44 protein-coding genes, 1 tRNA gene and 1 pseudogene (1 of these 46 running past the window's edge) are annotated in these 57,671 nt (G+C 34.3%); 22 read left to right on the forward strand and 24 right to left on the reverse strand.

Annotated features, from left to right (window positions below; genetic code table 11):
* The 7 genes and pseudogenes from ACIQ2S_RS00005 to ACIQ2S_RS00035 form a co-directional block, all read right to left on the reverse strand.
* A pseudogene (locus tag ACIQ2S_RS00005) lies at positions 1–690 on the reverse strand (glycosyl hydrolase); the annotation flags it as partial.
* Positions 691–693: 3 nt separating this feature from the next.
* Complete coding sequence (locus ACIQ2S_RS00010) at positions 694–2,550, reverse strand: glycoside hydrolase family 13 protein (RefSeq protein WP_396171836.1); 1,857 nt, start codon at positions 2,548–2,550, stop codon at positions 694–696.
* Between the two features lie 151 nt (positions 2,551–2,701).
* A complete protein-coding gene (locus ACIQ2S_RS00015; protein ID WP_396171981.1) occupies positions 2,702–3,070 on the reverse strand; it encodes a GxxExxY protein in 369 nt (122 codons plus the stop codon).
* 133 nt (positions 3,071–3,203) lie between these two features.
* The gene (locus ACIQ2S_RS00020) at positions 3,204–5,507 is read right to left on the reverse strand and encodes a glycoside hydrolase family 65 protein (RefSeq protein ID WP_396171838.1); all 2,304 of its coding nucleotides are present in this window, start codon (positions 5,505–5,507) and stop codon (positions 3,204–3,206) included.
* An 84-nt stretch (positions 5,508–5,591) separates the two neighbouring features.
* Positions 5,592–6,248, reverse strand: coding sequence for a beta-phosphoglucomutase (gene pgmB, locus ACIQ2S_RS00025; protein WP_396171840.1), 657 nt, complete (start codon positions 6,246–6,248; stop codon positions 5,592–5,594).
* Positions 6,248–7,594, reverse strand: coding sequence for an MFS transporter (locus ACIQ2S_RS00030; protein ID WP_396171843.1), 1,347 nt, complete (start codon positions 7,592–7,594; stop codon positions 6,248–6,250). The genes pgmB and ACIQ2S_RS00030 overlap by 1 nt, the downstream gene beginning before the upstream one ends.
* 195 nt (positions 7,595–7,789) lie before the next feature.
* Complete coding sequence (locus ACIQ2S_RS00035) at positions 7,790–8,818, reverse strand: LacI family DNA-binding transcriptional regulator (protein ID WP_396171847.1); 1,029 nt, start codon at positions 8,816–8,818, stop codon at positions 7,790–7,792.
* A gap of 224 nt (positions 8,819–9,042) precedes the next feature.
* Here ACIQ2S_RS00035 and ACIQ2S_RS00040 point away from each other — a divergent pair, with 224 nt between their 5' ends.
* The 5 genes from ACIQ2S_RS00040 (at position 9,043) to ACIQ2S_RS00060 (ending at position 20,476) form a co-directional block, all read left to right on the forward strand.
* Positions 9,043–11,979, forward strand: a complete 2,937-nt coding sequence (locus ACIQ2S_RS00040; protein WP_396171850.1) for a SusC/RagA family TonB-linked outer membrane protein — start codon at positions 9,043–9,045, stop codon at positions 11,977–11,979.
* 10 nt (positions 11,980–11,989) lie between these two features.
* The gene (locus tag ACIQ2S_RS00045; protein ID WP_396171852.1) at positions 11,990–13,585 is read left to right on the forward strand and encodes a RagB/SusD family nutrient uptake outer membrane protein; all 1,596 of its coding nucleotides are present in this window, start codon (positions 11,990–11,992) and stop codon (positions 13,583–13,585) included.
* A 30-nt stretch (positions 13,586–13,615) separates the two neighbouring features.
* Entirely contained in the window at positions 13,616–14,659 is a 1,044-nt protein-coding gene (locus ACIQ2S_RS00050) for a SusE domain-containing protein (RefSeq protein ID WP_396171854.1), read from the forward strand.
* A gap of 59 nt (positions 14,660–14,718) precedes the next feature.
* Positions 14,719–17,601, forward strand: coding sequence for an alpha-amylase family glycosyl hydrolase (locus ACIQ2S_RS00055; RefSeq protein WP_396171856.1), 2,883 nt, complete (start codon positions 14,719–14,721; stop codon positions 17,599–17,601).
* Positions 17,602–17,710: 109 nt separating this feature from the next.
* The gene (locus ACIQ2S_RS00060; protein WP_396171859.1) at positions 17,711–20,476 is read left to right on the forward strand and encodes an AsmA family protein; all 2,766 of its coding nucleotides are present in this window, start codon (positions 17,711–17,713) and stop codon (positions 20,474–20,476) included.
* Positions 20,477–20,549: 73 nt separating this feature from the next.
* Here the strand turns inward: ACIQ2S_RS00060 and ACIQ2S_RS00065 are convergent.
* Positions 20,550–20,622 (reverse strand) — tRNA-Phe (locus tag ACIQ2S_RS00065).
* A 99-nt stretch (positions 20,623–20,721) separates the two neighbouring features.
* Between ACIQ2S_RS00065 and ACIQ2S_RS00070 the strand changes: the two genes are divergently transcribed.
* The 7 genes from ACIQ2S_RS00070 to ACIQ2S_RS00100 all read left to right on the forward strand — a co-directional run bounded on the left by ACIQ2S_RS00070 (position 20,722) and on the right by ACIQ2S_RS00100 (position 28,455).
* On the forward strand, positions 20,722–21,456 hold the full coding sequence (locus ACIQ2S_RS00070) for a type III pantothenate kinase (protein ID WP_396171861.1): 735 nt from the start codon (positions 20,722–20,724) through the stop codon (positions 21,454–21,456).
* Entirely contained in the window at positions 21,449–22,717 is a 1,269-nt protein-coding gene (locus tag ACIQ2S_RS00075; protein ID WP_396171863.1) for a hypothetical protein, read from the forward strand. The genes ACIQ2S_RS00070 and ACIQ2S_RS00075 overlap by 8 nt, the downstream gene beginning before the upstream one ends.
* Positions 22,718–22,731: 14 nt before the next feature.
* Positions 22,732–24,099 (forward strand): tetratricopeptide repeat protein, encoded by a 1,368-nt coding sequence (locus tag ACIQ2S_RS00080; protein ID WP_396171865.1) that lies wholly within the window; start codon positions 22,732–22,734, stop codon positions 24,097–24,099.
* Between the two features lies 1 nt (position 24,100).
* Positions 24,101–24,658: an LPS export ABC transporter periplasmic protein LptC gene (lptC, locus tag ACIQ2S_RS00085; protein ID WP_396171869.1), complete on the forward strand. Its 558-nt coding sequence runs from the start codon at positions 24,101–24,103 to the stop codon at positions 24,656–24,658.
* Positions 24,659–24,686: 28 nt separating this feature from the next.
* A complete protein-coding gene (locus tag ACIQ2S_RS00090) occupies positions 24,687–24,881 on the forward strand; it encodes a hypothetical protein (RefSeq protein WP_396171873.1) in 195 nt (64 codons plus the stop codon).
* Complete coding sequence (locus ACIQ2S_RS00095; protein WP_396171877.1) at positions 24,881–26,149, forward strand: hemolysin family protein; 1,269 nt, start codon at positions 24,881–24,883, stop codon at positions 26,147–26,149. The genes ACIQ2S_RS00090 and ACIQ2S_RS00095 overlap by 1 nt, the downstream gene beginning before the upstream one ends.
* A gap of 203 nt (positions 26,150–26,352) precedes the next feature.
* Positions 26,353–28,455, forward strand: coding sequence for a peptidylprolyl isomerase (locus ACIQ2S_RS00100; protein ID WP_396171880.1), 2,103 nt, complete (start codon positions 26,353–26,355; stop codon positions 28,453–28,455).
* A gap of 49 nt (positions 28,456–28,504) precedes the next feature.
* On the opposite strand, the gene ACIQ2S_RS00105 is transcribed toward ACIQ2S_RS00100, so the two are convergent.
* The 4 genes from ACIQ2S_RS00105 to ACIQ2S_RS00120 are packed head-to-tail and all read right to left on the reverse strand — an operon-like array spanning position 28,505 to position 31,298.
* Positions 28,505–29,425, reverse strand: a complete 921-nt coding sequence (locus ACIQ2S_RS00105) for a GYDIA family GHMP kinase (RefSeq protein WP_396171884.1) — start codon at positions 29,423–29,425, stop codon at positions 28,505–28,507.
* 6 nt (positions 29,426–29,431) lie between these two features.
* Positions 29,432–30,748 carry a hydroxymethylglutaryl-CoA reductase, degradative gene (locus tag ACIQ2S_RS00110; RefSeq protein WP_396171887.1) on the reverse strand — a complete coding sequence of 439 codons (1,317 nt, stop codon included), beginning with the start codon at positions 30,746–30,748 and terminating at the stop codon, positions 29,432–29,434.
* 45 nt (positions 30,749–30,793) lie between these two features.
* The gene (locus tag ACIQ2S_RS00115) at positions 30,794–31,075 is read right to left on the reverse strand and encodes a type II toxin-antitoxin system RelE/ParE family toxin (RefSeq protein ID WP_396171889.1); all 282 of its coding nucleotides are present in this window, start codon (positions 31,073–31,075) and stop codon (positions 30,794–30,796) included.
* The gene (locus ACIQ2S_RS00120; protein WP_396171892.1) at positions 31,065–31,298 is read right to left on the reverse strand and encodes a hypothetical protein; all 234 of its coding nucleotides are present in this window, start codon (positions 31,296–31,298) and stop codon (positions 31,065–31,067) included. The genes ACIQ2S_RS00115 and ACIQ2S_RS00120 overlap by 11 nt, the downstream gene beginning before the upstream one ends.
* 162 nt (positions 31,299–31,460) lie before the next feature.
* On the opposite strand from ACIQ2S_RS00120, the gene ACIQ2S_RS00125 reads away from it, so the two are divergent.
* From ACIQ2S_RS00125 to ACIQ2S_RS00145, 5 genes are all read left to right on the forward strand, one after another.
* Positions 31,461–33,635: a S9 family peptidase gene (locus tag ACIQ2S_RS00125; RefSeq protein WP_396171894.1), complete on the forward strand. Its 2,175-nt coding sequence runs from the start codon at positions 31,461–31,463 to the stop codon at positions 33,633–33,635.
* A gap of 18 nt (positions 33,636–33,653) precedes the next feature.
* On the forward strand, positions 33,654–35,369 hold the full coding sequence (locus ACIQ2S_RS00130; protein ID WP_396171898.1) for a peptide MFS transporter: 1,716 nt from the start codon (positions 33,654–33,656) through the stop codon (positions 35,367–35,369).
* A gap of 77 nt (positions 35,370–35,446) precedes the next feature.
* Positions 35,447–37,105, forward strand: a complete 1,659-nt coding sequence (locus tag ACIQ2S_RS00135) for a peptide MFS transporter (protein ID WP_396171900.1) — start codon at positions 35,447–35,449, stop codon at positions 37,103–37,105.
* A 41-nt stretch (positions 37,106–37,146) separates the two neighbouring features.
* Positions 37,147–37,611 (forward strand): thioredoxin family protein, encoded by a 465-nt coding sequence (locus ACIQ2S_RS00140; protein WP_396171902.1) that lies wholly within the window; start codon positions 37,147–37,149, stop codon positions 37,609–37,611.
* A gap of 1 nt (position 37,612) precedes the next feature.
* Positions 37,613–38,077, forward strand: a complete 465-nt coding sequence (locus tag ACIQ2S_RS00145) for a thioredoxin family protein (protein ID WP_396171904.1) — start codon at positions 37,613–37,615, stop codon at positions 38,075–38,077.
* Here ACIQ2S_RS00145 and ACIQ2S_RS00150 read toward each other — a convergent pair whose 3' ends face one another.
* Genes ACIQ2S_RS00150 through surE form a run of 5 tightly spaced genes read right to left on the reverse strand, consistent with a single transcriptional unit; the run spans position 38,078 to position 42,988 of the window.
* Positions 38,078–40,102 (reverse strand): ComEC/Rec2 family competence protein, encoded by a 2,025-nt coding sequence (locus ACIQ2S_RS00150; RefSeq protein WP_396171908.1) that lies wholly within the window; start codon positions 40,100–40,102, stop codon positions 38,078–38,080.
* Positions 40,103–40,140: 38 nt separating this feature from the next.
* Positions 40,141–40,779 (reverse strand): C40 family peptidase, encoded by a 639-nt coding sequence (locus ACIQ2S_RS00155; RefSeq protein WP_396171910.1) that lies wholly within the window; start codon positions 40,777–40,779, stop codon positions 40,141–40,143.
* A gap of 12 nt (positions 40,780–40,791) precedes the next feature.
* The gene (gene lpxB, locus ACIQ2S_RS00160) at positions 40,792–41,907 is read right to left on the reverse strand and encodes a lipid-A-disaccharide synthase (RefSeq protein ID WP_396171912.1); all 1,116 of its coding nucleotides are present in this window, start codon (positions 41,905–41,907) and stop codon (positions 40,792–40,794) included.
* A gap of 1 nt (position 41,908) precedes the next feature.
* Positions 41,909–42,181: a hypothetical protein gene (locus ACIQ2S_RS00165; protein ID WP_396171915.1), complete on the reverse strand. Its 273-nt coding sequence runs from the start codon at positions 42,179–42,181 to the stop codon at positions 41,909–41,911.
* Positions 42,182–42,208: 27 nt separating this feature from the next.
* Complete coding sequence (surE, locus tag ACIQ2S_RS00170; protein WP_396171918.1) at positions 42,209–42,988, reverse strand: 5'/3'-nucleotidase SurE; 780 nt, start codon at positions 42,986–42,988, stop codon at positions 42,209–42,211.
* 268 nt (positions 42,989–43,256) lie between these two features.
* On the opposite strand from surE, the gene ACIQ2S_RS00175 reads away from it, so the two are divergent.
* Genes ACIQ2S_RS00175 through ACIQ2S_RS00190 form a run of 4 tightly spaced genes read left to right on the forward strand, consistent with a single transcriptional unit; the run spans position 43,257 to position 48,303 of the window.
* Positions 43,257–45,497: a carboxy terminal-processing peptidase gene (locus tag ACIQ2S_RS00175; protein ID WP_396171922.1), complete on the forward strand. Its 2,241-nt coding sequence runs from the start codon at positions 43,257–43,259 to the stop codon at positions 45,495–45,497.
* A 13-nt stretch (positions 45,498–45,510) separates the two neighbouring features.
* Positions 45,511–46,617 carry an ABC transporter permease gene (locus ACIQ2S_RS00180; RefSeq protein ID WP_396171924.1) on the forward strand — a complete coding sequence of 369 codons (1,107 nt, stop codon included), beginning with the start codon at positions 45,511–45,513 and terminating at the stop codon, positions 46,615–46,617.
* A 42-nt stretch (positions 46,618–46,659) separates the two neighbouring features.
* A complete protein-coding gene (locus ACIQ2S_RS00185; protein ID WP_396171927.1) occupies positions 46,660–47,463 on the forward strand; it encodes a DNA/RNA non-specific endonuclease in 804 nt (267 codons plus the stop codon).
* A gap of 9 nt (positions 47,464–47,472) precedes the next feature.
* Positions 47,473–48,303: an endonuclease/exonuclease/phosphatase family protein gene (locus ACIQ2S_RS00190; RefSeq protein ID WP_396171930.1), complete on the forward strand. Its 831-nt coding sequence runs from the start codon at positions 47,473–47,475 to the stop codon at positions 48,301–48,303.
* Position 48,304: 1 nt separating this feature from the next.
* On the opposite strand, the gene rodA is transcribed toward ACIQ2S_RS00190, so the two are convergent.
* From rodA to purH, 6 genes are all read right to left on the reverse strand, one after another.
* Positions 48,305–49,558 carry a rod shape-determining protein RodA gene (gene rodA, locus ACIQ2S_RS00195; protein WP_396171933.1) on the reverse strand — a complete coding sequence of 418 codons (1,254 nt, stop codon included), beginning with the start codon at positions 49,556–49,558 and terminating at the stop codon, positions 48,305–48,307.
* A complete protein-coding gene (gene mrdA, locus ACIQ2S_RS00200) occupies positions 49,559–51,412 on the reverse strand; it encodes a penicillin-binding protein 2 (RefSeq protein ID WP_396171935.1) in 1,854 nt (617 codons plus the stop codon).
* On the reverse strand, positions 51,409–51,915 hold the full coding sequence (locus ACIQ2S_RS00205) for a rod shape-determining protein MreD (protein WP_396171941.1): 507 nt from the start codon (positions 51,913–51,915) through the stop codon (positions 51,409–51,411). Before ACIQ2S_RS00205 ends, mrdA begins: the two co-directional genes overlap by 4 nt.
* The gene (gene mreC / locus ACIQ2S_RS00210) at positions 51,915–52,730 is read right to left on the reverse strand and encodes a rod shape-determining protein MreC (protein ID WP_396171943.1); all 816 of its coding nucleotides are present in this window, start codon (positions 52,728–52,730) and stop codon (positions 51,915–51,917) included. The genes ACIQ2S_RS00205 and mreC overlap by 1 nt, the downstream gene beginning before the upstream one ends.
* Positions 52,731–52,808: 78 nt before the next feature.
* Entirely contained in the window at positions 52,809–53,837 is a 1,029-nt protein-coding gene (locus ACIQ2S_RS00215) for a rod shape-determining protein (RefSeq protein ID WP_396171947.1), read from the reverse strand.
* Positions 53,838–53,892: 55 nt separating this feature from the next.
* On the reverse strand, positions 53,893–55,419 hold the full coding sequence (gene purH, locus ACIQ2S_RS00220; protein WP_396171949.1) for a bifunctional phosphoribosylaminoimidazolecarboxamide formyltransferase/IMP cyclohydrolase: 1,527 nt from the start codon (positions 55,417–55,419) through the stop codon (positions 53,893–53,895).
* 233 nt (positions 55,420–55,652) lie between these two features.
* Between purH and ACIQ2S_RS00225 the strand changes: the two genes are divergently transcribed.
* Positions 55,653–56,906 carry an ABC transporter permease gene (locus tag ACIQ2S_RS00225; RefSeq protein WP_396171952.1) on the forward strand — a complete coding sequence of 418 codons (1,254 nt, stop codon included), beginning with the start codon at positions 55,653–55,655 and terminating at the stop codon, positions 56,904–56,906.
* Positions 56,907–56,949: 43 nt separating this feature from the next.
* Here ACIQ2S_RS00225 and accD read toward each other — a convergent pair whose 3' ends face one another.
* A protein-coding gene (gene accD, locus ACIQ2S_RS00230) for an acetyl-CoA carboxylase, carboxyltransferase subunit beta (protein WP_396171954.1) crosses the window boundary here: on the reverse strand, positions 56,950–57,671 show its 3' portion. 133 nt of this gene lie beyond the right edge of the window; 722 of the gene's 855 nt are visible here — the last part of the coding sequence; its start codon lies beyond the right edge, outside the window; it ends in the stop codon at positions 56,950–56,952.

A 57,671-nucleotide genomic window follows, 5' to 3' on the forward strand; every position in this document is an offset into this window, starting at 1 on the left:
GGAAATAGTTTCGTATTCTAAAACATTTTCTTTTTTACTGTCTAAATCCAAATAGCCAATGGGTGCATTGTCAAAATGAACCATGTATTTTTGGGAAGAAATCACGATTGGTAGCGTGAAATTCATCAATTCCGAACGCCTTTCGTAGCCATAATCAGCTCGATTGTATAACGCCAAACGATTGCCGCGTCTATCCATTCCTAAAACACGAGCTCCACCACCATATAATTTTTCGGTGGAGTTAATATTGAATTGAATCACTTCAGTGGAATCATAAACAATATTTCCTTTGACTCTCTCAAGGGGTTCGTGCTTTCTTTTTAGATAACCGGATTTTTCTGAAATCAATAATTCTCCTTTTTTATAATAAGAAATTTTAAAAGGTGATTTTGTGATTTGTACTTCTAAAACATTGGTTGTAATTTCTAAAAAATCTGCTGATTCTTTGAATTGGGAGGAGTTTTGATTGGGTTTTAAAACAACCGCATGCGAATTGGAATTAAATTTTTCTCCTTTTGGAACAAAAGAAGTTTCGATGATTTTATCAGTATAGGATTGAATAAAATACGTTCCATCGGAAGTTTTTACCTCCAACATATTTTGATTCCATTCATGTGAAATGTATTTGCGATTGACATTTTGTGCAAATGCAATAGACGATAGGAATAATAGCAAAAAGAGTTTTTTCATTCGTTAGTTCAATTTTGTCGTAAAGAGATACGCTCCTTTTTGGTTTAAATTCAATTCTTTATCCCAAATAAATTCTTCTCCGGTTAAAATATTTTTGAATTTTTTACCTTTCAAATTTAGTTCTTCATAAATTGATAAATCTACTTTTGTTGACTCGTATTTATTTAAAATTAAAACAACAATTTCATCATTTAACATTCTAAATAAAGTGTAAACGCCATTATTAGGAGCAAAATGCATTGTTTTTCCGTCGTGGATGGCTTTGCTGCTTTTTCGATAATTTAAAATTTTAGTCAAATAGTTTTGCATGTCTTTTTTATCAGCAGAAAGTCCATCACCGGTAAAAGCATTTACTTTATCTCCTTTCCAACCACCGGGAAAATCGGTTCTGATTAAACCGTGATCGCCGGGTTTGGCAGTATTTTGCATGAGTATTTCGGTTCCATAATACACCTGTGGAATACGAGGTAAGACTAAATACGTAGCTAATGCCATTTTAGTATTGACTACATTTTCCTCCATTTGGGTAAAAATGCGATCCATGTCATGATTATCGGGAAAAATCATAAGGTCTTTTGGTGAAGCATAATGAAAATCGTTCGCTAAACCGTCATACAATTTTGCAAAACCTTTGTCCCAACTTTCAGGTTCTTTGATGGCTTGCGGAATGATGGTTTGCATGGCAAAATCCATCGTTGAACGTAAATTTGATACGTAGCCGTCATGATTAGAAGCTCCATTTTGCCAGTATCCAATCAATAAAGGATTCGTACTCCATTCTTCTCCAACAATACTAAAATTCGGATACTCAGTCATTATTGCTCCAGCCCAATTGCTCATAAATACTTTGTCTGGGTATGGATAGGTGTCTTGGCGGATGCCACCTAATTGCAGCGTTTCAATCCACCAAATACTATTTTGAATGATGTATTTTGCTAAAAAAGGATTGCGTTGATTCAAATCGGGCATGGATGAAACAAACCAACCATCGGCCATTTCTTTTTTATCTTTTTCGGAGGCATACAAATCTTGGTTGCTGGTTCTGCGGTGATTGGAAGTGACGTATTTTTTTTCTTTCTCATACAATTCTTGATAATTTACCCAATCTGAAAAAGGTAAATCTTTCATCCACCAATGTTCGCTACCGCAATGATTTGCGACCTGATCCATGATGAGTTTCATGCCTTTTTGTTTCAGTTTTTGAGCTAAATTTTTATAATCGGTTAAGGTTCCGAATCTCGGATCTACTTGATAAAAATCGGTCATCGCATAGCCGTGGTACGAAGCATTTTTCATGTCATTTGTCAAAACCGGAGTCGGCCAAATAGCGGTAAATCCTAGATTTTTGATGTAATCAATATGATTGGTGATTCCTTGAATATCGCCACCGTGACGTTTATAGTCGTGGGTTCTGTCTAAGGTGGTTTCTTGCATAGATTTCATAATATCATTCGCTTCATTTCCGTTGGCAAAACGATCGGGAGTAATGAGGTAAATAGCATCGGAACTATTGAAACCGATGAACTCTTCGGAAGGTTTTGATTTTGCTTTTAACTCATAGGATTGAATTATTTTTTTACCTTTTTCAGGTTCAAAAACAATGTTGAAAGTACCGGGTTTAGCGGATTTGTCGATTGCGATATCAATAAAAAGATAATTGGGACTTTTAGCTTGGTTAACTTTGATAATCGATACCCCCGGATATGAAATTTTTGGCGTAGCAGCCCCAATATTGGGATGCTGCACTAACAATTGCAGGTTTTCATTTTTAAATCCGACCCACCAGTTGGGTGGTTCAATTCGGTTGACTTGAGCAAATGCGGAAGTTGATAAAAGTAAAAAAATAAGTAGCTTTTTCATTTTTTTAAACATTAAGAAGTTAAGGTTTTTTTTACTAAGTCTTATTAAGAGAGTCTTTTGACAGAATATAAACTGAAATATTTTTAAACATTATGAATAAAAGAATGTATCAGTAATATTCGTTAAGAAATGTTGTGATTAGAAAATTAAATTAAGGTTCAAGCATTTTAAAATACTCATTTACCAATGGCTTAACTGATTTTGTAATATTATCAGTATAAAAATTTATTAACAATCCTTGAGGCTTTTCAAGCAAGCTCATGTACGTTAATAATTGAGCTTCATGGACAGGAAGCAAACTTTCAATCGATTTTATTTCAACAATCACTGTATTATTTACAATTAAATCGAGTCTTAACTCTGTTTCAATCAATAAATCTCTATACTCTAGTTTAACTTTTCTCTGGGTTTCAACATAAAAACCATTATACTCTAACTCTTTTGCAAGACATTTTTCATAAACTGATTCAAGTAAGCCGGGACCCAATGTTTTGTGAACGGAAATCGCACAACCAACAATATCATAACTTAATTAGGTTACCTCTTTTTTTGTCATATTTATTGAATAAAAAATGGAGTTAAAATTAAGGTTGTTAAATAGATTTTAAACTTAATTCCCTTAATGAACCAACCTTAATTCCTTAATGTTAAGACTATACGGTTACCAAACTATTCGGCTCCACCAAAATTTCTTTTCCGTTAACAAAAACAATAATAGGTTTATTTCCTTCCAACGAAAACTTTGTTTCATTAGATTGAACTGAAACTTTTAAAATTTGATTTCTGAAATTAATTTTAAATGAAAATCCTTTCCATTGTGATGGAATTTTTGGATCAAAATGTAAAGCTTCATTTTTCACACGCATGCCACCAAAACCTTCTACAATACTCATCCATGTTCCGGCCATTGAAGTAATGTGTAAACCTTCGTGCACTTCTTTATTGTAATCATCTAAGTCCAAACGGGAGGTTCGTAAATAAAAGGTGTACGCTTGTTCCATTCTGCCTAAACCAGCCGCTTGGATTGAGTGAACACAAGGGGAAAGTGAACTTTCATGAACGGTAAACGGCTCATAAAAATCGAAATGTTTTTCCAATTGTTCTTTGCTGAAATGGTCTTCAAAGAAGTAAAATCCTTGCAAGGTGTCTGCCTGTTTGATGTAAGGCGAACGCAAAATTCTGTCCCAAGACCATTTTTGATTAATGGGTCGCTGACTTTTATCTAAATCAGTAACTTTTACTAGTTCTTTATCTAAAAACCCATCTTGTTGCAAATAGACATCATGTTCTTCCGAATAGGGAAAATACATATTGTCTGCTACTTCTTTCCAATGATTGATTTCTGATTGCGAAAGTTTTACTTTATTTAAAATTCGGGTATAATCAGTTGAATACTCTTTTTCGATTTTATTAATCTGTTGCACTGTATAATCAATACACCATTTCGCAATATAATTGGTATAGAAATTATTGTTCACATTGTTTTCATATTCATTCGGACCGGTAACACCTAATATTACATATTGATTTCTATAGGTTGAATAGGTGGCTCTTTGATGCCAAAAACGGGCAATTCCGATTAAAACTTCTAGCCCTTTTTCAGGAATATAGCTGTAATCTCCGGTAAAACGGTAATAATTAAATATAGCAAAAGCAATAGCTCCGTTTCGATGAATTTCTTCAAAGGTAATTTCCCATTCATTGTGACATTCTTCGCCGTTCATCGTTACCATTGGATACAAAGCTGCTCCGTTTTTGAAACCTAATTTCCCTGCATTTTCAATGGCTTTATCCAATTGATTATACCGATAGGTCAGTAAATTTCTAGCCACTTGCTGGTCTTTGGTTGCCATATAAAAGGGAATGCAATAAGCTTCCGTATCCCAATAAGTTGACCCACCATATTTTTCGCCGGTAAATCCTTTTGGGCCAATATTTAAGCGAGAATCTTTTCCAAGATACGTTTGATTGAGTTGAAAAATATTGAAACGAATACCTTGCTGAGCTTTCACATCGCCATCGATGGTAATATCACTCATTTCCCAAATTTTTGCCCAAGCTTTGATTTGATTTTCAAGTAATTTGTCGTAACCTATTTTTAAGGCATCAGCAATTGCTTTTTGAGCAGCTATTTGTGTGTTTTCATGATTCATGGAAACCGTGTATCCGCCTATTTTTTGAATTGTTGTAGTTTGATTTTTGGAAATAGATACTTCATATGAAAATTCAATGGTTTCATTGGAAGACGCAACATTGAAAGGCGATGTATTTACAGATATACCATCAACCAAAATGGTGTTTTGCATGAAAGTAGTTGCTGTAAAATGTGTTTTGAATGTTCTTGCGGTTACGAAAGCTTCGTTTCCATTGTTTTTAACTTCTAATGGTTCCCAGAATTTTTCTTCCCAGTTGGCATCTTCGTTATGCACGCCGGCATCAATATAAGGTTTGAAAACAATTGTAGTATCCTGATTTAATGCAGTTATTTGATAATTAATCACACCTACTTCATCCAAATCAATGGAAAGAAAACGACGCACTTGCACCTCAATTTCGGTTCCGTTTTGAAGAATTGCATTAAAAGAGCGATGGTACCATCCTTCTTTCATGTTTAATTCTCTGCGAAAACTTTTCACGGCTACACAGTTGGCTAAATCTAAATTTTCGCCGTTGATTTCGATATTGATTCCAATCCAATTGGGGGCGTTCAATACTTTGGCAAAATATTCCGGATAACCGTTTTTCCACCAACCTACTTTTGTTTTATCGGGATAGTAAATTCCGCCGATATAACTACCTTGGAATGTTTTTCCGGAGTAGTATTCTTCAAAATTCGCACGTTGTCCCATCGCACCGTTTCCAATGCTGAACAAACTTTCAGAAGACTTAACCAGGTCTTGCTCAAATCCTTCTTCAATAATCGACCAGTTATCTGGTTTTATATAATCTTGGTTCATTAATTTTTGGTTTAAAAAGTTTCAAGTTTCAAGTTTCAAGTTTTTGTTGAATAATTTTAAAATCCCGAAAACTTTAATTTTTTACTATTTATTTATAAGGTTTTGGATAAAATTCAAATCGATGAACGTAAAATCTGAAAATACGAAATGAGCTTCATGTAAAATGTTTTCTTCTCCAATTCCAACACTCGTCATGCCTGCACTATTTGCCGCTTGAATTCCTGCAACAGAATCTTCAAAAACAATGCATTTTTCGTTCGGGAAATGTACCTTTTTAGCTCCTTGAAGAAAAACTTCTGGGTCAGGCTTAGCGTTCGTAACATCGTTTCCATCAACAACAGCATCAAAATAGTCTATTACTTTTGCTTTTTCTAAAATAGGTCTGGCATTCTTACTGGCAGAACCCAACACGATTTTTTGTTGGTGTTGTTTTAAATAATCCAACACAGGCAAAACACCCGGCAGCACTTCGCTTTCATCCATAGTTACCAAATAGGAGAGATATTCATCGTTTTTTTGCTTAAGCCAAATTTCTTTGTCTTCTTGTGAGGCTGCAATATTTCCCAATGCAAGGATAATTTCTAACGACCGAACGCGGCTTACGCCTTTTAACTCTTCATTGTGTTCGGGTGTAAAATCAATACCGAGTTGTTGAGCCAATTTTTGCCAAGCTAAAAAATGATATTTAGCCGTGTCAACGATTACTCCATCTAAATCGAATATAAATGCTTTTTGATTCATTAGTTCTGTACTACATCATCCACATCTTGAACTTTGTAAACTAACGCAGCAGCAATTAAAAAGCTTACTCCACTGGTAACTAAAGCAAAAATGGCATGATCATTATATAAATATTTGACAAGTAATCCTCCGATGAGGGCATTAATAATTTGTGGAATTACGATAAAGAAATTGAAAATTCCCATGTAGACACCCATTTTCTTTGGTTGAATAGAACCGGCTAAAATAGCATAAGGCATCGATAAAATACTTGCCCAGGCAATCCCTATACAAATCATGGAAAAAACAAGAGCTTCTTTGTTTGGCATGAAATAAATAGATATTAATCCAATTCCTCCAATAATTAAAGAAGTAGCATGTGTTTTCTTTCTTCCAATTTGTTTAGCAATATACGGAAGTGTAAAAGCGAAAATCATGGATACAAAGTTGTAAACGCCAAAAAGAATTCCAACCCAATTTCCTGCATCATCAAACAAAGGGTTTTTAACATCATCAGACGCTAAACCATAAATGTGCTGTGCAATAGCAGGAGTGGTAAAAACCCACATTCCGAAAAGTCCAAACCAAGAAAAGAATTGTACCATACTTAATTGCCGCATGGTTGTTGGCATTTTAGCAAAATCTTGAAAAATGTCTAGTAAACGTGCAGGTTTTTCATCATTGATAGCTTCCTTATGAGCTTTTTCATCAGTGAAGTTTTCTAATTCTTGTGGTGAATATTCTTTGGTGGTTACCACCGTAACCAAAATGGTAAGTATTAGTATAATTGCACCAATTATAAAAGACCAAATCAAATCATTCGGAATTCCGGAAACGGTTTCGCCTGTTATGCCAACCCATCTTAAAAAAGAAGGTAAAACAGAACCAACAACAGCTCCCATTCCGATTAACGCGGTTTGAACGCTAAATCCTAAAGTTCTTTGATCTGTTCTAAGATTATCACCAACTAAGGCACGAAAAGGTTCCATGGCAATGTTGAACGAAACATCCATAATCATAAGCATTCCGGCACCAACCCAAAGAGCAGGTAAAAATGCGACGAAAATTTCAGATTGCGGCATTAAAATTAAACCAATCGACGCAAGAATAGCACCAACCAGAAAAAATGGTTTTCTTCTACCAAATCGACCCCATGTATTATCACTATAATGACCAATAATAGGCTGAACTATGAGTCCGGTTAGTGGAGCAATAATCCAAAACCACGAAAGTTCATGCACGTCTGCACCGAATTTTTGAAGAATTCTACTGGCATTTGCATTTTGAAGAGCAAAACCCATTTGTATTCCTAAGAAACCGAAACTCATGTTCCAAATTTCCCAGAAACTTAACTTACGCTTTTCCATTATCGTAATTAAAAGATTAGTACTACGATAAGCGGTTGAAGGCTTATCAAAACTTGTGGGTTCGAAGTAAAATACAAGTTTTGATTAGACAAATATATAATAAATCTAATAGAAAAAATTATTTTTTGTTTAATTTAAGTGCCGCTTGGAGAATTTATAAAATACAATTATTTATGGGAAGAGCGATTGACAAAACTACAACGTTCGCGTAGATTCTCTGACAACTAATTGTGTTTCGATTATTTCTGTAACATATTTTTCATCTTCCTCATCTTCTTCTGATTCTAAGCGGGCGATTAGCATTTTTGCAGCTTTACCACCCATTTCCATGCCGTTTTGTCCAACCGTTGTAATGCTTGGGGTTGAGTATTTCGAAATGATTCCATCCGTAAAACCAATAACAGAAATATCTTCAGGAACTTTTTTTCCTAATTTTGACGCTAATTTGATAGCAGTAACAGCAAAAAGTTCGTTTACCGCAAAAACAGCATCTATATCATTATTTCGAAGTAAATCAGCAATCAATTCTTCAGCAGCATCTATATCTTCAATTTTGATAATTAGATGGTCATCAATCGGAATTCTATGGGATTCAAGTGCTTTGATGTAACCGTCAGTTCTTAGTTTTCCGACACTTACGTAATCTACAGTTGTAATAAGAGCTATTTTTTTTAAACCGGAGTTCAGCAAAGATGTTACTGCCAGGTAAGATGCTTGAAAATCGTCAATAATCACTTTGTCGCATTCAATTTCGTTGGTTACACGATCAAAAAGAACTACCGGCATTCCTTGATTAATGACCTCCGAAATGTGATGAAAATCTTTCTTCTGCTGGGTTTCTTTGGAAAGCGACATGATAAATCCATCGATGCTTCCATTTGCCAGCATTTCCATATTAATGACTTCTTTATCAAAAGACTCATCTGAAAGACATACAATAACGTTGTACCCAAATTGATTGGCCACATTTTCTACACCGCTAATAACTGTAGCAAAAAAATGATGCACAATTTCCGGAATAATCACCCCAATTGTTTTAGTCTTTTTGTTCTTTAAACTTAAAGCAATATTGTTGGGTTTGTAGTTGTAAAGTTTTGCAAAAGCCTGCACTTTTAGGCGGGTGTCCTCACTTATTTCTGAGCTGTCTTTCAATGATTTTGAAACAGTTGAAATGGAAACGTCGAGTTCTTTTGCAATCTGTTTTAAAGTTACTTTTCTCTTCATTTTGATACTAGCAATTATTAATTTGTCAATAAAGATAAATTATTTTTTTTGAATGGGTATTTTAGTGCTGTAAATATAAGAATATGTAAAAGTTTTCAACACGAAAACGTTTTCGGAGTCGGTTTAACATATGTTCATGAAATTTAATCAAAATTTTGCTTAAATTTAACATTCGAAGTAAAATACAAGCATACAAAACTCAATTTTTAACCTAAACAAACTGTATGAAAACAATTTATAAAAAGTTGTTATTTGCGTTGCTCTTGTTGCCGCTTTCAATGCTGGCACAGAGTACTTTAACAGGAAATGTGTCCGATTCTGGATCGGGTCAACCATTACCTGGAGTAAACGTTATTATTAAAGGTACTACTAAGGGTACCACCACTGACTTTGATGGTAATTTCACACTGTCAAGTGTCACCAAAGGCGATGTGATTGAATTCTCATTCGTGGGTTACAAAACACAAGATATCTCCTACGATTCTCAAAAAACAATTACTGTTAAGTTACAAGAAGATTTAACACAATTAGATGAAGTAACTTTAGTTGCGGTAGGTTACGGTACCGTTAAGAAAAAAGATGCAACAGGAGCTGTCACAACAGTTTCGGCAAAAGACTTTAATAAAGGGGCAAATGTAACAGCAGAAAGTTTATTAAACGGTCGTGTTGCGGGTGTAACCATCAATCAAAGTGGTGCTCCGGGTTCAGGTTCTGAAATCAGAATTCGTGGAGGGTCTTCGCTTTTAGCATCAAATGATCCGTTGATTGTTATTGATGGTTTGCCTGTATCCAATTCAACAGGCGAAGGCTCAACTTCTATTTTGTCTTCTATCAATCCAAATGATATTGAAAGTTTTACGGTATTGAAAGATGCTTCTGCAACCGCTATTTATGGTTCTCGTGCATCCAATGGTGTAATTATCATTACTACCAAAAGAGCCGGTAAAAAACTTCAGGTGGACTACAACTTCCAATATGGCTCAGGAAAAAAATTCAATCAAGTAGATGTTTACGATGCCGACCAGTTTAGAGCTCTTATTGGCAATGAGTTTGCCGGTAATGCTCCGGTTCTTGCAAAATTAGGCTCAGCAAATACTGATTGGCAAGACGAAATTTACAGACGAACCGATTTTGTAGATAACAACTTATCAATTAAAGGTAATTTATTTAAAACAATTCCAACGCGTCTTTCCGTAGGTAACACCTATCAGGAAGGTTTGCGTTTAACCAATAATTTTAATAGAAATTCTATTTCGTTAAATTTATCACCGGAGTTTTTTGAAAATCATTTAAAATTTAGAGTAGCGGCCAATTATACCAATCAGCAAAACAGATTTGCCGCAGGTGTTGAGGGTTCTGCTATTCGTTTTGACCCCACACAGCCGGTTTATGATGCAAATTCGCCTTACGATGGATTTTTTGAGTACAGAAATGGTCAACCAGGAACCGCTAACTTCTTAGCTCCTGCCACACGTAACCCAGTTGCTCAATTGCTGCAAACAGACGATACAGGTGTGAATAATAGATTCTTTGGAAACTTTGAAATAGATTATAAATTCCATTTCTTACCCGAATTAAGAGCAGTAGTCAACATGGGTTATGACCAACAAAAAGGGAACAGAAGTATTCAGGTGAGTAGAAATGCTTTAACTGGATTTATCAATGGTACGACACTTTATGGAAATGATTCCTACTCCGAGAGCACAACAACCAATAAATTGTTAGATACTTATTTAGTGTATAACAACGAAGTTGGTAATTTAGTGTATGAAGTGACGGGTGGTTACTCCTACCAAAAATTTGAAAATGAAGGAAACTTTACCAGAAACAGAAATAATCCTCAAGATGTCCCCGGATCGTATATAAATGACGATATTGTTTTAATTGGTTTCTTTGGTAGAGCGAATTTAAATTTCAGCAATAAATATTTATTAACCTTAACCTACAGACGTGACGGTACTTCTCGTTTTGGCGAAGACAATCGTTGGGGTAATTTCCCATCTGTGGCTTTTGCTTGGAAGTTAAAAGAAGATTTCTTTGCAGAAAGCAGCAAATTGTCCGATTTAAAACTTCGTTTAGGTTGGGGTATCACAGGTCAGCAAGATATTTCCGCAGGAACCTTCTTCTTACCTAAGTATAATATTGGAGATCCTTTTTCTCAATACATTATTGGCGGAGCAGTTTATCCGGTAGGAACACCTGACTCATACGGTCCTGTGAAGTGGGAAGAGACCTATTCATACAACGCAGGTATCGATTTTGGATTTATGGAGAATAGATTAACTGGTGCATTGGATGTTTTCTACAAACAATCGTATGACTTGTTTCAAACAGCTCCTTTTGCTGATGGGGGTAACTTTGGTAACCAAGGTCCGCAAAACATTGGAGATATGACCACACAAGGTGTCGAATTTTCGATTGCATATGATGTTATTAAAAAAGAAGATATCACTTGGAATGTGTCTTTTAATGCTACAAAATTTGAAAGAAGAATTGATGAGTTAGCACTTGGTCAACCACTATTTACCGGTTTTACGGGTGCTGGAACAGGAGGTACATCTCAAATTTTACAAGAAGGATTTACACCTAATTCGTTCTTTGTTTACAAACAATTGTATGATGTAAGTGGTACTCCTATTGAAGGTGCTTTTGCAGATTTAGATGGAAACGGTATTATCAATGGTGAAGACCGCTACATTTACAAAAACCCGGATCCTGATTTTCTGTTAGGCTTCGCTACAAATGTAAACTACAAAAACTTTGATTTAGGGTTTAACCTAAGAGCAAGTGTAGGTAATCGTATTTTGAATACTACCAAGTCTACAAGATCCTATAGCAGTACTTTACAAGAGGGTCAAGCTTTGGAAAATATTTCAACTTTCTATGAATTTACCGGATTCCAGCAACAAAATGGAGAAAATGTTTTATCTGATTTGTTCGTTGAAAATGGTTCGTTTTTACGAATGGACTATGCAACTTTAGGGTATACTTTCCCAAAATGGTTAGAAGGTAAAGCTTCCTTACGCTTGTTTACTTCGGTTCAAAATCCATTTATTATTACAGAATATGATGGATTGGATCCTGAAATTACTGGTGGAATTGATGCAACAATATATCCAAGACAAAGACAGTTTTTGTTAGGAGCAAACGTGAAATTTTAAATAAAAAACTATGAAAAAAATGAATGTTAAATTAATCGCTTTACTAGGGTTTGCTTTTTTAATGCAATCATGCGTAAACGATTTGGATGTAGCGATTGAAGATCCGTTTTCGGACACAGTCGAAGAATTCTACAGCCGACCTAATGCTTATGAGGAAGCAATAGCGGGTGTTTATGGTAATTTATCTTTGACAGGTACTGATGGTGCAGGTTCTTCCAACATCGGAGGGATTGATGCCGGAACCAGTCAATATGGACGTACCTTGTGGTACATGCAAGTATTAGCTACGGATGAGGTTATTTGGAGTTATGAAAATGACCCGGGGACTCGTGAAATTCAGCGTAATATATGGAATGCTGCCAATCCTATTTTCAGAGGAATGTTCAGTAGAGGAATGTTTCATGTGGCAGTAGCTAATGAGTTTTTAAAACAAACTACTCCAGAAAAATTAGCCGGAAGAGGCGTAACGGATCCTGCAAGAATTGCTAAAATTGGGGAGTATAGAAACGAAGCTCGTGCTCACAGAGCCTTAGCATACTACCATATGATGGATTTATTTGGTAAAGCTCCTTTTGTTACTGAAAATGACCCAATTAACACTGCAGGGCCGGAGTATAACAGACAGCAATTGTTTGATTTTATTGAGTCGGAACTATTGGAGATTCTTCCAAATTTAAAAGCTCCCAGAACCAATGAAGCAGGTAGATTAGACCAAGGTTTCGCTCGAATGATTTTGGCAAAAATTTATCTGAATGCAGAGGTTTACATCAACGAAAACAGATATGCAGATTGTGTGGATCAGTGTACTGCTATTATTGGTTCGAGTTATACTTTAAATTCTAATTACTTGCATAATTTTACAGCAGATAATAATATATCACCTGAAATGATTTTTGCCATTCAGTCTGACGGACAAGTTACTCAAAATTATGGACCAACTACTGTAATGATTAATGGTAGTGTTGGTTCAATTGAGCAAAACGGAGCTTCTTTAGGCGTTGGTTCAGGAGGTTGGGGTGGTGCTCTTCGCCTAAGAAAACAGTTTGTGCAAAAATTTGATGGAGCAGATTTCGATAATGATGCTAGAAACACAATTATATCCGGATCTAGAAATATTGATATTACGGATGTAGCAGACAGAGATTCAGGCTATATTTTGGCAAAATTCTCAAATGTTTCTTCTACAGGACAACCGGGTATCAACTCTACATTTGTAAATACTGATTTTCCTTTATTCCGTTTAGCAGACGCCCATTTAATGTATGCTGAATGTGCTTTGCGTGGAGCCGGAAGTGCAGCTACTGCTCTTACTTATGTTAACGCATTGAGAACAAGAGCCAATAATGGTTCAACTGCAGCTAATATTTCAGCATCTGAATTGACTTTAGATTTTATTCTGGATGAAAGAGCAAGAGAATTACATTGGGAATCACACAGAAGACAAGATTTAATTCGTTTCAACAAATATACCGGTGGTGTTTACAATTGGGCATGGAAAGGAAATGGAAGTAATGGAATTTCAATACCTTCTCATTTGAAATTGTACCCTATTCCAGAAGCATCATTGGCATCAAATCCGAATCTTACTCAAAATCCTGGTTATTAAAAAAAATTGTATAATATAAATATTAATAAAATGAAAAATAAATTTAAAATAGTATTAATTGCCCTTTTGTCAATTGGGTTTTGGTCTTGTGAAGATGAACAAGAACTGTTGTTTTCAACGCCGGCAGCTGAATTTGCCATGATAACTCCAGATGCAGGAACAGCAGTTGTTTTAACTCCAGAGTTAGGAACAAATCCTGCTTTAACAGTAACATGGGAAGATGCTGATTACGGCACGCCTACTGCTGTAACTTATACAGTAGAAATTGCGGAAACAGGTACAGAATTCGAAGATATTATTGAAGCCGCTACAACAAACGGCACAACTGTTACTTGGTCAGTTTTAGAATTAAATGGTGCAGCAGTTGCGGCTGGATTAACACCTTTCGTTGAAGGAGGTCTAGATATTAGAATTCGTGCAAACGTTGGGACTACGGGTTCTCAACCAACTTACTCCGATGAAAGAACAGTTTTAGTTACTACTTTTTCAACTGATTTGCCTAAACTCGCAGTTCCAGGAAACCACCAAGGTTGGAATCCACCGACGGCTCCAAGAATTGCAGCTTCTGCATTTGGTGAAACTGACTACGAGGGTTTTATTTGGTTAGATGGTGGACATAAATTTGTTGGTCCTGATGCAGCTGGTAATTTCAATTGGGGTAATACTGACTGGGGTTGGAATGGTTCTGTAGCAGGTGTATTAGTTGAAACTGGCGAGCAAGATTTAAATGCTCCAGCAGGCTATTATAGAGTACGTGCGGATACTGATGCTTTAACATATTCAGAAGTTCTTACAACTTGGGGAATTATTGGAGCGGCTACACCAAACGGTTGGGATAGTAGTACACAATTAACGTATAATCCAACCACGAAATTTTGGGAAGGTACCGTTGTTATGACTGCCGGTGAATTCAAGTTTAGAGCGAATAATGATTGGGCAATCAATTTTGGTGGTCCTTCTGACGCGATGACTTACGATGGGCCAAATTTATCTGTAAATGCTGCCGGAACTTATATGGTTAAACTGGATTTAACAAATCCTAGAGAATACACTTATACGCTTACAGCTCAATAGTAGATTCAAAATTCAAAAGAGGGCTGTTCATTCAGCCCTTTTTTTTCTAAAAATTGACCATGAAAAAGATTTACTCAATAGTAATTGTATTCCTTTTGGTGTCTATTCATATACAGGCACAAGTTACAACCGTTCCTACTGTGCCCGAAGCGAACGCAGCTGTAACGATAAATTTTAATAAAACAGGTACGCCTTTAAGTACCTATAATGGAGTAATTTATGCTCATATCGGTGTCACGGTGAACGGACAACAATGGCAAAATGTTATTGGGTCTTGGGGTAATAACACCACACAGCCTGCATTGACATTGGTTTCAGGATCAAATTACACATTAAGTTTAACACCCGACTTGTTTACCAAATTTGGTGTACCAACATCAAGTTCAATTACCCAAATTTGTGTTGTTTTTAGAGCTGCCGCAGGATCTCCACAAACAGTGGATTACTTTTTAAATGTGGGTGCTTTTCAAGCAAACTTAGTATCGCCCGCAACAAATAGTACGTCCATTCTCAGTTCAGGTTCAAATTTGGCTATATCTGCCAATAATACTAACGGAAATGCAAATTATAATTTGTTGGCCAATGGCACAAGCATTCATACGTTTACAGGCAGTACTTATTCCTATACAGATAGCAATATTACTACAAACAAAAATTACGAATTACAAATTTCCCAAGGTGCAACAACACTTGTCAGAAAGTTTTCGGTAGTTGTGAATCCCGGAACTGTCACTCAGGCCATACCTGCCGGACTTCAAGACGGGATTAATTATAATTCTTCAGACCCTACAAAAGCAACATTGGTTTTAGATGCTTTTAATAAAGATTTTATTTATGTTGCCGGAAGTTTTAATAACTGGCAACCTAACACTACCTATGCGATGAAGAAAGATCCTTCATCTACAAAATTTTGGCTCGAATTAACCGGTTTAACACCCGGACAAATATATACCTATCAATATTGGGTGGTCAAACAAACGCCAATAGCCAATTCTCCGGCTTTGGTTAAAGTTGCCGATCCTTATTCTACACTGGTTTTATCACCGTTTGATGATCCGGGGATTCCTGCATCATCTTTTCCTAATTTACCCGCTTATCCGCAAGGACAAGAGCGTGAAGTAACTGTTTTGCAAACAGGTCAAACGCCTTACGCATGGAGTGCAGCCACTACTAATTTTGTCAAGCCTAAAAAAGAAGATTTGGTAGTTTATGAGGTTTTGGTAAGAGACTTTGACGCCAACAGAAATTACCAAGATTTGATCAATAAGATTGACTATTTTAAAAATTTAAAGGTCAATGCCATTCAATTAATGCCTGTAATGGAGTTTGAAGGAAATGAAAGTTGGGGATATAATACCGCCTTTCACATGGCATTAGATAAATTTTATGGCACACCCACAAAGTTTAAAGAATTTGTTGACTTATGCCATCAAAACGGAATTGCTGTTATTTTAGATTTGGCACTAAACCATGCTTTTGGAAGAAATTCCCTAACACGAATGTGGATGAACGATCCCGATGGTGATGGTTGGGGCGGACCAAGTGCAGAAAATCCCTATTTTAACCAATCAGCGATGCATAGTTATAATGTAGGAGATGACTTTAATCACCAACAACCACGAACAAAGAATTACACCAAAAGAGTAATCGACCATTGGATTAATGAATATAAAATTGATGGGTTCCGTTGGGATTTAACCAAAGGATTTACTCAAAATTGTCCGTCAAATGTGGCTGGAGGTCAGGAAAACTGTACCAACCAAACACAGGCAGACAGAGTAGCTGTGCTAAAAGACTATGCCGATCATTCTTGGTTGGCAGACCCTAATCACTATGTGATTTTTGAACATTTAGGGTCCGATAGTGAAGAAAAGCAATGGGCAGATTATCGCTTAAATGAAGGTAAAGGAATTATGCTTTGGGGTAAAATGACTAATGAGTATAATCAGCTTTCGATGGGTTTTGCGTCCAATGCCAGTATAAATCGTGCAGGACACGTCAGTCGTAATTTTCTTAACAAGCGACTGATGGCCTATGCTGAAAGTCATGATGAAGAGCGATTGATGTATAAGAATTTACAATTTGGGAACAATTCTCAAGCGGCTCATAATGTTCGTAATTTAAATGTTGCATTATCAAGAATGTCAGCCATTGGAGCAGTATTATTTACAATTCCCGGGCCAAAAATGATTTGGCATTTCGGAGCATTAGGTATGGAAAATTCAATTTTCACTTGTACAGACGGAACATTTAATGATCCTAGTGCTACCCTACCCGGTGATTGTAAATTGAGTACCAAACCACAACCTCAATGGGTGAATAATTGGTTGGGGAACGTCAATAGAGTGAAGATTTATAATGATTGGGCCAAACTAATTTCGTTAAAGGTAAACGAACCGGTTTTTGAAGGAAGTTATACCATTAGTCCCGAAGTTGTGAGTGGTTCAACAGATAATTTGCGTCAGAGAATTTATGTTTTTGATACATCATTACCCGAAACGAGTTTAAAAAATGTGGTGGTACTTGCAAATTTTGCTACTACAGCAGTAAGTATCAATCCAAACTTTCCATTTACCGGCGAATGGTATGATTTGATGGATAATTCAGCTTATCAAGTAAATAATACTGCAACACCTATTAGTATTCCTCCGGGACAATTCAGAATTTTTGGAAACAAACAAGCTCTTCTATCATCAGAAGACTTGCAGTTTGCATCCACAGTCACTTTGGCTCCAAACCCAACAACCGACTTCTTCACACTGAATTCAGAGGTTGAAAGAGTTGAGGTCTATTCGTTAACAGGTCAATTGGTCAAATCCTTTACAAAAACGTATTCAATAGACTATCAATATGATGTTAATGATTTAAATACTGGGATTTATTTGGTAAAAGCTATCAATGAAAATAACCAAAGTAAAACAATGAAGTTAGTTAAAAAATAGAGTTAGTTAGTAGTTATTCTATTTTCAAAAACCTTTTCTTCGGAAGAGGTTTTTTTGTACTTTTATCTCAAATATAATAGTAGTGCAACCGATTAATAGACAGAAGCATATGAAGAACAGCTTTAAATTTTATGCAGTTAAATCTTTAAAAATAGTTGGAATTACTCTTGCAGTCTTGCTGTTACTACTATTTTTATTACCCAAAATTTTTCCCGGTAAAATAAAAGAACAAGTAGAACTTTTTGCAAATGAAAAATTGGAAGGCGATTTATCTTTTGGAGAAACGCACCTTTCTTTCTTTGCTCACTTTCCTTCGCTAACGGTAACTCTTGATGATTTTTTGCTAAAAGGCTCCCTCCCATTTGAAAAAGATACTTTAGTTTCGTCTAAGGATGTTGCTTTTGGAATTAATTTAAAAACACTTCTATTCAAAAGTAAAATTTCAATTGATGAAATTTATTTAAATGACGCTTTTGTTAACATTAAAGTGGATACAAAAGGAAATCCAAATTATAATGTGTACAAAAGTGCACCATCAAATGAACCGGAAGATGCTTCTGAAACTTCTATAAAATTAGCACGGATTCAGATAAAAGACACGAGGCTTATTTATGACGATCAATCGTCAAAAGTGCTCGTAAAAGCAAAAGGGTTCAATTATTTAGGAAAAGGTGATTTAGAAAAAGCAATCTTCGATTTGTATACCGAGGCGGCTATTGAATCGTTTGATTTTTCATATGATGGTGAACAATATTTGAAAAGTAAAAAAGTAAATGCTTCTCTGATTACCAAAATTAATACCAGTTCCCTTGCATTTGTTTTTGAAGAAAATGATTTAAAAATTAATAAACTTCCTGTTGATTTTAAAGGAAAATTTGATTTTCTCAAGGATGGTTACCGCATGGATTTTCTTGTTCAATCGAAGAATGCTAATTTAAACGATTTCTTCACTGCTTTACCACCCGTTTATTTAAAATGGCTCGAGCAAACAAAAATTAAAGGTAAAACAGATTTGTTTTTTCAATTAAAAGGAGATTATAATTCGGCCAATAACAAAATGCCCAACATGCATTTCAATATGAAAGTAAGAGATGGTTTCATTTCTAATCAAGATACGCCCTATCCTGCAGAAAATATATTTTTAAATTTTGATACGAAGTTACCATCGCTTGATCCTGAAAAATTAGTAGTTAAAATAGACTCCATTTATTTTGATGTCGAGAAGGATTATTTTAATGGCAATGTGATTGTGGAAGGGCTTTCGAAACCCAAAATAGATGTACGTGTACGTTCAAAACTTGATCTGGCAAAACTCGATAAAGCAGTAGGACTTAAAGATTTTGGCATTCAAAAGTTACAAGGACTGCTAAACACCACGATTGTTTCTAAAGGAGTGTATGATGCAGCGAGCAAGCAGTTTCCTGTGACAAAAGGGAATTTGGAATTAAAAAACGGACTCATTCAAACAGACTATTATCCAACGGCTATTCAAAACATCAATCTTGTTTCTTCTATTTCTTCTGCAAATGGAACTTTAAAAGACTTAGAAGTGAAAGTCAGTCCGGCCTCGTTTGTTTTTGAAGGAAAACCATTTACAGTGGATGCTTCCTTTCAAAATTTTGAAGATATTGCTTATAACATCAAAGCAAAAGGTGAATTGGATATTGAAAAAATCTATAAAGTGTTTTCGCAAAAAGGACTTGATGTCACAGGTTATGTAAAAATGGATGTTGCATTTCAGGGAAAACAAAGCGATGCTACCAATGGAAATTATGGAAATTTAAATAATAAAGGAACAATGGAATTAAGGGAGATTAAAACAACATCCGACTATTTTCCAAAACCTTTAGTGATTAACGAAGGCATTTTTGTTTTTAACCAAGATCAAATGCGTTTTTCTAATTTTAAAGCAACTTACGGCCAATCAGATTTTCTTATGAATGGCTCAATGTCAAATGTAATTAATTTTGCATTGTCTGATTCGGAGGTTTTAAAAGGGAACTTTACTGTAAGTTCAAACTACATCAATGTGGATGAATTTATGTCAGAAACACCAATTGCCGCAACAAATACAACAACAACTGAGCCGGTAGCAACAACAGAAACCGGGGTAATAGTGATTCCTAAGACATTTGATTTTAAATTAAATGCTTCCGGTAAAAAATTAAACTTTGACGATTTAGCTATTGAAAACTTGAAAGGCAATTTATTAATCAATAAAGGACGCTTAATACTTCAAAATACTAATTTCAGTTTAATTGGCACCAAAGTAAGCATGAGTGCTGATTATTATGCCGAAAACTCCTCCAAAGCCGTTTTTGATTATACAATAAATGCGACTGACTTCGATATTAAACGAGCGTATAACGAAGTGAAGATGTTCAGAGAAATGGCTTCAGCTGCGGAGTATGCCGAGGGAATTGTATCATTAAACTATAAAATTGCAGGTGTTTTGGAAGCGGATATGATGCCTAATTATCCCTCGTTAAAAGGGGGAGGAGACTTAACGGTGAAGCAAGTAAAAATGAAAGGGTTCAAACTTTTTAACGCAGTTAGTAAAAAAACAGACAACGAAGGCCTAAAAGATCCCGATATTTCAAAAGTGACCATTCAAACAACTATAAAAAATAATATCATTAAAATTGAGCCGTTTAAGTTCAAAGTTGCCGGTTTTAGACCAAAAATTCAAGGAGAATCTAGTCTAGACGGCAAACTAAATATCAAAATGCGTTTGGGACTTCCACCTTTAGGGATTATTGGCATTCCAATCAAAATTACAGGTAACCAAGACAATCCTATCATTGGTGTAGGTAAAAAATCCGAAGATTTAGAGGAAACGGAATATGAGGAAGGAACAACTCCGGTAATTAAGTAAGAAAAACGACATTCAGCTGCAAAAGACTCCATTAAATAGCAAAAAACCCATCACTAATTGATGGGTTTTTCTGTGGTACCTCCAGGAATCGAACCAGGGACACATGGATTTTCAGTCCATTGCTCTACCAACTGAGCTAAGGTACCGTTGCTAACGCGGGTGCAAATATAGAACGATTTTTATTTTATCCAAAACAATTACTTAAAAAAATCTATTTGTACATTCGTATTTTAATTATCAACTTTATGTTAGTAGCAATTGATGTTGGAAATACCAGAATTAAAGCAGCTGTATTTGAGGGTTATAGCTTACTAAAGCTATACTTATTAGAAAAAGAAACCTTCCAAGATGACCTAAAAAATATTTTTTCAAATCACGAAAAAATAACTAATGTGTGGGTTTCTGCTGTAACTTCAATTGAAAAAAAGGCTTTTGAAGGTCTTTCGGATAAAATTCAAATTCATTTCATCAGTCATTTGGACGTATTTCCATTTCATAATCTATATGCTACACCAACAACTTTGGGATTAGACCGAATGGTTCTGGCGGCCGGAGCAGTTTTACAATACCCACAAAAAAATAGATTAATAATTGATGCTGGAACTTGCATTACGTTTGATTTTGTAGATGAAAATGATAATTATTTGGGGGGTGCCATTTCTCCCGGGTTAAGATTACGTTATGAATCTTTGCACCAATACACTTCAAAATTACCTTTGTTAACACTGGAAATACCCGAAAAGTATATTGGAAATTCCACAAATCAATCCATACATTCAGGTGTAGTGCTTGGAGTGGTGCACGAAATCGAAGGTTATATTTCAAGGTTTACAGAAGATTATGAAAACTTTACAATAATTTTAACGGGAGGTGACTCAGATTTTTTGGCTAAACGATTAAAAAGTACCATATTTGCCAATTCAAATTTCCTTCTGGAGAGTTTGAATCATTTATTTCAATTTTATACCTATAATGATTAAAAATTTCGCAGTTTATATTGTTTTGCTATTTTCAGTAGTTACAATGGCTCAAGAAAGTACAGCTTCACCCTATTCCTATTACGGTCTGGGACAATTAAGTTTTAAAGGAGCTTTTGAAAACAGAATCATGGGTGGAGTTAATGTGTTTAAAGATTCCTTGCGAATTAATTTTTTGAATCCTGCATCGTACGCTCATTTAAAAAGAACCACTTTTACTATTGGAGGAACGCAAAACATAACCACCTTTAATCAAGCCGATGGTTCCAAAGAAAGGGCTAATAGATCTTCGTTAAATTATGTTGGTGTTGGAATACCTCTACGTAAATCGGCTTTTGTACTAGGGGTTATGCCTTATACAGTAGTTGGTTACAAAATCGAGAATCAATCTATTGACGAAGATAATGATTTTGAGCGAATTAGAAGATTTACAGGTAGCGGCGGCGTCAACAGAGCATTTTTGGGCTACGGATATGCAATTACGCCCTCTTTGTCTTTCGGAGTGGAAGCAGCTTATAATTTCGGAAATATTTCTACAAACTCCGCTGAAGCTATTTCTAACGTTCAATATGGAACTTCAGAATTAAACGAATCAAGAGTAGATGGTTTTACATTTAATACGGGATTAGCCTACAATAAGAAATTGAATGAAAAATATACAATCTTCGGAAACGTTGCTTATACTCCACAAAGTTCTGTAACTTTTTACAATACAACAACTATTTCTATTGTTCAATACTTAAGTAATGGGTCATTTGTTGTTGTAAATCCTGACGAATCAGAAGTTACCAAAGTAAATCAAAAAATTAAGAATCCATCTAAATTTAGTTTCGGATTGGGGATAGGAGATGAGACAAAATTTGGCATTGGAGCTCAATTAACGCTTACCGACTTTAATGAGTTTGGCAATAGATATTCCGAAATTGAAAGTGGCACCTTTGAAAATGGAACAAAAATAGGATTTGGCGGATATTATATTCCAAAATATAATTCCTTTACAAACTATTGGAATAGAGTCACATATAGAGCCGGCTTTAATTACGAGAATACAGGATTAGTAGTGCGTGAGGAAAGCATAATCGATTATGGCATAAATTTTGGTTTAGGTTTGCCGGTGCCGGGTTCTATTTCAACATTTACTGTTGGCTTTGAATTTGGCTCCAGAGGTACAACAAGTGCAAATCTTATCAAAGAAAACTATTTTAATTTATTAATTAGTTTAAATTTGAACGATAAATGGTTTGTAAAAAGCAAGTATAATTAAAAGTAAATAAAAAAATGAAAACTAAAGTAATTGTATTTATAGCAGTTCTGGCTAATTTTTTGAATGTTAATGCTCAGACAGAGTGTACGGATAAGTTATCCATCTTTGTCGAGTTGGCAAAATCTAAAAATTACAATGATGCGTATCCGGCTCTGGTTGAGTTAAGAAAAATCTGTCCATCTTTTCATAAGGCTATTTATGCGTATGGTGAACCAACCATTGAATATTTTATTGATAACGCTAAAACGAAGGAAGAAAAGGAAAAATTCGTTAGAGAACAAATGGGTTTATTTGATGATTACGACAAGTATTTTCCAGACAATGGTAAAGGGAATTCCATCAAAAAAGCATTAGCATTATTTGATAACAATGTAGGTTCGGTGCAAGAAGTATATAAAATTTTAGACACTACTTTTAAAACAGATAAAGCCAATTTTACAAATCCTAAAGCATTATTATTATACTTTCAAATATATGTAGATGGATATGAAGCTGGCACGCAGAATATTCAACTGCAAGATGTATTTGACAAATATGATATTATTGCAGAAAAAGTTGAAGAAGAAGCAAAAGTTTTATCCGATGCTAAGGATGAGTTGTTGAAAAAACAAGACGCAGGTCAAGCTTTAACAACCAAAGAACAAAAAGACTTTGACAGATATGAAAGCAATCTTGAAGCTTTTGAAACAGTTGCAACAAGTATGGATGCTAAAATTGAATTATTAGCAACTTGCGATCGTTTGATTCCGTTTTACAGCAAAAGTTTTGAAGAGAAAAAAGGCGATGCTGAATGGTTAAGAAGAGCAGCCCAACGTTTGGACAGAAAAAATTGTTCTACTGACCCATTGTTTGCAAAAATTTCAGAAACTTTACACGCTTTGAACCCTACAGCGGAGTCAGCTTATAACTTGGGGGTATCGTATTACAACAAGAAAAACACCACAAAAGCTCTTGAGTATTTAAATCAATCAGCTGATTTGCAAAAAGATAATGGTAAAAAAGCTAATGTTTATTATACTATTGCGGCAAATATTTATGGCAGCAGTAACAAGTCACAGGCAAGATCGTATGCAGAAAAAGCATTAGCAGCTCAGCCATCATTTGGTAAAGCATATTTATTCATTGCTCAATTATATGCAAATAGTGTGAATGAATGTGGAACTACTCCTTTTGAAAAAAGAGCTGTGAACTGGTTGGCTGCACAAACAGCAAGAAGAGCTGGTCAGGTGAATTCTTCTTTAAAAGCAACAGCTGATCAAGCAGCTTCATCTTATGAGCAAAGAGCTCCGACAAAAGGAGATATTTTTAATGAAGGTATGGCTGGAAAACAAATTTGCTTCAAATGTTGGATTGGTAAATGTATTATGGTTCCGAGTTTGTAAAATGAATTCAAAAATAAAAAATACATTTTTTATAGGTGTCACAGCGTTTGTTGTGACACTCTTTTTTTCATGTGAAAGCAACTTTAAAGAGGTACAGAAATTCAATTTTTCAGAATTCATGCCCTCGGGCGAAGCCGACACGATTAATTTGAAATACACCGATTCCGGCAGAATTAAAGCCATTATGTATAGCCCTAAAATGGTGGATTATGCAACCGTAAAATACCCCTTTACTGAATTTACCGAAAGTATTGATGTGACTTTATATGAAATCAATGGAAAGAAAAGTTTCATTCGTTCAGATTATGCTATTTCATTCAAAGGAACGGACATTATTGATTTAAGAGGGAATGTAAAGTTTACCACCCCTGAAGGTCAGATTCTGGAAACAGAACAAATATATTACGACCAAAAAAATGAATGGTTTTTTACAGAGAAAAAGTTTAAATTTACAGATTCCAATAAAGGTTTTACTACGGGTGAGGGTATAGATTTTAGTAAAGATTTGTCCAAAATCAATTACCAGAAAGTATACAGTGAAATCAATGAAGCGGAATAATTTTTTTGCAATTTAAAAATCAACAATCATGACATATCTAAAATACATTCAATATTTTTATTTATTTGCAGCCGGATTTTTCATCTATTTAGGGATCACTTCACTTAGTTCTGAAGAACGAAATCCTTGGATCATGTTTTTATTTGCGGGAATAGCAATATTTATGTTCTTTTTCAGAAGACATTTTTATACCAAATTTCAAGATAAAAATAAAAAACAGTAGTGGAAATCACTGTTATCATAATTTGTCTGCTTTTTTCTGCATTCTTTTCAGGAATGGAAATAGCCTTTGTGTCTTCAAACAAAGTCTACCTAGGAATAGAAAAACTGCAAGAAAACTTTAGTGCTAAAATTTTACAAAAATTAACCGAAAAGCCATCTAAGTTTATTGCTGCCATGCTGGTGGGAAATAATATTGCTCTGGTAGTATACGGTTTTATGATGGGGGATTTGATTATTAAATTTATTTTTCCTGAATATAATACTCAAAAAGAGGATCTTCCGATTCAAATTATTTTAATCCAAACGCTACTATCCACTGCAGTAATACTTGTTACGGCTGAGTTTTTACCAAAAGTTTTTTTTCAAATATATGCCAATTCATTTTTCAAATTCTTCGCAGTACCGGCTTATGTTTTATACTTAGTTTTATATATTTTTTCCAGTTTTACCATTTGGATCTCTGATATTATTTTAAAAAAATTCTTCAAAACAGAAGGTGACGAAGTGCAATTGCTCTTTAGTAAAGTTGAATTAGGAAACTATATTTCAGAACAAATGGATGGTGTGCATGCAAATGATTTTGTAGATTCTGAGATACAAATATTTCAAAATGCTTTGGATTTTACGAGTGTAAAAGCTCGCGATGTTATGAATCCTAGAACGGATATTGCAGCTGTTGAAATTCATGATTCGGTGACGGATTTGAAAGAAAAATTTATAGAGACCGGTTATTCAAAAATTTTGGTTTATCGTGATTCTTTAGATGATATTATCGGTTACGTACATTCCTTCGATTTATTCAAAAAGCCAAAAACAATACATTCCGTTTTAATTCCTGTTGAATTTGTTCCCGAAACAATGTTTATAAAAGATGTTTTAAAACTTTTGACAAAAAAAAGAAAAAGTGTAGCTATAGTTTTAGATGAATATGGTGGAACGTCGGGAATGTTAACCATTGAAGATATCGTAGAGGAACTTTTTGGCGAAATTGAAGATGAACATGATGAAGAGGAAGCACTCATTGAAGAAGAAGTAAACGAATTTACCTATCGATTTTCCACACGGTTAAAAGTGGAGTACTTAAACGAAATGTACAAATTTAACCTACCTGAAAGTGACTCTTATTCCACTCTTGGAGGTTTGATAGTTGATCATACCAATGAAATTCCCCAAGTAGGTGAAGAAATTTCTATTGAGCCTTTTCATTTTACCATTGAAGAAGCTTCTAATAAAAAAATTGAATTGATCAAATTGGTAATTAAGAACTAATTTTATAAGTATTGCAGTAGTTGTTTTCGCAGCAATCTGCTCTTTTTTTTACTTCAAATAATCAGATTTTCAACGATTCATTTAATTTGAAACCACCAGCAATTTCAGCTATTCAAAAAAAATAGTAAATTATCTTTCATTCATTATTATTATTTCATAGATAATTGTATTTTCGCAAACTGAATTAAAAAAATTTAATAGAAATGGCGATTTTAGGCAAAATTAGACAGCGTTCATTTATTCTTATAGTAATCATAGCTTTAGCACTTTTTTCATTTGTTTTGGCAGATGTCATTCAAAGTGGTGGATTTAGTCAAACTTCAAGAAATGTCGGGTCTGTAAACGGTACCGATATATCATTTGATGAGTTCAATGTTAAAGTTAATAATGTTGAAAAAAGCGGACAAGATATTACAACTATTCAAGCGATGAATAGAGTTTGGGATCAAGAAGTAAATCTTGCCTTATTAAATGACGAATTAAAAAAATTAGGAATTAGAATTTCAGAATCTCATTTAGTTGAAGCCTTGAAAAGTGATCAAAATGTGGGTTCAAATCCAAGATTTGCGAATGAACTAGGTCAATTTGACATCAATAAATACAGAGAGTATTTCAAATCAAGTTCCAATGCACAAGAAAAAGAATATATTGAAAGTCTTGAATTGAATGCAAACATAACTGCGAAATATCAGATTTATACTTCATTAATTAAAGGGGGTCATTTTGTAACTAAAAATGATGCAAAATTTAAATATGAATTGGAAAATAACAAAGTAACTTTTGATTACGTTGCGGTTCCATTCTCATCTATCAATGACAGTGAAGTTAAAGTTTCAGAAACTGAAATTATTGACTACATGAAAAAGAACGAGAAAAAATACAAAGCGGAAGAAACCAGAGAAATTGAATACGTGGTTATTGGTGATACACCAACCGACAAAGACAGATCTGAAATTAAAGACAAATTAAATGCTTTGTTAGGTTCAAGAGTAATCTATAATAAAGAAACGGGTGTTAACGATACTTTACCCGGATTTAAAAATACTACAAACGATATTGACTTTGTAAATACAAATTCTGATTTCCCTTACGACTCAACGTATATCGCTAAGTCGGATTTACCAACAGAATTTGCAGAACAATTATTCAACTTGCCTCAAGGGGAGGTTTTCGGTCCTTATGAATTTGGAACCTATTTAGCATTATCAAAATCACTAGGTCGTAAAGCAGGAGCAAAAGCAAAAGCAAGTCACATTTTGATTAGTTATGAAGGAACTCCAATCAAAACGAAAGAAATCAGAAACAAAGAACAAGCAAAAGCAAAAGCAGAAGAATTATTCGCTAAAATTAAAGCAAACAAAGAAGAATTTTTAATGTTGGCTTTTACTGAGTCTGAAGATCAAGGTTCTGCTCAAAAAGGCGGAGATTTAGGATTTTTTGGTCCAAACGATATGGTGAAGCCATTTAATGATTATGTATTCAATAACCCGGTTGGTTCTATTGGTTTAGTAGAGTCAGAGTTTGGTTTCCATATTATCAATATTGTTGATAAGCAAGATGCAGTGCGTCTAGCTACTATCGCTCAAAAAATTGAAGCTTCTGAAGAAACAACAGAAAGTGCCTATACACAAGCGATGAAATTTGAGTTATTAGCTAACGAAAAAGCATTTGCAGATGCAGCCAATCAATTCAAATTGACTATTGCTCCAGCAGTAAAAGCAAAAGGTTTAGATGAGGCTGTGGGTGAATTAGGTAATCAAAGACAAATTGTTCGTTGGGCTTTTAACAAGGATACGGATTTGGATGATGTGAAAAGATTTGAGATTCCAAAAGTAGGTCATGTAATTGCGAAATTGAAAAAAATCAATGAAGAAGGTTTATTAGCTATGGCAGAGGCAAAAATTCAAGTAGAACCAATTTTGAAAAATCAGAAAAAAGCGGAACTAATCAAAGCTAAAATGAAGGGAACTTCATTAGATGCTATCGCTAAAGCAAATAATGTAACGATTCAAAATGCTGCGGGTATCAGTGTTGATAATCCATCGATTCCAAATGTTGGATTCGAACCTGCTGTTGTTGGTGATGCTATCGCTTTAGAGAAAAGCAAATTGTCAACTGCAATTGTTGGAAATACTGCAGTTTATGTAATCAAAACAGCAGAAGTACAAAAAGCTCTTCCAACAGAAGATTATACTACACAATTAACTGGTTTGAAATCACAAAGTGCAAATGCTGTAAACAGACTTTTTGTAGCTCTAAAAGATCAAGCGAAAGTGAAAGATAAAAGAATAGAGTTTAATTACTAATTCAACTGCTGATACTATACATAGGAGCCTCGATTTATCGGGGCTTTTTTTATGATTTTAAAATCATTTCATCATAGGTTAGCAAGGTAGTGTAACCTCTTTCTTCAAAATACTCTTTTGGATTTGTTTTGGAAATGACCATAGCAAAATCACCACCCCAAGCTCCTAGACTTTTCACAACTCCTTTGAAATCATCAAAAAATGCTTCTTTAACCGTATTCATTTCTAAAACTTCACTTAACAAGCTTTCATGTTTTTCAATTTGATACATAAATGTTTTCAAATCATTTGTTGATACAATGGTTTCAGTAATCTTATTGATGACAGTAATTGTTTTGGAAAGATCATTTTGCTTATTGATGTAGTTTGAAATTGCCGATTTGCTGCTTTGTTTTCTGTTTAGATAGACAAAGTACAATTGATTGCGAAACTCCGGCAAATAAGGAACCTGATGAGTCAGCGGAGCCTCATTTAGCAGCTGATAGATAATTGGCGAATTGTTTTGAGCACAAGCTATATCATAACCACTACCGCCAAAACTATTGTTTAAAAGTGTAAACGCATTAATGCCTAACCACTGACCAATATTGTTGATTAACGTAGAGGAAGTGCCTAAGCCCCACTTTTTTGGAAAAGACAGTTGGGTTTTGATTGCATAGCCTTTATTGCCTTCCAAAAAAATTGGATTCAATAGATAAGCTTCATGTAAAATTTCCAGTAATGTTTTTAAAACTGCATTTTCACCGGTATACTTTTTTGGAAAAAGAATGTTTTCAAACGGAATTGTATCTGTAAACCACAAACTACCATCCGAATCGTAACTTTTCCAATGGATTTCATTAGCTGTTCCGGATTCTACAACTAGATTTTGGCCGAATTTTGTTGGTAGAGCAAGTGCTTTTGCACCGTCTAAAACCACATATTCACCGGTGATTAATAATTTTCCGTTGCTGTAAAAAGTTTGTTTCAAGGCTTTTTATTTTCGTAAGAGTTCTAAATATTCAGCAACTGATGCATGCGAAATGGTGGTATCTTTAAAATACTCCAGTACTTTTATTCGCTCTTCACCCGTTGCATGGTATTGATTTAAAATATTATTTAAGTGCATTTTCATGTGACCCTCCTGAATGCCTTTTGTAGTTAACGAACGCAAAGCTGCAAAATTTTGTGCCAATCCAACTGCTGCAACCACTTGCATCAGTTGTTGGGCGGAAGGTTTTTCGAGTATTTCTAAATTTAATTTAACCAAAGGATGTAACGATGTTAATCCGCCAACGGTTCCCAGAGCTAACGGAATTTCCAACCAAAAACTAAAAATACCGTTTTCAATTTTAGCATGTGATAAGCTACTGTATTTTCCATTTCTACTGGCGTAAGCGTGTGCACCGGCTTCCACAGCTCTAAAATCATTGCCGCTTGCCAAAACCACAGCATCTACACCATTCATAATTCCTTTATTGTGGGTAACGGCTCGGTACGGTTCTATTTCCGCAATTTGAACAGCACGCACAAATTTTTCGGCAAATTCAGTTGGGTTTTCGATGTGTTTTTCTGCCAACGCAGCAACAGGGCATGAAACTTCTGCTCGTACGATACAATTAGTTACATAATTGGAAAGAATGCTCATAACTACTTCAATGTTCTTTTCTTCTTCAGAAAAAGGAGCATAATTTTGAGCTTCTGCTTTCAAGGTTTTAGCAAATTGTTCTAGACAAGAATTGATAAAATTGGCTCCCATGCTATCCTTGGTTTCAAAAGTAGCATGTAATTGGAAGTAATTTTCTAAATCGGACGTTTTGTCTTTTAGAACTATATCTAAAATTCCGCCACCTCTTTTTTGCATGTTTTTGGTAATGCTTTCGGTTTCAGAATAAAATTTTGATTTGGTTTGCTTGAAAAAGGTATCTAACTTCGAGGTGTCGCCTTTATAAATGAAGTGTACTTGTCCGATTTTTTCGGTATTCAAAACAGTAGTTTTAAATCCGCCTCGATTGGACCAGAATTTGGCTGATTTTGCAGCTGCGGCAACTACAGAGCTTTCTTCAATAACCATCGGAACAGTATAATTTTTCCCGTTGATGTTGAAGTTTGGTGCAATTCCTAACGGTAAATAAAAATTAGAAATGGTATTCTCAATGAATTCATCGTGCAATTGCTGCAATTTTTCATCACTGTTCCAATAGTTTTGAAGTAATGCAACGGCAACTTTAGGTTCTGAAAAATAGTTTTGAGCAATCCAATTGATCTTTTCAATCTTGGATAATTTTGAAAATCCGGAAACTTCGTGGTTCATGCTGAGTGCTTAATTTTGTAAAGATACTGGTTATGAGGATAAAAATTAAAGCGAATTTTTGTATTTAATTAAACCAAATACAATTATTTCTTTAGTATCCATTTTTACTTTGTATACAATGGTATAACCTTTGAAAATGTAATCTCTTACTGATTCATCATTAAAATAAATTGAGTTTCTAAAATGAAAAGGATTTTTTAAGTCCTTTAGGAGGTTTTTTTGCAGATCATTTTTGAATTTTCGTGCAGCTTTTGGTTTGTCTTTTGCAATGAATTCAACTTGATCGGCTAGGGAATTAATAAATTTTTCAGAAAAACTAATCTTCATATTTTGAGATTATTTTTTCCATTACCAAATCCAATTCTTCTATTGAAATACACTTTGATTTTCCACTCTCAATATTTTCCAGTTCCGTATGCAAAATGTTTTTATTCTTTTCAAAAAATGGATCTTCTTGAATAATTTGAACTTCATTCTCTGGAAATGAACTCAGTAAGGCAAGAATTTTTGCTTTTAAATTAGCTTGAAATTGAATTCTGATAGTTTCCATTTGATTGCGTTTTTATTTACAAATTTAATCAAATTTAAAATCCGATGTTTAATTTTCATATAACAAACACACTAAAAATTCTAATATTGCTATTTAACACATAAAACCACGAATTATTCCATTTTTTTCACTAAAATTGAACGTTTTTTTAACATACCAAAAATGAATCAGTTTAAAAAGGTACTATTCTTATTTTTAGTCAGTTCATTAACTGCCTTAGCACAACAAAAAATAACATTGGAAGACATTTGGGCTTCCGGTACGTTCCGAACCAAAGGAATGGATGCTCTGCAATCCTTAAAAAACACCAATCAATACACGGTTTTGAATTATGATAGAGTCGCCAAGACTTTTCAAATTGATTTGTATGATTTTGCGACTTTAAAAAAGATTCATACACTTTTAGATACTAAAAATCATGCGGAGCTTACTTCGATTGACAGTTATACTTCTAATGCAACCGAAACGCAATTATTAATTGGCTTGAATTCAGATCCAATCTATCGGCATTCATCGGTTGCCGATTTTTATATTTATGACATTGCTTTAAAATCATTACAAAAGGTAGCCGATTACAAAATTCAAGAGCCAACTTTTTCTCCCGATGGAAAGAAAATTGCTTACGGTTATCAAAATAATCTGTACGTTTTTGATAGTGCCTCAAAAAAGCACACGCAGATTACCAATGATGGTGTGAAAAATTCAGTAATCAATGGTATCACAGATTGGGTGTATGAAGAGGAATTTGCCTTTGTTAGAGCTTTTGATTGGAATACCTCGAGCACACATATTGCCTACATTAAATTTGACGAAACAGCTGTTCCTGAATGTTCAATGGATGTTTTTGGAAATGAATTATATCCTTCGCAAGAGGTATTTAAATATCCAAAAGCAGGTGAAAAGAATGCTTTGGTTTCTTTGCATGTTTACGAGGTAGCTACAAATGCAACCAAAACAATTAATTTAAGTCAGTACAATGATTTTTATATTGCTCGAATGAAATGGACGAATGACGCAAATACTTTAAGTATTCAAGTATTAAATCGCTATCAAAACAATTTGGATTTACTTTTTGTGGACGCTAAAACCGGTAGCACAAAAGTGGTTTTGAATGAAAAAGATGCCGCTTATGTAGATGTTACCGATAATTTGACCTTTTTAAAAGATAATAGTTTTATTTGGACTTCCGAAAAAGATGGCTTCAATCATATCTATCATTATGACAAAAGCGGGAAACTTCGCAATCAAATAACCAAAGGAAATTGGGAAGTGACCTCCTATTATGGTTTTGATGAGAAAAACGGTCAGGTTTATTACCAATCGGTCGAAAATGGTTCCGTTAACAGAGATGTTTATAAAATCAAATTAGATGGGAAAAGTAAAGTTCGTTTAACTCAAAAAATGGGAACAAACAAAGCGACTTTCAGTCCGAATTTTCAATATTTTATCAATTCGTTCTCTAGTTCAACCGAACCAACAGTTTTTACTTTGCATGAATCAAAAGACGGTAAACAAATTCAATCAATAGTTGATAATACTGAGTTGGCTTCAAAATTGGAAAAATACAATCTTCCTACCAAAGAATTTTTCGAACTCACTACCGAAAAAGGACACAAGTTGAATGCATACATCATCAAACCAAAAGATTTTGATGCTTCTAAAAAATATCCCTTACTTTTATTTCAGTATAGCGGACCTGGTTCTCAGCAAGTAGCCAATCAATGGTTGAATTCAAATGATTATTGGCACATGCTACTGGCTCAACAAGGTTATTTAGTAGCTTGTGTAGATGGACGAGGAACGGGATTTAAAGGAGCTGCTTTTAAAAAAGTAACTCAAAAGGAATTGGGTAAATATGAAGTAGAAGACCAAATTGATGCAGCAAAAGTTCTAGGAAATTACGCGTATATTGACAAAACTAGAATCGGCATTTGGGGTTGGAGCTATGGCGGATTTATGTCGAGTAACTGTATCCTAAAAGGAAACGATGTGTTTAAAACCGCTATTGCAGTTGCCCCCGTAACCAACTGGCGTTTTTACGATTCCATTTACACCGAGCGTTACATGCAAACACCACAAGAAAATGCAAGTGGTTATGATGATAATTCTCCTATTAATCACGTAGATAAACTCAAAGGCAATTATTTGATTATTCACGGTACAGCCGATGACAATGTACATTTTCAAAATGCAACGCGAATGATTCGAGCCTTGCAATTGGCTAATAAACAGTTTGACCAAGCCATCTATCCGGATACCAATCACGGTATTTATGGAGGAAAAATTCGCTTGCAATTGTATACTAAAATGACTAACTATATTAAAGAAAACCTATAACTAACCAAAACAAATTTTATGAGTGAAGTAGCAGTAAAATCAGGACATCCAAAGGGGCTTTGGGTACTATTCGGAACCGAAATGTGGGAAAGGTTCAATTTCTATGGAATGCGGGCCATCTTAACTTTGTTCATGGTAAACGCCTTATTAATGAAAGAAGAAGAAGCTTCTATTATTTATGGCGGATTTTTAGGACTTTGTTATTTGACACCTATGTTAGGTGGTTTTATTGCAGACCGTTTCTTCGGAAATAGAAATTGTATCATGCTTGGAGGAGTGATGATGGCAGTAGGACAAATTATGTTGTTTTTCAGTGCAAGCATTTTCAGTACAAATTTGGGCTTGGCAAATACCTTATTATGGTCAGCATTAGGAATTATTGTTTTTGGAAACGGCTTTTTCAAACCAAATATTTCCTCGATGGTGGGAAGTTTATATCCAAAACAAGAGAAAAGCAAATTAGATACAGCTTTCACTATTTTCTATATGGGGATAAATATTGGAGCTTTCCTTGGTCAGTTCATTTGTCCATTTGTGGGAGATGTTAACAATGAAGTAGTTTTAGCAGACGGATCATTAGGTATGATAAGAGATATACATGCTTTTAAATACGGATTTTTAGCAGCAGGAATCGCAATGATTATCGGAACTGCCATTTTTTATTTCTTAAAAAATAAATATGTAGTGAGTCCAGATGGCAAACCTATTGGTGGATTACCATCAGGTCATGATTCAGGAGATTATGAAGAAGGGGAGTCTATGAAGGCGGTGTTTTCAACGAAATCAATAATGATTGCAATTGCTGTTTTTCTAGCGGTTTTCTTTGCTTTTAATTTATATACTGAAGGAGATAATGTTGTGAAGCTTTATATTTATCCATTTATTTATGGCAGTGGTGTGGCACTTGCAACACTAATTTTATTGGATAGTACATTGACAAAGGTAGAAACACACAGAATTTGGGTGATTTATATTATGTCATTTTTTATCATTTTCTTTTGGGCAGCTTTTGAACAAGCAGGTTCTTCCTTAACTTTTATTGCTGATAACCAAACGGATAGAGATATATTCGGGTGGAATATGCCACCATCAATGGTGCAAATATTTAATGGACTTTTCGTTGTAATGTTAGCTTTTCCGTTTAGTATGTTATGGGATAAATTGCGAGAAAGAAATATAGAACCATTATCAACAGTTAAACAATCAATTGGATTATTATTAATTGCGGTTAGTTATTTTATCATTGCAAATAATGTAAAAGACCTCGGTAACACAGGTTTATTAGCAATTAAATGGTTGATATTATTATATTTAATACAAACTGTTGCTGAATTATGTTTGTCACCTATCGGTTTGTCGCTAGTAGGTAAATTGGCTCCAAAACGATTTGCATCTCTTGCATATGGAGTATTCTTTATTTCAAGTGCGGCAGGGTATGCTTTGTCAGGAACATTGGGTTCAATTCTTCCGGCAACAGGAGATAAATTCAAAAAAGCAAATGAATTAGGAATTGACTTGCAAGGTGTTTTAGATAAATCAATTACGCCAACTGCTGAACAACTTAAATTATTGGCTGATAATCAAATTAACGATCATTATTCAATGTTTGCCGGTTTTGAAATTCAAAATTTATACGATTTCTTTATGGTGTTTGTTGTACTTTGTGGTATTGCAGCATTAATATTGTTTCTTTTGACACCATTTATCAAAAAAATGATGCACGGTGTTCGCTAATCATTTTTTAAAAATATTTTCATAACTTTCAAACCTGCGAAACAATTTTGCAGGTTTGTTATTTAATCTAATTATTTATGTGGAAAAGTCATCCTAAAGCACTGCCGTATTTATTTTTGTCTGAAATGTGGGAACGTTTCGGGTATTATTTAATGATTGGTATTTTTACCCTATACCTAAAAGATGTCGAAGCCGGTTATGCAATGACCGAAAAAGAAGCATCCGACTTATATGGAACATTTATCGCATTGGTTTTTCTTACGCCATTTATTGGAGGTTTAATTGCGGATAGATACTGGGGTTACAAAAAATCAATTGTAATCGGTGGACTAATGATGGGAGTGGGTTATTTTTTAATGGGAGTTCATAACATAACAGTTCTGTATATTGCCATGTCGCTCGTTATTGTAGGGAATGGTTTTTTTAAGCCTAATATTTCAACGCTACTTGGTAATTTTTATAATGAAGATAAATACAAAGAGAAAAAAGATGAAGGCTATAATATATTCTATATGGGAATAAATATTGGAGCATTTATTTGTAATTTCTTTGGTGCTGCGTTAAAAATTCTGTTCGGTTGGGAGTATGCATTTATGGCAGCTGGGGTCGGAATGTTTATTGGTGTTATTGTTTTCATTTTAGGAACGAAACATTACGGCAATAAAACTGATAAGAAAGGTGTACAAGAAGGCGATATGCCGTTTTATAAAATTGTTTTGTTTATATTAGTGCCGTCGGCACTTTTTGGTGTGATAGGTTGGTTTTTAAACGGTGTGCAATCAGAAGCAAATCCCAATTGTTCAATTTTTGGTTCAGATAGTACAGATGCTTTTATTTTTGCATGTATACCGGTTATTTTCTTTTATGCCAGTTTATATTTCAAAGCGAAAAAAGAAGACAAGCGACCCATTGGAGCGTTGTTAACTATATTTGGCGTAGTTATTTTGTTTTGGGCGGTTTTTAAATTAAATGGTTCGGCGTTGAATAATTGGGGAGATAAATATACCGACAGAGAATTAACGGGTGTTTCTCAAACAATTGCTTCAAAATTGGTTTTAACTGACACTTTAGTATACAAAAAAGATTCTGTAGCTCTTTATGACGAAGCTTTCAGGATTCAAAAGGAAGAAGGGAAAGTCATCAAAGTAGTGGATTATCCATTGTATTTTAGAAATGTTAAAAAAGAAAAACTGCCTGAAGAGGGAAGTAAAGTCTTTACATGGTCGGCAAATTTAAGCCAATCCATTAATCCGGGTTGGGTCATCATTTTAACACCACTTGTTGTTGCTTTTTTTACCTTTTTAAGAGGTAGGAAAAAGGAACCAAGTACACCAACTAAAATTGCTTTTGGGTTACTCATTTCAGCCTTATCTGTTTTAGTGATGGTTGCAGCTGTGAATATGGGTGGAAATGGTTCAGAAAAGGTGAGCGTTTGGTGGTTGGTTGCGAATTATGGTGTGATTACCATTGGTGAGTTATTCTTGAGTCCCATGGGATTGTCGATTGTTTCGAAATTGAGTCCAACTAATATTACATCATTGATGATGGGTGGCTGGTTTTTGGCAACGTCTATCGGAAATAAGTTGAGCGGTGTTTTAGCCAGTTTATGGGATACCTATGATAATAAAGCTGATTTCTTCTGGATAAATTTTGGATTGTTAATGTTTGCAACTTTGCTTATGTTTGTTTTGTTAAAACAACTCAATAAAGTGATGAAAGAAAAGGGAATTAATTAAATTTCGGCACTATATTTGAAAACGACTAAAAAATTAAATTTATGAAACAATTACTGATTACACTTGCAATGGTTTTTACAACTGTTGCAACGCAAGCTCAAGAAATAAAATGGATGACTTTTGATGAAGCAATTGCTATGCAAAAGAAAAGTCCGAAACCTATTTTTATGGATGTGTATACCGATTGGTGCGGTCCGTGCAAAATGTTGGATAAAAACACCTTTCAAACCAAAGAATTTTCAGAATTTATCAATGCAAATTATTATGCTGTAAAATTCAATGGCGAAGGCAATACCGAAGTAAATTATAAAGGTAAAAAGTATACCAATCCAGGTTTCGACCCCAGTAGAACAGGACGAAATAGCATGCATGAATTTACAGGATTTTTAAAAGTAGAAGGATATCCATCAATGTATATTTTGGATAGAAGTGGTGAAATTGCAAAAGTGATTGTTGGTTATTATCAAACAGAACAACTGCTTGCGGAATTAAAAAGTGTGAAGTAAAATGAAAAAGTATTTTTTTCTTTTTGTGTTTTTTGGAATGTTTCAGGTTGCTTCCTCACAGGAGCTGACTTGGCATACCGATATTAACAAAGCCATCGAATTAGCAACAAAGGAAAATAAACCTTTATTTTTATTTTTTACAGGCAGCGATTGGTGCGGTTGGTGTATTCGTTTGCAAAATGAAGTATTCAAAAAGCCTGAATTTGCCACATGGGCAATTAAAAATGTTGTTTTAGTAGAACTAGATTATCCCCGTAAAACGAAGTTAGAAGAAAGTTTGCAAGCCCAAAACAACGAGATGCAAAAAATATTCAATGTAACCGGATATCCAACTGTTTGGTTTGTAAAACCTCAAACGACTCCCAACGGAATTAATTTGCAGCAAATGGGTAAAATGGGCTATTTAGCCGGTGGGGCTCCAACATGGATAATGGCTGCAGATCGAATAATTACTATTGTACAATAATTAATCGATTACAATTTTATAATATCCCTTTTCGTTTGTCGAATGAAAAGGGATATTCGTTTTTAGACAAATTTTCGACCATTCTTCCACTACAGATGGATAATTACTTCCGTCAGCAACAACTATTTTAGGTTGTAATTCTGAAAGCATCCGTTCAAAATTGATTTTTGGTGATTGGATAAGCAGAACCAAATCGGGATTCTTACCAATAGCATAGATGTTTTTTTGGTCAATTATTAAAACTCTCTGATTGCCAAATACGTAGACATTTTTTAAAGAATCGATGGATTCAATAGACCCAAAATTACCATTTAAATAATTTTTAATTACATAATTACTGTTTATTAAAGTATCAGAAGTCATCAGGCGAATCTTATTGCTTCTTTTTTCAGCAATGATTGTTCTTTTTGGGTACTGAAAAATAATAATTTCGTCCGATTGAATATGGTAGTATTTGGATCCAATATAGCAAAGCTGAAAAACCAACAAACTAAATAAAGCGAATTGTAATCTTTTTGCATTTGGTTTTTTAAACCATAAATAGAAACCTACTGAAAGTATAAACGTGCCAAAAAGCAAATAGAAATTAAAAGGTATATCTTTTAAAACAAAGTTTTCAAACGAGGCAATCCAACTTACATAACCGTTCATGAAAAGTATAATTCGCGAAAGTAATTCAGTAATGATCATCGGAATCCAACCAAAAAAACTAAATATAACAGCAATAATTCCGCCTATTAAAATGACTGTAAGCATGGGAATGATTACAAGATTTGTAAGGAAAAACAACCCAGGAAACTGATGAAAATAGTAAATACTCAGCGGCAAAACCCCAATTTGTGCAGCAAAAGAAACAGTGAGTATATCATAAAAATAACCAATAATTTTATTTTGAGGTTTCCATAATTTCACAAATAGCGGTTGAATACTTACAATCGCAAAAACCGCACTGTAACTCAATTGAAATCCAACATCAAATAAAAAGTTCGGCTTGAACAGCAGTATTAGTAGGATCGAACTAGCTAAGGTGTTATAAATACTTGTGTATCTTCTCAAATAAAGCCCAATACCAACAAAACTAAACATTGTGACCGCTCTTACCACCGAAGGTGACATTCCGGCTACCACAGCATACAACCAAAGAAGTGAAATTAATAGTAGTAGCTGAATAATCTTGCCATTTTTGAAGCGGCTAATCGGATTCAAAATTGTTTTAAAAAAGAACAAAAGTATGCCAATATGCAAACCGGAAATGGCAAGAATATGAATCGCTCCGGCCATTGAGTATTCTTGAATGGTAGTTTGTTCTAAATCTTGCCTTTGACCTAATAATAATGCTTTAAGAATAGAAAGTGCTTCACTGTCCATTTTGTTTCGTTCCAATGCCGTAATAATTCCAAATCTAATTTGATTGATGTAGTAAGCAGAGTTTTTTTCAAGATCAATAACTCTAAAATTTTGATTTTCTAGATAAATTTGATGAAAAACATCCTTTTTTTCTAAGTAATTGGCATAATCAAATTGGTTGGGGTTATTGGGTTTGATTAAAGACTTTAACTGACAGTTGGCTAGCACTTTTTGACCAACGTCTAGTGGTTTTTCACTATTTTTTTTAGAAAAATTTACCAAAACCTTTCCTTTTACTGGCTTTGGGTTGATAGATTTTATTTGCAGATAGTACTTATGTGAATAAGCATTCGGTTTTAAAACTTCAGATACTGTGCCAATTATAAGTACATTTTCTTCCTGTAAATTCTGACTGTAATGATTTTTATGGTTTACAGGATAGTGCAAATTGAAAACCAGACTTCCAAGAACAAACGAAGTCAAATAACTTGCAATTCCAAAGTACAATTGAACTTTTTTGTTGCGTTTACAAAATAGATAGAGTAGTGTAACTGTAACAACCGAAATACCAGAAATAATAAATAAGGAGGTCGTGTCGGGTTTGAAGTAGTTGGCTACTAAAATTCCCAACGCAAAGGAAAGTGTGATGACAATGGTTGGAAATTTTAATGCCTTCATCTTAAACGAAGGTAAGAAAAATAATCTAAAAAATGTAGTTAATTTAAAATTCGATTAGCTTGAGCAAAAGTTCGCTGATAATAAGGTTCTTTCGTAGAAGAAACGATTACACCTCTTTGAACAGAAGAATGGATAAAAATAATTTCATCAACTTTTACTTCGGTTACCAAACCTACATGATTGATAACACTTCGTCCGTTAGTTCTAAAAAAGACTAAATCACCCTTTTGAATTTCTTCACGCTTCAATTTTTTTCCAACTTTCGACATATCGTTAGAGCTTCTGGGTAGAGAAATGTCATATGCTTTGAAAACGGTAGTAACTAATCCCGAACAATCCATTCCTGCAGGAGTTGTTCCACCACTTCTGTATTTTACACCATCATATTCCATTGCCGTATAAATAATTTGCTTCACCAAATAAGGTGTTTCATCTGAATCTAGGTCATAGTCAGATTCTTCATTCTCAACAAGTTTGTTTATCGAAGATTTTTTACTTGCAATAATTGGTGTTTCCTCTGAATTTGCAGTCGCTGTGTTTTTAGTTGCAAATGTTTTCGGTAATTCTTTATAGGTTCCCTGCTTCTGCGACACTTGTTTAGATGTCACAATAGTAGAACTTGGTTTGCAAGAAACCAATACAAGCAGTAGAAATAATATATAAAAAAGCTGTTTCAAAAGTTTCTATTTTTAAATTTTTATTGATTCATAAATTAGATGTGCCACTTTTTTACTGGCACCGTCGCCACCTAATTTTTGTTCCAAAAGTTCGTATTCGCCAAGCATTCTTGAACGATTTTCGGGTTGTAATAGTTTGTGTAACTCTTCTTTAATTCGTTTTTTGTTGCACTGATCCTGAATTAGTTCCGTCACTACTTCTTTGTCCATTATTAAATTTACTAAAGAAATATATTTTAAAGTAATGATGCGTTTGGCAATTTGATAGGAAATCCAATTCCCTTTATAGCAAACTATTTCCGGCACTTTGTGTAAGGCAGTTTCCAACGTTGCAGTTCCTGAAGTAACTAATGCTGCCATTGAAACACTCAATAAATCATACGTTTTATTCGAAATTAAATGAACGCTTTTCTTTTTTAAAAATTGCTCGTAATAGGACAATTCTTGTCCCGGTGCTCCGGCAATGACGAACTGATAGTCTTTAAAATCATCCACAACAGCTAGCATTTGTTCAAGCATTTTGCTAATTTCTTGTTTTCTGCTTCCGGGGAGCAAAGCTATAATCGGCTTTTCATCCAAGTTATTCTCTGTGCGGAATTTAGCGTCATCCAGTTTCAGACGATTATGAATTGCATCTATTAAAGGATGACCGACAAATTCCACCGGAAAATGATGTTTCTTTTCGTAAAAATCTTTTTCAAAAGGCAAAATTACATACAATTTATCAAAATCTCTTTTGATGGCTTTGATTCTATTTTCTTTCCAAGCCCAAATTTGCGGAGAAATGTAATAGTGTGTTTTAATGTTTCGTTCTTTCGCCCATTTGGCAATTCGCATATTAAAACCGGGATAATCAATAAAAATAATGACATCAGGTTTATATTTTACAATATCTGCTTTGCAAAATTTGATATTATTTAGAATGGTACTCAAGTTCATAATCACTTCGGCAAAACCCATAAAAGCAAGTTCTTTATAGTGTTTGACTAAAGTTCCGCCAACAGTTTGCATCAAGTCGCCACCCCAAAATCGAATGTCAGCTTTTGAATCTTCCTCAAAAAGAGCTTTCATTAAATTGGAACCGTGCAAATCACCGGATGCTTCACCTGCAATGATATAGTACTTCATCTTAAACAAACAATGTTATCAAAGTTACCAATACAGTTGCCAATACAACTCCTCTTGCCATCAATTCTTTTTTAAGTTTTAGTAAAACAAAAAAAGTAATAATATTTAAAACCGCCCCTAAAGCAATTAATTTTCCTAATGAATTTTGGGATTTCAAAATACGAATACCTTCCAAGAATTCATAATCTGTAAAAATCAGAATGAATAGAATAGTCCCTATCAATGCTGCAATTAATCCAATCAAAATTCCAATAAATACCTCTTTTTTTTCCATGACTTTTGATCAGATAGTTTGAATAGTTTATTTTTTATTGAAATTATATGTATTTAATTTTTGTACAAAATGATGAGCCGTCATATCGAATTGAACTGGGACCACAGATACATAATCGTTTGCTAATGCCCATTCATCAGTGTCTTCCCCTTGATCTTGGTTAACAAATTCGCCTGTTAACCAATAATAATCTCGGCCTTGAGGTGTTTGTCGCTTGTCAAATTTTTCCATCCAATAGGCTTTTGCCTGCCTGCAAACTTTAATGCCTTTGATTTCATTTGCCTGCTTTTTAGGAAAATTTACATTTAGAATAACGCCTTCCGGAAGGCCATTTGTTAAAACTTCGGATATTATTTGTCGAACAAATTTTTTCACGGCCTTAAAATCTGCATTCCAATTATAATCTAATAATGAAAATCCAATCGCAGGAATTCCTTCGATTCCTGCTTCAACAGCAGCACTCATGGTTCCTGAATATATGACATTGATTGAGGAATTCGATCCGTGATTGATACCTGAAACACATAGATCAGGTTTTCTTTTTAAAATTTCATTGACTGCCAATTTTACACAATCTACCGGAGTCCCCGAACAACTGTATTCTTGGACAGTAGCATTTTCATCCGTAATTTTATTAATAAAAAGGGTGTTATTGATTGTAATTGCATGACCTGTGGCACTTTGCGGACTGTCTGGTGCAACTACAACTACAGTTCCAAATTCTTGCATGATACTAATCAGCATTCGAATTCCCGGAGCTGTGATGCCATCGTCATTGGTTACTAAAATCAAAGGTGTTTTTGTCATTCTTTTGTTTTAATTGAATTTTGTTTGAAATAGATAATTCAATAAAAGTTTTTCAAAAATAAACCTATTCAAAGAATATAAAAAAAATTACGTGCTAAAGTTATGTTATCTTGCGGCATTAAGTCAAAATTAACTAATTTTAGAGGATTACAATGGTTGATTTTTATAACTTTGTTTCCAAATGAAGTTATTTGATTTTTATTTAAAGTAGTAGATACTCTTATAATAATTGGCATAATTTTTAATGATTAAAGTGATAATGACCTAAATGGATGCTATTTTATTTTTTATGAAAAAGAATTTTAAAACCTTACTATTGGTGATTGGCCTTTCGGCATCACTATTGGCTTTCAGTGTAATTGATTTTAAGCAAGAAGTTCAAAACGATCCTGAGAAGGATAAAATGCTTTTGGAATTATTAACTTTTGTTATAGAACGGGGTCATTATGATCCGATTGCTATTGATGATAACTTTTCAAAAGGTGTTTATAAGGATTATATCGAATCATTAGACCCATCCAAAAGATATTTTTTGCAATCAGATATTGATCAGTTTGCTCAGTATGAAACATTGATTGACGATCAAATTAAAAATAAAGATTTAACTTTTTTTGATTTGACTTACGCTACGTATTTAAAAAGAATGGAAGAAAGCACAAAATTCTATAAAGATATTTTGAGTAAACCTTTTGATTTTTCTGTAAAGGAAGAATTAGATACCGACTATGAAAAAGCACCTTATGCCAAAAATGAAAATGAATTGAAAGAAAGATGGAGAAAACAAATTAAATTATCCACCTTATCATCTTTAGTTGATAAATTGAGTCTTCAAGAAGGTAGTTCAAATGTTGCATCAGTTGAATTAGGAGATGAGGTATTCGCTCCAAAAAAAGAAGAAAAAAAGTCGGATAAAGTAATTGAAAAGAAATCCTATGAGGTATTGGAAAAAGAGGCTAGAGAGAGTTCTTTAAATTCATTGAATGATTATTTCAACTTCATGAAAGATTTAGACCGAAATGATTGGTTTGGTTTGTATATCAATGCCATTGCATCTCGTTTTGACCCTCACACTAATTATATGGCTCCCGATGATAAAGAGCGTTTTGATGTAAGTATGAGTGGAAAATTTGAAGGAATTGGAGCTCGTTTACAAAAGAAAAATGACCTTACTGAAATAATTGAACTTATTTCTGGTGGGCCTGCTTGGCGAGGTAAAGAGTTAGAGCAAGGTGATGTGATATTGAAAGTTGCTCAGGGGAATGAAGAACCGGTGGATATTGTTGGCATGCGTTTGGATGATGTTGTTAAGAAAATAAAAGGGCCAAAAGGAACAGAAGTTCGATTAACAGTTAAAAAAGTAGATGGTACAATCGTTGTAATTTCTTTAATACGTGATACAGTAGAAACGGAAGAAACGTATGCTAAGTCAAGTGTTATCGAAAGAAATGGAGTTAAATATGGTATTATTTATTTACCAAAATTCTATATAGATTTTGAAAATAAAGACAGTCGCGATGCAGCCAAAGATGTAGCAATAGAAGTTGAGCGACTAAAAAAAGAAGGAGTCAAGGGAATTATCATGGACGTTCGTGATAATGGCGGCGGTTCATTGAAAACAGTGGTTGACATTACAGGTTTATTTATTGAGCAAGGTCCAGTAGTACAAATTAAATCGGCTGGTGCACGAAAAGAAGTGTTATTTGATCGTGATCCTCAAGTGCAGTGGGATGGACCTCTAGTGGTGATGATTAATAATTTTTCTGCCTCAGCTTCTGAAATTTTAGCTGCAGCTATCCAAGATTATAAAAGAGGAGTGGTTATTGGAAGCAAACAATCCTACGGTAAAGGAACCGTGCAAAATGTAATTGATTTGAATCAGTTTGTACGCGGCAATAGTGCAGGTGATTTAGGAGCATTAAAAACAACAACCCAGAAGTTCTATAGAATTAATGGAGGATCTACTCAGCTGGAAGGCGTTTCGAGTGATGTTGTGATGCCTGATAGATATTCATACATTGATATTGGCGAAAGAGATATGGAAAATGCTATGCCTTGGACAAAGATTGATCCTGCAAATTATTCTGTTTGGAACAAAACCAATAATTTTGATAAAGCCGTTGAATCAAGTAGAAAGAGAATTGAAAATAATGAACAATTTCAGTTGATTGATAAAGGAGCACAGTGGACTAAAGAACGTAGAGATGTGACTGTTTACAGCTTGAATTTAGAAGAATTTAAATCGGCCCAAAAAGAGCTTGAAGTAAAAAGTAAAGAATACAAAGTGCTTTCGGATTATACGAATAATTTAGTTTTCAAACCTATTACATTTGATGAGGAACTAATGAAAACGGATGTTTCTTTCAAAGAAAAAAGAGAACGTTGGTTTGAAAACTTAGGAAAAGATATTTACGTAGAGGAAGCTTTAAATGTTTTGGATGATTTACAAACAAATCCGGTAATCAAAGGACAAGTAAATTTTAAAAAGAAAGATAAATTAGTGAAATCGTAAGGTTTCAAATTTAATGAGTCAACAACCACAATCATTAACAGGAATTGCACTCCGGAAATTTAAAAAAAATTTCTGGGGTGTTTTTAGTTTTGGATTCATAGTACTGGTTCTATTTGTTGCTATTTTTGCCTATGTTTTAGCACCTGATTCTTCAGAAAACGCCAATCAAATGCATCTTTCTATTTATTCCAAAAGTCCGGGTTTTGAAGTAAAAATGCTTGTAATTCCGCAAGAAGGAGCAGTAAACAAATCATTTAAAGATTTTTTTATCGGACACACCCATCAGTCCACAGAAATTCCTATCAGCAATTATAAACTCATAGAAAACGGTATACAATATGTAGAGTATTCTGAAGATCCAAGTCTACAATTGACCAAAGAAATTTATCTAGATAAATTTCCGGGTTTTACAACAATCAAAGAAGTGGAAGATCAATTAATTGTGACTAAGAAGTTTATTTTAGGAACCGATAAATACGGACGTGATTTACTAAGCCGAATGATTATTGGCTCAAGAGTATCCATTTCAATCGGTTTTGTTGCCGTACTTATTTCTGTTATTGTTGGTTTGTTTTTTGGGGCTTTAGGTGGTTATTATGGTGGTAAAGTGGATGCTTTTGTTATGTGGTTAGTTAATGTTATTTGGTCCATTCCAACACTTTTATTAGTAATTGCTATTACTTTAGCCTTAGGAAAAGGATTTTGGCAGGTATTTGTTGCGGTAGGTTTAACCATGTGGGTAGAAGTTGCTCGTGTAGTGCGTGGCCAAATCATCAGTGTTAAGGAAATGCAATATGTTACTGCTGCAAGAGCATTAGGTTTTTCAAATCCCAGAATTATCATCAATCATATATTGCCTAATATTATGGCACCGGTTATTGTCATATCAGCAGCAAATTTTGCTTCGGCAATATTGGTTGAAAGCGGTTTGAGTTTTTTGGGTTTAGGTGCACAACCACCTATTCCAAGTTGGGGAGGCATGATCAAAGATCATTACAATTATATTATTCTGGGCAAACCGTATTTAGCTTTAGTACCGGGAACTGCAATTATGTTGATTACTTTAGCGTTTATGATGACCGGTAACGCTTTAAGAGATGCTTTGGATGTTAAGTCCTAACTGTTAATTTTCTTTTATATTATTGCTTTATTCGTCCGAATTATGACCTACTTGAAACTTTCTATTTTTACTTTTTTTCTTTTTTATATCGAAAGTTGTAAAGAAGTTAGCTTAGATGAGAAGTCTACAACTCCTACAATTTCTAACGAAGTATTTTCAACGGATTTCAATTATTTGCCTACTTCTACAACCAACCAAATAATTGAACATCAATTTTACACATTATCCTATTCAGAACTGCATGAACAGGCTGAGTGGGTTGCTTATGAACTAAAGAAGGAATTTATATCTTCAAGAAATCTCAAAAGACCCTATTTTAATCAAGATGTCAAAGTTGGCACAAAATCAGCTGATTGGAGGAATTATAAAAATTCGGGTTATGATAGAGGACATCTAGTACCTGCCGGTGATATGAAGTTTTCTGAAGATGCATTTACGGACACTTTTTTTACTTCGAATATTTCGCCGCAATTGACAAGTTTTAACAATGGTGTTTGGAATCGTTTGGAACAAAAAGTGCGGTATTGGGCCGATAAATATGACGGTATTTATGTTATTACAGGAGGTGTTTTAGAATCGGAATTGCGAACCATTGGTGAAGAAGAAGTAGCAGTTCCAAACTACTTTTATAAGGTGCTTTTGGATACAGATGTAACAACTAATCATGTAAAAATGATTGCTTTTCTGGTGCCACACGAAAGCAGTAATCAGCCTCTTTACGAATTTGTAGTTTCAGTTGATGAATTGGAACAGCTTACAGGCATTGATTTTTTCCCAAATATTTCTAATCAGCTAGAAACTGAATTAGAACGTAAATCCGATTACAAATCTTGGAGTTTTAACTAATTAAATGATATGAAAAAGTATTTAATACTATTGTTTTTATTATTTTCATTAGTGGTTGCATCACAAAATTATAAAGTGATGACCTACAATATCCGCCTCGATGTAGCCAGTGATGGCGAAAACGCATGGAATTTACGTAAAAATCATGTAGCTGATTTACTTCAGTTTTACCAGCCTGATATCCTTGGAATTCAAGAGGGTTTGCCACACCAAGTTCATTATTTAGATTCACTTCTAATTGGTTATCAGGTAATTGGTCAGGGAAGAGATGGCGGTAAAAAAGGGGAACAAAGTGCTATTTTTTTTAATCACCAAACATTTGATGTTTTAGAATCGGATACATTTTGGCTATCCGAAACACCTGAAAAGGTTTCTAAAGGTTGGGACGCACAATTGAATAGAATTTGTACGTATGCATTGTTTAAAAATAAAATAACAAAAGAGGTATTTTGGGTTTTTAATACTCATTTAGATCATGTGGGTGTAGTTGCTAGAGAAAAAAGTGTACAACTGATTCATCAAATGATAGAATCAAAAAATAGTAAAAAATATCCTGTGGTTGTGATGGGTGATTTGAATTCTGACCCTACTACCAATCAGGTCAAGTTCTTGTCTGAAAAATATTTGAATGCCAAAAAAGAAGCCGCTTTTGTATACAATGCAACTGGAACTTTTAATGGTTTTGATTTTTTCAAATCGGTCACAACCGAAATAGATTTTATTTTTTTGAGTAGAGAAAAAATAACTATTCAAAAATATGCAGTCTTAACAGATAGTTATAATTGTAAATATCCTTCCGATCACTTTCCGGTTTTGGTAGAATTTCAGTTCACAAAATAAATTACCATTCATTCACTTTATTGGCATCTAACTTTAAAAATATAAAAAGTAAGATGGTAAAGGCCCATAAACTAGAACCTCCGTAGGAAAAGAACGGAAGAGGCACTCCAATCGTAGGGAACAATTTAATAAGCATTGCGATATTCACAAAAAAGTGTGTGAATAAAATAGTAGCCACACTATATCCATAAATTCTACTGAATTTAGTTTTTTGGTATTCTGCTAAATAAAGTATCCGAAACAATAATAATACATACAAACCAATTACAATCAAGCAACCAATGAATCCCCATTCTTCACCAACAGTTGTAAAAATATAATCGGTGTGTTGTTCGGGTACAAAACCACCTTTGGTTTGGGTGCCTTCTAAAAATCCTTTACCAAACCAACCACCGGAACCAATAGCAATCATGGATTGATTTAAGTTATATCCTTCAGCTTTTAAATCGACGGTATCATCAAATAATACATTAATACGGTCTTTTTGATGGGGTTCTAAAACATTGTCGTAAACAAAATCTACAGAGAGCACAAAAGATGAAGCTGCAATAAATACTATTAGATAGGCGAGTGGATTTCGATAAGCTCTTTTTGTTTTCAGAAAGTGAAAAATCATCAGTAAAAGTATGACAGCCAAAATGTATATAGGTTGGATAAACAATGAACTAAAGAATAATACAAAGGCAAAAAAGCCCGTCCACAAATACCAGTCAGGAAGTCCTTCACGGTTTAAAACTAAAATTAACGAAACGAAAATCATTGCACTACCGGCATCTGGTTGAAGCAATATCAAAACAAAGGGAAGCCCAATGATTGCAAAGGCTATAATCTGATGTTTGGTATTTTTTAGATTAATTTGTGCATCACTTAGAAATTTTGCCAGCAATAGTATGGTAGTTGTTTTAACAAACTCCGAAGGTTGGAGACTAAAGGCACCTATTCCATACCAGTTGGTTTGACCTTTCACCGTTTTCCCAAAAACGAAAAGTCCCATTAGCAATAGGATCCCGAGTCCGTAAAGCACAAAGGAATACTTTTCATAAAATTTTGCATCAATTGAAAGCACAATTGTTATCAATGGAATGGTTAGGCAAATGAAAATTAGTTGTTTGCCATATTCTCTTGTAAAATCAAATCCCATGGAATCATTAGGGAGTGAAGAGGAATAAATATTCATCCAACCCATGATAACCAATGTTGCAAACAACAATACAGTTATCCAGTCCAGATTCGCTACAACACTTTGATTTTTCACTTACTTATTAATTATAAAAGGCTGTCCGCTTAAAACTTTGGCATACTCACTTTCCAAACTTGTGGCAAACATTCTAGTTTCAAGATCGGTTCTTGTAATCTTTCCTTTTAAATATTTTTCTATCATTAAACTTGCAATCGGCCCGGCAATTCGTGCACCCCAATACCCATTTTCTACAAAAACTGCAATGGCAATTTTTGGATTGTCTTTGGGTGCAAAAGCCACAAAAATAGAATGGTCAGTCAGCTGAACTCTTTTGCCATCAATTTTAGTAAAATTTTCTGCTGTACCGGTTTTGCCACAAATTTCAATTCCTTCTACTTGCAAACGAGAAGCAGTTCCCATATTGTACACATCATGCAGTCCATTGATAACCGGTTGAAAATATTGCTTATCTATAGTTGTTTCATGTTTGGTAGTGAACTTTGGATCGATTGTACTGTCTTTAATTTTTTTTATAATATGAGGCGTGTAGTAATGTCCATGATTAGCCACTGCAGCCATCACATTACAAAGTTGAATAGGTGTTGTTAGTACTTCTCCTTGTCCAATGGCATTCGATATAATGGTGGTACTTCTCCAACCACCGGCTGAATAATATTTGTTGTATAGTTTTGTGGTAGGTACTTTTCCTCTTTTGCCTGGAGGTAAATCATAACCCATAAAATCTCCTAAACCAAAACTTTTCAAATGGTTGCTCCATGCGTCGACACCGTAGGCGGGTTTTGGGTATTTTTCAATTGTTTTTTTATACGTATTTGCAAAATAGGTATTGCAGGAGCTGTAAATGCCATTATTCAAACTAAAGGTTCCCGAATCGTGGCATTTCATAAAACGATTTCCATATGCAAACCCATGTCGGCAAACAAAAGATGTTTGTTCGTCAATAACTTCTTCTTGCAAACCAACAAGAGCTGTCAAAATTTTAAAGGGTGAACCCGGCGGATATTCAGCTAAAAGACCTCTATCAAATAATGGTTTGGCAATGCTATCATTGTACAATGCAGTGTAATTTTTTGAACGTTGTCTTCCCACAAGTAAGGCGGGATCATAGGTTGGAGCAGAAATCAAGGCTAATATTTCACCTGTTTTGGGCTCGATAGCAACAATTCCGCCTCTTTTGTTAACCATTAATTCTTCGCCGTATTTTTGAAGATCAATGTCTAATGTAATTGTAATATCCTGGCCTTGTTTGGCAATCGTATCATAGATGCCATTTTTATAGGAACCAATAATTCGATTAAATTTATCTCTTTGATAATATTTAACTCCTTTTTGGCCTCTCAATACTTCTTCGTACTCTTGCTCAATGCCTTGTTTGCCTATTAAATCACCACTTTTATAATACGGATTATTATCTATAATTGCTTGGTTCACTTGCGTGATATAACCAAAAACATTGGCTCCCACGGCAACCTGATAGTCTCTTAAGTTTCTTTTTTGAATTTCAAATCCTTTGTATTTTCCAATTTTTTCCTGAAAGGCGGCAAAATCTTTTCGATTTAATTGTGTCAAAAAAGGTGACGGAAGTCTTCTGCTATGATTAATTGCTTTTTTTAATATTTTGTCATATTCTTCTTTTGAAATATCAACGAGTTTACAGAATTCCATGACATCTATATCCTTCACCTCATTTGGAATAACCATTAAATCGTAGGAAGGCTGATTGGCGATTAAAAGTTTGTTGTTTCGGTCATAAACATATCCACGTTCGGGATATTCGTAAGCTATTTTAATAGCATTGTTTTCCGATTTAAGTTTGTAATCCTCATCAACTATTTGCAAATAAAAAAGCCTTACCAAAAGTAGCACACTGGTAATTGCAATTAAAGAAGGTAATAAATATTTTCTCATCTTTTAGCAGGCTTAAACAAATAAATGATAATAATGCAAAATAGTAATGTAAAAACAGAACTTAAAAGTGTTCGCAATAAAATGTCAAAAATGAAACTAAATTTGAATATTTCTAATATAAATAGCACTAAGTGATGTGTTAAAATTGTAATTAATAAAAACGAAAAACGCTCAGGCGTGAGGCGATCATTAATTTTTACCGTTTGATACTCGTAACTTAAACCAAACGAAAATTTAAAAAATGCAGGTCTAAAATAGGCAAGTGTGACACATGCTGCGGCATGAACACCGCCCGAATCACTGAACATATCCATTAGTAATCCTAAAAGAAAACTTGCAAATATCAGTCCAGATTTATTTCCATTTACCGGATATAAAAGTATAAAAAGTATGTATGGATAGGGATTAATATATTTTAAAAACCCAATTTGATCAAATAAAATTACTTGAAAAAACAGAAGCAGTAAAAAACGTGCACTATTGATTAATAAGGTACTATTCATTATTGTTTTGTTGATTCGAGTTTTTCTATTTCTTCTCTGTTTTTATTTTCAATCACATACACATGATTGATGCTGGTCATGTCATTAAAAAGCTTAACATCCATTGTAAACAAATTTGTTTTTTTATCTACATAAATTTTGCTGATAATGCCAACATTTATATTTTCAGGAAAAATAGATTGTGCACCGGTTACGATAGTATCTCCCTTTTTTACTGTTGCCAATCTTGGAACATCAATTAATTGCACATTCCCTGCGTTTCTGCCGTTCCAGGTTAAAGTACCAAAATGATTTGATTTTTTTACCTTTGCATTGATTTTTGATTGGGTGTTTAAAACACTTCGCACAGTTGCATATTTTTTGTTAGCAATATCTATGATACCAATAATACCTTTGCTATTTACCACCCCCATATCTGGTCCGATGCCGTGATTCGTGCCCGAATTAATAGTCAGAAAATTTTCTTGAATGTTATAAGAGTTTTTGATAATCTTAGATTGAATAACTTTGTAGTCACCTTCAAGTGATAATTGATTTTTTGCAAGTACTTTGAGGGTATCTTTTTGATTGTAGAGTAAACTTTTTAGTCGTGCATTCTCAGCTGCCAGACCTTCGTTTTCAGATTTTAAACTCAAGTAGTCTTTAAAAGCACTCACCCGTTCGTAAACTCCTCCTGAAATAGTATTTGCCGAATTGATGACTTTGCTGCGATGGTACGAATGAGATTGGATGGTAAGAAGTAATGAAATGCCTAAAAGCAGCAAAAACAGTAACTTAGTACTGTTTTTTATTATATAATTTATAATTTGCTGCATGTGTATTTTACTTCATTAATTGTTTGTGAGCTTTTTAAAAAAAGGGTCTGTAAAAAGAACAATCAATTAGATTTCTTTCTATTTAATTAAAATACTTCTGTATTTGGCAATATTTTTCAAAGCAATTCCTGTTCCTCTTACAACCGCACGTAATGGATCTTCGGCAATATAAACAGGCAAATCTGTTTTCAAAGAAATTCGCTTGTCTAAACCTCTTAACATTGAACCTCCGCCGGCTAAATAGATACCTGTGTTATAAATATCTGCTGCTAATTCAGGAGGAGTTTGTGACAAGGTTTCCATCACGGCATCTTCAATTCTTTGAATGGACTTGTCTAAAGCTTTTGCAATTTCACGGAAGGAGACGTCTACTTGCTTAGGTTTTCCGGTTAGTAAGTCACGTCCTTGAACTGACATTTCATCGGGTGCAGATTCTAAATCTTCGATAGCCGCTCCAATTTCAATTTTTATTTTTTCTGCGCTACTTTCTCCAACAAATAAATTGTGTTGCGTACGCATATAGTAAACAATATCGTTTGTGAAAACATCACCAGCAATTTTCACTGATTTATCACAAACAATTCCACCTAATGCAATTACGGCAATCTCAGTAGTACCACCACCTATATCCACAATCATGTTTCCTTTGGGTTGCATGATATCGATGCCGATACCGATGGCTGCTGCCATAGGCTCATGTATCAAATAAACTTCTTTTCCGTTTACACGTTCACAAGATTCTTTAACTGCACGCATTTCCACTTCCGTAATTCCGGATGGAATACATACAACCATTCGTAATGCAGGTGTGAATAATCGCTTCTTTAGAGCAGGAATACTTTTGATGAACATATTGATCATCTTTTCTGAAGCATCAAAATCAGCAATTACACCGTCTTTTAACGGGCGAATCGTTTTGATGTTTTCGTGTGTCTTTCCTTGCATTAAGTTGGCTTCTTTTCCAACAGCAATGATTTTTCCGGTTATTCGGTCACGGGCTACAATTGACGGACTGTCAATCACAACTTTGTCATTATGAATAATTAGGGTGTTTGCTGTACCAAGGTCAATTGCTATATCCTCGGTCATGAAATCAAAAAATCCCATAGGTTTATTTAGGGTTTATTAGGTTTGTACTACGTAACAAGCAAAGGTATAAAAATTAATGTTTAAAATGACGTGTTCCGGTAAATACCATTGCCAAATTATTTTCATTACAATACGCGATACTCAACTCGTCTTTTATTGAACCTCCTGGTTGAATTACAGCTGTAATTCCCGCAAGATGAGCAATTTCTACACAATCCGGAAACGGAAAGAAAGCGTCGCTCGCCATTACGGCTCCATTTAAATTGAAATTAAACGAATTGGCTTTTTCAATGGCTTGTTTTAATGCATCAACTCTTGAGGTTTGACCGGTTCCGGCTGCAATTAATTGTCCATTTTTTGCAAATACAATTGTGTTGGATTTGGTGTTTTTACAGATTTTAGAGGCAAACAATAGATCTTCAATTTCTTGATTGGTAGGTTCTTTAGTCGTAACTGTTTTTAAACCTTCTTTATTGTCTGTAACTGCATTTTTATCTTGAATTAATAATCCGTTTAAACAAGTTCGTACTTGCTTTTGAGGTAATTCAACTTCATTTTGAATTAAAATGATTCTGTTTTTCTTTTCTTGAAGTATTTCAACAGCTTTTTCATCATAACTTGGAGCAATCACCACTTCACAGAAGAGTTGATTAATTTCTAAAGCTGTTTCCGTATCAATAGTTCCGTTAGCAATTAATACACCACCGAAAGCTGAGGTTGGATCACCAGCCAATGCGTCTAAATAAGCTTGTTTCATTGTTGATCTGGTTGCCAACCCACAGGGGTTATTGTGTTTTAAAATAGCAAAAGTTGGATCATTGTGTTTGAATTCTAAAATTAAATTCACTGCTGCGTCAACATCAAGTAGGTTGTTGTATGACAATTCTTTTCCGTGAACTTTAGTAAACATTTGGTCAAAATCTCCAAAAAAGTAACCTTTTTGATGCGGATTTTCTCCGTAACGTAAAATTTGGCCGTTTGCAATACTCTGTTTATAATAGGTTTCGTCGCTATTAAAATAATTGAAAATGGCTGAGTCGTAATGCGAGGAAACATGAAAAGCTTTTGTTGCTAATAACTTTCTTTGCTCCAAAGTAGTCGCACCATTTTGAGTGGAAATCAAATCTAATAAATAATTGTATTCATTCACTGAAGATACAATCACGGTATCTTTGAAGTTTTTGGCAGCAGCACGAATTAATGAAATACCACCAATATCAATTTTTTCAATAATATCGGCTTCCGAAGCTCCTGAAGCAACCGTTTTTTCGAAAGGATACAAGTCAACAATCACTAAATCTATTTGAGGGATTTCATACGCTCTCATTTGTTCAACATCACTCGGATTATCCTGGCGGTTTAGAATGCCCCCAAAAATTTTTGGATGTAATGTTTTTACTCTCCCTCCTAAAATAGATGGATACGAAGTAACATCTTCAACGGGAACAACGGGGATTCCCAGATTTTTGATAAAATCTTCTGTTCCACCTGTCGAATATATAATGACATTTTGACTGTTCAGTTGTTTTACAATTGGATCTAAACCCGTTTTGTCAAATACAGAAATTAAGGCGGATTGTATGGTTTTAGTGTTGCTCATTTTGTGTCTTTATTTAAAGGTGCAAAAGTACCATTTGTATGATTAATTATCAAACGATTAAAGGATTTGTTTTTTATTTTTTTTGGTTTCAGTCAGTTCTTTTCAAAGACAAAAGATTGTCCTTCAGTTTTGTCAAATTACGCAATTGTCATTTTTATTTTTTCTTATAAAAGTTGTAACAATTTGACTGTTTTAACTACCTATGGTAACAATAAATTATCATAAAATAGCTGATGTTAGTATATCTCCGACTGCTTAAAGAAAGTTTTAGTTTTGCAATGAATGCCTTGCGAAACAATAAGTTGCGAACTTTTTTATCGCTTCTGGGAGTTACCATCGGGATATTTTCAATAATTGCTGTATTGGCAGCAGTGGATTCATTGGATAAAAAGATTAAAGATGATTTGAATGATTTAGATAAAAACACTATTTACCTTTTTAGTTCCTCATTTGGACCGAGTGATATTCCAAGATGGAAAAGAGAACAATTTCCTGATGTAACTTTTGAGGAATATGAGTATTTGAAACGTTCTATTTCTGATGCTGATAAAATGGCTTTCAACCTTTTTACAAGAAATGAAAATATAAAATTTGAAGACAAAACGGTGAGTTCTGTTCGTGTTACACCAACAACCTTTGAGTATGAAGGAATTGATGGGATTAAAATAAGTAACGGGCGGTTTTTTAATGAAGCGGAATCCAATTCCGGTACTGCCGTTATTATATTGGGTTTTGATGTAGCGGAGGGACTTTTTGAAAATTTAGAACAAGCTATCGGGCAAAAAGTTCGCCTGTATGGACAACGTTTTACAGTAATAGGTGTTACTGATAAACAGGGTTTTTCAACTTTTGGTGACAGTCGTGACAATGCAGTTTTTATCCCCATGAATTTTATCAGAAGACTTTATGGTGAAAATAGTGATTTAATAACGCCGGTTATAATTATTAAACCTAAAAAAGGAATTGATATAGAAGCTTTTAAAGGCGAAATCACACAGAAATTGCGAACTTACAGAGGATTAAAAGTAACTGAAATTGATAATTTTTTTATCAATGTATTGTCTGGTTTTACAGATTTCATTGATCAAATAGTGGGCAATTTAAACATCGGAGGTTGGCTCATTGCCGGATTTTCTCTTTTGGTAGGCGGTTTCGGAATTGCAAATATTATGTTTGTATCGGTGAAAGAACGAACCAATTTGATTGGCATCCAAAAATCATTAGGTGCTAAAAACAGGTTTATATTGTTTCAGTTTTTGTTTGAAGCAGTTATACTTTCGGTCATAGGTGGCATCATTGGACTTTTAATGGTTTGGGGTATTGCGGTACTAATGACAAAGATTTTAGACTTTGAATTTATCTTAAGTTTAAGTAATATATTGTTAGGAGCTGGTTTAGCAGGCGTAATTGGATTAATATCCGGAATTATTCCAGCAATTTCAGCTTCTAAATTAGATCCGGTAGAAGCCATCCGGAGTGGTTTTTAAAATAGTATAGCATAAAAAATCCCGATTTTACTCGGGATTTTTTTTATCTAACAGTTTGATTCAAAATTAAATCAATGTATAAATTGACTTTGTCTTTCAACTCTTTTCTGTGGGTTATAAAATCTAAAAACCCATGTTCTAGCAAGAATTCCGAAGTTTGAAAACCTTCCGGCAAATCTTTTCCGGTGGTATCTTTTACTACTCGTGGACCGGCAAAGCCAATTAAAGCTCCCGGTTCGCCAATATTAATATCTCCTAACATTGCATAAGATGCTGTTGTTCCACCCGTAGTTGGATCGGTACATAGTGAAATATAAGGAATACCGGCATCGGCTAATTGTGCTAATTTTGCTGAGGTTTTGGCTAATTGCATCAACGAGTAAGCAGCCTCCATCATTCGAGCTCCACCAGATTTTGAAATCATCATAAATGGAACTTTATTTTTAATTGAATAATCAATTCCGCGAGCAATTTTTTCACCAACTACAGCACCCATGGAACCTCCAATAAAGGTGAAATCCATGCAGCAAACAACTAAATCTTTTCCTTTTGATTTTCCAACACCTGTTCGTACCGCGTCTTTCAATCCGGTTTTTTCCATGACGTCTTTCAAACGGTCCGCATACTTCTTGGTATCAGTAAATTTCAAAGGATCTTTAGACGTCATTTTTGCATCTAATTCTTTGAATTCATTATTGTCAAACAATATTTGAAAATATTCTGAACTTCCAATTCGTACATGAAAATCATCTTCCGGACTTACCC

Origin of the sequence: Flavobacterium sp. (assembly GCF_044371705.1) — a bacterium.
GTDB lineage: Bacteria > Bacteroidota > Bacteroidia > Flavobacteriales > Flavobacteriaceae > Flavobacterium.

Coding starts and splice junctions, on each gene's coding strand:
- ACIQ2S_RS00010 (WP_396171836.1), bottom strand. CDS start 2,550: ATGAAAAAGCTACTTATTTTTTTACTTTTATCAACTTCCGCATTTGCT.
- ACIQ2S_RS00020 (WP_396171838.1), bottom strand. CDS start 5,507: ATGAACCAAGATTATATAAAACCAGATAACTGGTCGATTATTGAAGAA.
- pgmB (WP_396171840.1), bottom strand. CDS start 6,248: ATGAATCAAAAAGCATTTATATTCGATTTAGATGGAGTAATCGTTGAC.
- ACIQ2S_RS00030 (WP_396171843.1), bottom strand. CDS start 7,594: ATGGAAAAGCGTAAGTTAAGTTTCTGGGAAATTTGGAACATGAGTTTC.
- ACIQ2S_RS00035 (WP_396171847.1), bottom strand. CDS start 8,818: ATGAAGAGAAAAGTAACTTTAAAACAGATTGCAAAAGAACTCGACGTT.
- ACIQ2S_RS00040 (WP_396171850.1), top strand. CDS start 9,043: ATGAAAACAATTTATAAAAAGTTGTTATTTGCGTTGCTCTTGTTGCCG.
- ACIQ2S_RS00045 (WP_396171852.1), top strand. CDS start 11,990: ATGAAAAAAATGAATGTTAAATTAATCGCTTTACTAGGGTTTGCTTTT.
- ACIQ2S_RS00050 (WP_396171854.1), top strand. CDS start 13,616: ATGAAAAATAAATTTAAAATAGTATTAATTGCCCTTTTGTCAATTGGG.
- ACIQ2S_RS00055 (WP_396171856.1), top strand. CDS start 14,719: ATGAAAAAGATTTACTCAATAGTAATTGTATTCCTTTTGGTGTCTATT.
- ACIQ2S_RS00060 (WP_396171859.1), top strand. CDS start 17,711: ATGAAGAACAGCTTTAAATTTTATGCAGTTAAATCTTTAAAAATAGTT.
- ACIQ2S_RS00070 (WP_396171861.1), top strand. CDS start 20,722: ATGTTAGTAGCAATTGATGTTGGAAATACCAGAATTAAAGCAGCTGTA.
- ACIQ2S_RS00075 (WP_396171863.1), top strand. CDS start 21,449: ATGATTAAAAATTTCGCAGTTTATATTGTTTTGCTATTTTCAGTAGTT.
- ACIQ2S_RS00080 (WP_396171865.1), top strand. CDS start 22,732: ATGAAAACTAAAGTAATTGTATTTATAGCAGTTCTGGCTAATTTTTTG.
- lptC (WP_396171869.1), top strand. CDS start 24,101: ATGAATTCAAAAATAAAAAATACATTTTTTATAGGTGTCACAGCGTTT.
- ACIQ2S_RS00090 (WP_396171873.1), top strand. CDS start 24,687: ATGACATATCTAAAATACATTCAATATTTTTATTTATTTGCAGCCGGA.
- ACIQ2S_RS00100 (WP_396171880.1), top strand. CDS start 26,353: ATGGCGATTTTAGGCAAAATTAGACAGCGTTCATTTATTCTTATAGTA.
- ACIQ2S_RS00110 (WP_396171887.1), bottom strand. CDS start 30,748: ATGAACCACGAAGTTTCCGGATTTTCAAAATTATCCAAGATTGAAAAG.
- ACIQ2S_RS00115 (WP_396171889.1), bottom strand. CDS start 31,075: ATGAAGATTAGTTTTTCTGAAAAATTTATTAATTCCCTAGCCGATCAA.
- ACIQ2S_RS00120 (WP_396171892.1), bottom strand. CDS start 31,298: ATGGAAACTATCAGAATTCAATTTCAAGCTAATTTAAAAGCAAAAATT.
- ACIQ2S_RS00125 (WP_396171894.1), top strand. CDS start 31,461: ATGAATCAGTTTAAAAAGGTACTATTCTTATTTTTAGTCAGTTCATTA.
- ACIQ2S_RS00130 (WP_396171898.1), top strand. CDS start 33,654: ATGAGTGAAGTAGCAGTAAAATCAGGACATCCAAAGGGGCTTTGGGTA.
- ACIQ2S_RS00135 (WP_396171900.1), top strand. CDS start 35,447: ATGTGGAAAAGTCATCCTAAAGCACTGCCGTATTTATTTTTGTCTGAA.
- ACIQ2S_RS00140 (WP_396171902.1), top strand. CDS start 37,147: ATGAAACAATTACTGATTACACTTGCAATGGTTTTTACAACTGTTGCA.
- ACIQ2S_RS00145 (WP_396171904.1), top strand. CDS start 37,613: ATGAAAAAGTATTTTTTTCTTTTTGTGTTTTTTGGAATGTTTCAGGTT.
- ACIQ2S_RS00150 (WP_396171908.1), bottom strand. CDS start 40,102: ATGAAGGCATTAAAATTTCCAACCATTGTCATCACACTTTCCTTTGCG.
- lpxB (WP_396171912.1), bottom strand. CDS start 41,907: ATGAAGTACTATATCATTGCAGGTGAAGCATCCGGTGATTTGCACGGT.
- ACIQ2S_RS00165 (WP_396171915.1), bottom strand. CDS start 42,181: ATGGAAAAAAAAGAGGTATTTATTGGAATTTTGATTGGATTAATTGCA.
- surE (WP_396171918.1), bottom strand. CDS start 42,988: ATGACAAAAACACCTTTGATTTTAGTAACCAATGACGATGGCATCACA.
- ACIQ2S_RS00175 (WP_396171922.1), top strand. CDS start 43,257: ATGGATGCTATTTTATTTTTTATGAAAAAGAATTTTAAAACCTTACTA.
- ACIQ2S_RS00180 (WP_396171924.1), top strand. CDS start 45,511: ATGAGTCAACAACCACAATCATTAACAGGAATTGCACTCCGGAAATTT.
- ACIQ2S_RS00185 (WP_396171927.1), top strand. CDS start 46,660: ATGACCTACTTGAAACTTTCTATTTTTACTTTTTTTCTTTTTTATATC.
- ACIQ2S_RS00190 (WP_396171930.1), top strand. CDS start 47,473: ATGAAAAAGTATTTAATACTATTGTTTTTATTATTTTCATTAGTGGTT.
- mrdA (WP_396171935.1), bottom strand. CDS start 51,412: ATGAGAAAATATTTATTACCTTCTTTAATTGCAATTACCAGTGTGCTA.
- ACIQ2S_RS00205 (WP_396171941.1), bottom strand. CDS start 51,915: ATGAATAGTACCTTATTAATCAATAGTGCACGTTTTTTACTGCTTCTG.
- mreC (WP_396171943.1), bottom strand. CDS start 52,730: ATGCAGCAAATTATAAATTATATAATAAAAAACAGTACTAAGTTACTG.
- ACIQ2S_RS00215 (WP_396171947.1), bottom strand. CDS start 53,837: ATGGGATTTTTTGATTTCATGACCGAGGATATAGCAATTGACCTTGGT.
- purH (WP_396171949.1), bottom strand. CDS start 55,419: ATGAGCAACACTAAAACCATACAATCCGCCTTAATTTCTGTATTTGAC.
- ACIQ2S_RS00225 (WP_396171952.1), top strand. CDS start 55,653: ATGTTAGTATATCTCCGACTGCTTAAAGAAAGTTTTAGTTTTGCAATG.